At 34.7% G+C, this 56,620-nt stretch carries 65 protein-coding genes and 3 tRNA genes (2 of these 68 only partly in view); 37 read left to right on the top strand and 31 right to left on the bottom strand.

The features are described from left to right. The 7 genes in view from nuoH to PHV37_06330 are tightly spaced (at most 4 nt apart) and all read left to right on the top strand, a layout consistent with a single transcriptional unit that may run on beyond the window. Positions 1-759, top strand: the 3' portion of a protein-coding gene (gene nuoH, locus PHV37_06360; GenBank protein MDD3237704.1) for an NADH-quinone oxidoreductase subunit NuoH. The gene continues 342 nt to the left of window position 1, outside the view; only the last 759 of its 1,101 coding nucleotides appear in the window; its start codon lies off the left edge, out of view; the stop codon is at positions 757-759. Next, entirely contained in the window at positions 752-1,165 is a 414-nt protein-coding gene (locus PHV37_06355; GenBank protein MDD3237703.1) for an NADH-quinone oxidoreductase subunit I, read from the top strand. The genes nuoH and PHV37_06355 overlap by 8 nt, the downstream gene beginning before the upstream one ends. Then, positions 1,166-1,699, top strand: a complete 534-nt coding sequence (locus tag PHV37_06350) for an NADH-quinone oxidoreductase subunit J (protein ID MDD3237702.1) — start codon at positions 1,166-1,168, stop codon at positions 1,697-1,699. Beyond that, positions 1,700-2,029, top strand: a complete 330-nt coding sequence (gene nuoK / locus PHV37_06345; protein MDD3237701.1) for an NADH-quinone oxidoreductase subunit NuoK — start codon at positions 1,700-1,702, stop codon at positions 2,027-2,029. Further along, the gene (locus tag PHV37_06340) at positions 2,029-3,927 is read left to right on the top strand and encodes an NADH-quinone oxidoreductase subunit L (GenBank protein ID MDD3237700.1); all 1,899 of its coding nucleotides are present in this window, start codon (positions 2,029-2,031) and stop codon (positions 3,925-3,927) included. The genes nuoK and PHV37_06340 overlap by 1 nt, the downstream gene beginning before the upstream one ends. A gap of 4 nt (positions 3,928-3,931) precedes the next feature. Then, entirely contained in the window at positions 3,932-5,458 is a 1,527-nt protein-coding gene (locus PHV37_06335; GenBank protein MDD3237699.1) for an NADH-quinone oxidoreductase subunit M, read from the top strand. 2 nt (positions 5,459-5,460) lie between these two features. Beyond that, the gene (locus PHV37_06330; GenBank protein MDD3237698.1) at positions 5,461-6,897 is read left to right on the top strand and encodes an NADH-quinone oxidoreductase subunit N; all 1,437 of its coding nucleotides are present in this window, start codon (positions 5,461-5,463) and stop codon (positions 6,895-6,897) included. Positions 6,898-6,963: 66 nt separating this feature from the next. Here the strand turns inward: PHV37_06330 and PHV37_06325 are convergent, their stop codons facing one another. Next, positions 6,964-7,260: a hypothetical protein gene (locus PHV37_06325; protein ID MDD3237697.1), complete on the bottom strand. Its 297-nt coding sequence runs from the start codon at positions 7,258-7,260 to the stop codon at positions 6,964-6,966. 72 nt (positions 7,261-7,332) lie between these two features. Then, complete coding sequence (ispG, locus tag PHV37_06320; protein ID MDD3237696.1) at positions 7,333-8,388, bottom strand: flavodoxin-dependent (E)-4-hydroxy-3-methylbut-2-enyl-diphosphate synthase; 1,056 nt, start codon at positions 8,386-8,388, stop codon at positions 7,333-7,335. A 61-nt stretch (positions 8,389-8,449) separates the two neighbouring features. On the opposite strand from ispG, the gene PHV37_06315 reads away from it, so the two are divergent. From PHV37_06315 to PHV37_06305, 3 genes are all read left to right on the top strand, one after another. After that, a complete protein-coding gene (locus PHV37_06315; protein ID MDD3237695.1) occupies positions 8,450-9,208 on the top strand; it encodes a metallophosphoesterase family protein in 759 nt (252 codons plus the stop codon). Between the two features lie 129 nt (positions 9,209-9,337). Further along, entirely contained in the window at positions 9,338-9,931 is a 594-nt protein-coding gene (locus PHV37_06310; protein ID MDD3237694.1) for a hypothetical protein, read from the top strand. 40 nt (positions 9,932-9,971) lie between these two features. Next, positions 9,972-11,816 carry a hypothetical protein gene (locus tag PHV37_06305; protein ID MDD3237693.1) on the top strand — a complete coding sequence of 615 codons (1,845 nt, stop codon included), beginning with the start codon at positions 9,972-9,974 and terminating at the stop codon, positions 11,814-11,816. Positions 11,817-11,876: 60 nt separating this feature from the next. Here PHV37_06305 and trxA read toward each other — a convergent pair whose 3' ends face one another. Then, positions 11,877-12,200 (bottom strand): thioredoxin, encoded by a 324-nt coding sequence (trxA, locus tag PHV37_06300; GenBank protein ID MDD3237692.1) that lies wholly within the window; start codon positions 12,198-12,200, stop codon positions 11,877-11,879. A gap of 216 nt (positions 12,201-12,416) precedes the next feature. Between trxA and PHV37_06295 the strand changes: the two genes are divergently transcribed. The 7 genes from PHV37_06295 to PHV37_06265 all read left to right on the top strand — a co-directional run bounded on the left by PHV37_06295 (position 12,417) and on the right by PHV37_06265 (position 17,452). Continuing rightward, positions 12,417-12,488 (top strand) — tRNA-Thr (locus tag PHV37_06295). Between the two features lie 55 nt (positions 12,489-12,543). Next, a tRNA-Tyr gene (locus tag PHV37_06290) sits at positions 12,544-12,626 on the top strand. A gap of 22 nt (positions 12,627-12,648) precedes the next feature. Beyond that, positions 12,649-12,720 (top strand) — tRNA-Thr (locus tag PHV37_06285). A gap of 66 nt (positions 12,721-12,786) precedes the next feature. Then, positions 12,787-13,995, top strand: coding sequence for an elongation factor Tu (gene tuf, locus PHV37_06280; GenBank protein MDD3237691.1), 1,209 nt, complete (start codon positions 12,787-12,789; stop codon positions 13,993-13,995). A gap of 137 nt (positions 13,996-14,132) precedes the next feature. After that, the gene (locus tag PHV37_06275; GenBank protein ID MDD3237690.1) at positions 14,133-15,689 is read left to right on the top strand and encodes an ATP-binding protein; all 1,557 of its coding nucleotides are present in this window, start codon (positions 14,133-14,135) and stop codon (positions 15,687-15,689) included. After that, positions 15,689-16,378 (top strand): response regulator transcription factor, encoded by a 690-nt coding sequence (locus PHV37_06270; GenBank protein MDD3237689.1) that lies wholly within the window; start codon positions 15,689-15,691, stop codon positions 16,376-16,378. Before PHV37_06275 ends, PHV37_06270 begins: the two co-directional genes overlap by 1 nt. 3 nt (positions 16,379-16,381) lie before the next feature. After that, entirely contained in the window at positions 16,382-17,452 is a 1,071-nt protein-coding gene (locus PHV37_06265) for a hypothetical protein (protein MDD3237688.1), read from the top strand. A 3-nt stretch (positions 17,453-17,455) separates the two neighbouring features. Here the strand turns inward: PHV37_06265 and PHV37_06260 are convergent, their stop codons facing one another. Genes PHV37_06260 through mgtE form a run of 4 tightly spaced genes read right to left on the bottom strand, consistent with a single transcriptional unit; the run spans position 17,456 to position 21,454 of the window. Continuing rightward, on the bottom strand, positions 17,456-18,004 hold the full coding sequence (locus tag PHV37_06260) for a hydrolase (protein ID MDD3237687.1): 549 nt from the start codon (positions 18,002-18,004) through the stop codon (positions 17,456-17,458). Continuing rightward, positions 17,989-18,783 carry a sugar phosphate isomerase/epimerase gene (locus PHV37_06255; protein MDD3237686.1) on the bottom strand — a complete coding sequence of 265 codons (795 nt, stop codon included), beginning with the start codon at positions 18,781-18,783 and terminating at the stop codon, positions 17,989-17,991. The genes PHV37_06260 and PHV37_06255 overlap by 16 nt, the downstream gene beginning before the upstream one ends. 52 nt (positions 18,784-18,835) lie before the next feature. After that, positions 18,836-20,074, bottom strand: a complete 1,239-nt coding sequence (locus tag PHV37_06250) for a hypothetical protein (GenBank protein MDD3237685.1) — start codon at positions 20,072-20,074, stop codon at positions 18,836-18,838. A 9-nt stretch (positions 20,075-20,083) separates the two neighbouring features. Then, positions 20,084-21,454 (bottom strand): magnesium transporter, encoded by a 1,371-nt coding sequence (gene mgtE / locus PHV37_06245; protein ID MDD3237684.1) that lies wholly within the window; start codon positions 21,452-21,454, stop codon positions 20,084-20,086. A gap of 377 nt (positions 21,455-21,831) precedes the next feature. Between mgtE and PHV37_06240 the strand changes: the two genes are divergently transcribed. Beyond that, on the top strand, positions 21,832-22,140 hold the full coding sequence (locus PHV37_06240; GenBank protein ID MDD3237683.1) for a hypothetical protein: 309 nt from the start codon (positions 21,832-21,834) through the stop codon (positions 22,138-22,140). A gap of 82 nt (positions 22,141-22,222) precedes the next feature. Here PHV37_06240 and fabF read toward each other — a convergent pair whose 3' ends face one another. From fabF to serS, 16 genes are all read right to left on the bottom strand, one after another. Next, positions 22,223-23,479 (bottom strand): beta-ketoacyl-ACP synthase II, encoded by a 1,257-nt coding sequence (gene fabF / locus PHV37_06235; GenBank protein ID MDD3237682.1) that lies wholly within the window; start codon positions 23,477-23,479, stop codon positions 22,223-22,225. Positions 23,480-23,567: 88 nt separating this feature from the next. After that, on the bottom strand, positions 23,568-23,801 hold the full coding sequence (locus PHV37_06230) for an acyl carrier protein (protein ID MDD3237681.1): 234 nt from the start codon (positions 23,799-23,801) through the stop codon (positions 23,568-23,570). 82 nt (positions 23,802-23,883) lie between these two features. Beyond that, complete coding sequence (fabG, locus tag PHV37_06225; GenBank protein ID MDD3237680.1) at positions 23,884-24,615, bottom strand: 3-oxoacyl-[acyl-carrier-protein] reductase; 732 nt, start codon at positions 24,613-24,615, stop codon at positions 23,884-23,886. A 13-nt stretch (positions 24,616-24,628) separates the two neighbouring features. Next, positions 24,629-25,576, bottom strand: coding sequence for an ACP S-malonyltransferase (gene fabD, locus PHV37_06220; protein MDD3237679.1), 948 nt, complete (start codon positions 25,574-25,576; stop codon positions 24,629-24,631). Then, on the bottom strand, positions 25,576-26,574 hold the full coding sequence (locus PHV37_06215; GenBank protein ID MDD3237678.1) for a ketoacyl-ACP synthase III: 999 nt from the start codon (positions 26,572-26,574) through the stop codon (positions 25,576-25,578). The genes fabD and PHV37_06215 overlap by 1 nt, the downstream gene beginning before the upstream one ends. Positions 26,575-26,581: 7 nt before the next feature. Continuing rightward, a complete protein-coding gene (plsX, locus tag PHV37_06210) occupies positions 26,582-27,637 on the bottom strand; it encodes a phosphate acyltransferase PlsX (GenBank protein ID MDD3237677.1) in 1,056 nt (351 codons plus the stop codon). 32 nt (positions 27,638-27,669) lie between these two features. After that, positions 27,670-27,975, bottom strand: coding sequence for a 50S ribosomal protein L32 (rpmF, locus tag PHV37_06205; protein ID MDD3237676.1), 306 nt, complete (start codon positions 27,973-27,975; stop codon positions 27,670-27,672). Between the two features lie 2 nt (positions 27,976-27,977). Beyond that, entirely contained in the window at positions 27,978-28,481 is a 504-nt protein-coding gene (locus tag PHV37_06200; protein ID MDD3237675.1) for a DUF177 domain-containing protein, read from the bottom strand. A 98-nt stretch (positions 28,482-28,579) separates the two neighbouring features. Next, positions 28,580-28,909, bottom strand: a complete 330-nt coding sequence (locus PHV37_06195; GenBank protein MDD3237674.1) for a hypothetical protein — start codon at positions 28,907-28,909, stop codon at positions 28,580-28,582. A 10-nt stretch (positions 28,910-28,919) separates the two neighbouring features. Next, positions 28,920-29,192, bottom strand: a complete 273-nt coding sequence (locus PHV37_06190) for a hypothetical protein (protein MDD3237673.1) — start codon at positions 29,190-29,192, stop codon at positions 28,920-28,922. A gap of 237 nt (positions 29,193-29,429) precedes the next feature. Further along, positions 29,430-30,017: an imidazole glycerol phosphate synthase subunit HisH gene (gene hisH, locus PHV37_06185; GenBank protein ID MDD3237672.1), complete on the bottom strand. Its 588-nt coding sequence runs from the start codon at positions 30,015-30,017 to the stop codon at positions 29,430-29,432. Next, the gene (locus tag PHV37_06180; GenBank protein MDD3237671.1) at positions 30,017-31,258 is read right to left on the bottom strand and encodes an aminotransferase class I/II-fold pyridoxal phosphate-dependent enzyme; all 1,242 of its coding nucleotides are present in this window, start codon (positions 31,256-31,258) and stop codon (positions 30,017-30,019) included. The genes hisH and PHV37_06180 overlap by 1 nt, the downstream gene beginning before the upstream one ends. A gap of 15 nt (positions 31,259-31,273) precedes the next feature. After that, positions 31,274-32,065 carry a GTP cyclohydrolase FolE2 gene (folE2, locus tag PHV37_06175; protein MDD3237670.1) on the bottom strand — a complete coding sequence of 264 codons (792 nt, stop codon included), beginning with the start codon at positions 32,063-32,065 and terminating at the stop codon, positions 31,274-31,276. Further along, entirely contained in the window at positions 32,058-32,396 is a 339-nt protein-coding gene (locus PHV37_06170; protein ID MDD3237669.1) for a hypothetical protein, read from the bottom strand. The genes folE2 and PHV37_06170 overlap by 8 nt, the downstream gene beginning before the upstream one ends. A 23-nt stretch (positions 32,397-32,419) precedes the next feature. Continuing rightward, positions 32,420-33,049, bottom strand: coding sequence for a dTMP kinase (gene tmk / locus PHV37_06165; GenBank protein MDD3237668.1), 630 nt, complete (start codon positions 33,047-33,049; stop codon positions 32,420-32,422). Continuing rightward, on the bottom strand, positions 33,049-34,317 hold the full coding sequence (gene serS / locus PHV37_06160; GenBank protein ID MDD3237667.1) for a serine--tRNA ligase: 1,269 nt from the start codon (positions 34,315-34,317) through the stop codon (positions 33,049-33,051). Before serS ends, tmk begins: the two co-directional genes overlap by 1 nt. 144 nt (positions 34,318-34,461) lie before the next feature. On the opposite strand from serS, the gene PHV37_06155 reads away from it, so the two are divergent. From PHV37_06155 to PHV37_06135, 5 genes are read left to right on the top strand one after another with little or no spacing between them, the layout of a single operon-like run. Then, a complete protein-coding gene (locus PHV37_06155) occupies positions 34,462-35,121 on the top strand; it encodes a phosphoribosylaminoimidazolesuccinocarboxamide synthase (protein ID MDD3237666.1) in 660 nt (219 codons plus the stop codon). 47 nt (positions 35,122-35,168) lie between these two features. Beyond that, positions 35,169-35,543, top strand: coding sequence for a fluoride efflux transporter CrcB (gene crcB / locus PHV37_06150; protein MDD3237665.1), 375 nt, complete (start codon positions 35,169-35,171; stop codon positions 35,541-35,543). Further along, positions 35,527-36,468, top strand: a complete 942-nt coding sequence (locus tag PHV37_06145; GenBank protein ID MDD3237664.1) for a methionyl-tRNA formyltransferase — start codon at positions 35,527-35,529, stop codon at positions 36,466-36,468. Before crcB ends, PHV37_06145 begins: the two co-directional genes overlap by 17 nt. After that, positions 36,465-37,295: a TIM barrel protein gene (locus PHV37_06140; protein MDD3237663.1), complete on the top strand. Its 831-nt coding sequence runs from the start codon at positions 36,465-36,467 to the stop codon at positions 37,293-37,295. Before PHV37_06145 ends, PHV37_06140 begins: the two co-directional genes overlap by 4 nt. Before the next feature lie 9 nt (positions 37,296-37,304). Further along, positions 37,305-37,979, top strand: a complete 675-nt coding sequence (locus PHV37_06135) for a glycosyltransferase family 2 protein (GenBank protein MDD3237662.1) — start codon at positions 37,305-37,307, stop codon at positions 37,977-37,979. A 139-nt stretch (positions 37,980-38,118) separates the two neighbouring features. Here the strand turns inward: PHV37_06135 and folD are convergent, their stop codons facing one another. The 6 genes from folD to PHV37_06105 form a co-directional block, all read right to left on the bottom strand. After that, positions 38,119-38,955: a bifunctional methylenetetrahydrofolate dehydrogenase/methenyltetrahydrofolate cyclohydrolase FolD gene (gene folD, locus PHV37_06130; GenBank protein ID MDD3237661.1), complete on the bottom strand. Its 837-nt coding sequence runs from the start codon at positions 38,953-38,955 to the stop codon at positions 38,119-38,121. 12 nt (positions 38,956-38,967) lie between these two features. After that, complete coding sequence (locus PHV37_06125; protein MDD3237660.1) at positions 38,968-39,714, bottom strand: ParA family protein; 747 nt, start codon at positions 39,712-39,714, stop codon at positions 38,968-38,970. Then, positions 39,714-40,793, bottom strand: a complete 1,080-nt coding sequence (locus tag PHV37_06120) for a hypothetical protein (protein ID MDD3237659.1) — start codon at positions 40,791-40,793, stop codon at positions 39,714-39,716. Before PHV37_06120 ends, PHV37_06125 begins: the two co-directional genes overlap by 1 nt. 95 nt (positions 40,794-40,888) lie before the next feature. Next, on the bottom strand, positions 40,889-41,587 hold the full coding sequence (locus tag PHV37_06115) for a DNA alkylation repair protein (GenBank protein ID MDD3237658.1): 699 nt from the start codon (positions 41,585-41,587) through the stop codon (positions 40,889-40,891). Then, positions 41,587-42,276 carry a 7-carboxy-7-deazaguanine synthase QueE gene (locus tag PHV37_06110; GenBank protein ID MDD3237657.1) on the bottom strand — a complete coding sequence of 230 codons (690 nt, stop codon included), beginning with the start codon at positions 42,274-42,276 and terminating at the stop codon, positions 41,587-41,589. The genes PHV37_06115 and PHV37_06110 overlap by 1 nt, the downstream gene beginning before the upstream one ends. After that, positions 42,266-43,357 (bottom strand): DnaJ C-terminal domain-containing protein, encoded by a 1,092-nt coding sequence (locus PHV37_06105; GenBank protein MDD3237656.1) that lies wholly within the window; start codon positions 43,355-43,357, stop codon positions 42,266-42,268. Before PHV37_06105 ends, PHV37_06110 begins: the two co-directional genes overlap by 11 nt. 163 nt (positions 43,358-43,520) lie before the next feature. On the opposite strand from PHV37_06105, the gene PHV37_06100 reads away from it, so the two are divergent. From PHV37_06100 to PHV37_06035, 14 genes are all read left to right on the top strand, one after another. Then, positions 43,521-44,756, top strand: coding sequence for a serine hydroxymethyltransferase (locus PHV37_06100; protein MDD3237655.1), 1,236 nt, complete (start codon positions 43,521-43,523; stop codon positions 44,754-44,756). Between the two features lie 10 nt (positions 44,757-44,766). Then, positions 44,767-45,804 (top strand): MraY family glycosyltransferase, encoded by a 1,038-nt coding sequence (locus tag PHV37_06095; GenBank protein MDD3237654.1) that lies wholly within the window; start codon positions 44,767-44,769, stop codon positions 45,802-45,804. 13 nt (positions 45,805-45,817) lie between these two features. Continuing rightward, positions 45,818-46,414, top strand: coding sequence for a peptide deformylase (gene def / locus PHV37_06090; GenBank protein MDD3237653.1), 597 nt, complete (start codon positions 45,818-45,820; stop codon positions 46,412-46,414). After that, complete coding sequence (gene fmt / locus PHV37_06085) at positions 46,407-47,384, top strand: methionyl-tRNA formyltransferase (GenBank protein ID MDD3237652.1); 978 nt, start codon at positions 46,407-46,409, stop codon at positions 47,382-47,384. The genes def and fmt overlap by 8 nt, the downstream gene beginning before the upstream one ends. Further along, entirely contained in the window at positions 47,374-47,736 is a 363-nt protein-coding gene (gene aroH / locus PHV37_06080) for a chorismate mutase (GenBank protein MDD3237651.1), read from the top strand. The genes fmt and aroH overlap by 11 nt, the downstream gene beginning before the upstream one ends. Positions 47,737-47,763: 27 nt before the next feature. After that, positions 47,764-48,954 (top strand): ATP-grasp domain-containing protein, encoded by a 1,191-nt coding sequence (locus PHV37_06075; GenBank protein MDD3237650.1) that lies wholly within the window; start codon positions 47,764-47,766, stop codon positions 48,952-48,954. After that, entirely contained in the window at positions 48,947-49,207 is a 261-nt protein-coding gene (locus PHV37_06070; GenBank protein MDD3237649.1) for a YlxR family protein, read from the top strand. Before PHV37_06075 ends, PHV37_06070 begins: the two co-directional genes overlap by 8 nt. Before the next feature lie 51 nt (positions 49,208-49,258). Beyond that, positions 49,259-51,898: a translation initiation factor IF-2 gene (gene infB / locus PHV37_06065; GenBank protein MDD3237648.1), complete on the top strand. Its 2,640-nt coding sequence runs from the start codon at positions 49,259-49,261 to the stop codon at positions 51,896-51,898. A 20-nt stretch (positions 51,899-51,918) separates the two neighbouring features. Beyond that, on the top strand, positions 51,919-52,272 hold the full coding sequence (rbfA, locus tag PHV37_06060) for a 30S ribosome-binding factor RbfA (GenBank protein MDD3237647.1): 354 nt from the start codon (positions 51,919-51,921) through the stop codon (positions 52,270-52,272). A 6-nt stretch (positions 52,273-52,278) separates the two neighbouring features. After that, complete coding sequence (gene truB, locus PHV37_06055) at positions 52,279-53,136, top strand: tRNA pseudouridine(55) synthase TruB (GenBank protein MDD3237646.1); 858 nt, start codon at positions 52,279-52,281, stop codon at positions 53,134-53,136. Continuing rightward, a complete protein-coding gene (locus PHV37_06050) occupies positions 53,133-54,005 on the top strand; it encodes a hypothetical protein (GenBank protein MDD3237645.1) in 873 nt (290 codons plus the stop codon). The genes truB and PHV37_06050 overlap by 4 nt, the downstream gene beginning before the upstream one ends. Positions 54,006-54,029: 24 nt before the next feature. Further along, positions 54,030-54,650 carry a GerMN domain-containing protein gene (locus PHV37_06045; GenBank protein MDD3237644.1) on the top strand — a complete coding sequence of 207 codons (621 nt, stop codon included), beginning with the start codon at positions 54,030-54,032 and terminating at the stop codon, positions 54,648-54,650. Next, entirely contained in the window at positions 54,643-54,918 is a 276-nt protein-coding gene (locus PHV37_06040; GenBank protein ID MDD3237643.1) for a hypothetical protein, read from the top strand. The genes PHV37_06045 and PHV37_06040 overlap by 8 nt, the downstream gene beginning before the upstream one ends. Positions 54,919-55,014: 96 nt before the next feature. Then, a complete protein-coding gene (locus PHV37_06035; protein ID MDD3237642.1) occupies positions 55,015-55,344 on the top strand; it encodes a hypothetical protein in 330 nt (109 codons plus the stop codon). 111 nt (positions 55,345-55,455) lie between these two features. Here PHV37_06035 and PHV37_06030 read toward each other — a convergent pair whose 3' ends face one another. Continuing rightward, entirely contained in the window at positions 55,456-55,728 is a 273-nt protein-coding gene (locus PHV37_06030) for an HU family DNA-binding protein (GenBank protein MDD3237641.1), read from the bottom strand. Positions 55,729-55,888: 160 nt separating this feature from the next. After that, positions 55,889-56,620: the 3' portion of a SpoIID/LytB domain-containing protein gene (locus PHV37_06025; GenBank protein ID MDD3237640.1), read on the bottom strand. It continues 99 nt past the right edge of the window; only the last 732 of its 831 coding nucleotides appear in the window; its start codon lies off the right edge, out of view; the stop codon is at positions 55,889-55,891.

Genomic DNA, 56,620 nt, shown 5'->3' with positions numbered 1-56,620 from the left:
CCTTGGGATAGCAGATTCTGTATTTTTAATTCTATTGTCGGGGTGCTGCTTTTTATGGCTATTTTAACTTTCCCTACTTTCGGTATCTTGCTCGCAGGGTATTCCAGCAATAACAAATACTCCTTAATTGGTGCTTTTAGAGCTTGCGTTCAGACAATAAGCTATGAAATCCCTCTTGTTATGTCTGTTTTGAGCATTGTTGTTTTGGCTCAAACTTTGAATATTAACAATATTATCCTCGCTCAATCTTCAAACGGCATTTTCGGTTGGAATTTTATCCCCGCTTTTGTTGGTATGGTCGTCTTCTTCGTCTGTGCTATTGCTCAAATGAACAGGACTCCATTCGATTTGCCTGAGGCTGAAAGTGAATTGGTATGCGGTTACAACGTCGAATACTCAGGCATGAAATTTGCTATGTTCTTTTTGGCAGAATATGCTGAAACGTTTATTATAAGTTTGTTTATGGCAATTCTGTTTTTTGGAGGCTACTTATCTCCGTTCGGCGGATACATTGTTGAACAGCTTGATATAAACTTCGTCACGACTCAATTTCTGATTTATATTGAGCAATTCAGTTGGCTGATTATTAAAACAGCCATAATTTTATTTGTTATTATTTGGATTAGAGCGACTCTTCCAAGGCTTAGAGCTGACCAACTTACTGCCTTTGCTTGGAAAGTTCTTTTGCCGCTCTCTATTATTAATTTCTTTGTGGTATCTGTTATCAAATATATGACTATGGGAGCATCTTATGTTTAAAAAAGTGTTTAATTTCTTTCTTTCAATGTTTCAGGGGCATTTTACTGTTATGAAAAATGCTTTCAGAAAAAGAGTAACACTCGAATATCCTGAAAAGAAAAAAGCTCTAAACCCAAGATTTAGAGGCAAGCTCTTATTTGTAAGAAATAATGACGGCTCCCCTAAATGCTCAGGGTGCGGAATGTGTCAAAAGGTTTGTCCTTGTAAAGATTTGATTAAAATTGAACGTACAAAGGATGAAAGTGGTAAATTTAAAGTAACTAAATACGAAGTGGACATGGCAAGATGTATTTTTTGCGGTAATTGTGTCGAAAATTGCCCCACAAAGTCACTGAAAATGTCTAAATCTTATACATTAGCATCTTTAAATAAAGACGATTTAATACTCACATTAAAGGGGATATAAGTGGAATTATTATCACATATTTTATTTTATATTGTAGCGTCGTTGCTAGTGGTATCTGCTCTCGGAGTCGTATTTGCACCAAGGATTATCTATTCTTTGGTTTCTGCTTTTGTTGCTTTTATGTTGGTTGCATTTGTATTTTTCATGCTTAACGCACCTTTTAATGCGGCTGTGCAGATTAGTGTCTATGGGGTTGCGGTTGCGATTCTGTTTGCATTTGCGATTATGATGACTTCTTATAACAAAGAAAAAAATCTCTATGTAGCATTAGCTCCCAGAACTGTTTTGGCTGCTATCGGGCTTTTTATGATTGTTGGTGCTCTTATTACTTTCGTTGTTGAAGATTATAGTTTGGACTATGGCTTTTCATTTATGAACGTTGAGGTTAAAGCTTTATTTGATACTACTCTTGAAATTGCAAAGGGGCTTTTTACCAATTATATATTTTGTTTTGAACTCTTGTCCGTCTTTTTGCTCATTGCGATAGTCGGTGTGGGGGCAATTATTACTTTTAAAAAATCGGAGGATTCATAGTTGGATTTTGCGTGGATTACAAATATCGGTTTAATTCATTATCTGGTATTGGCTTTGGTGCTTTTTTGCATCGGGCTTTTTGGTATTATTATTTCGAAAAATATTATCAAAATTTTGATATGTATAGAGTTGATGCTCAATGCGGTTTGTATAAATTTCGTTGCCTTTGCAAATTATTTGGACGGAAGTTCTGTAAACGGAATGATTTTTGCTTTGTTTATCATTGCGATATGTGCCACCCAAGTTGCAATTGGTTTAGCCCTTGTTTTGTCTGTATTTAATTACAAACATACCGTCAATAGTGAAAAAATCGGAGAGCTTAAGGGATAATGAATTTTGTTTTTGATAATTTATTGTTAATAATGTTTTTGCCCGTCTGGGTTGCATTGATTTTGTTGCTTAATACAACAACCGGCTTCACTGAGTCAAAAAAAATGACTGCGGGGTTGACTATTGCGTCAACTTCTGTCGGTTTGTGTTTTGCTCTTTTGGGAATGTATTTTGCTCTAACGGGAGATACTCCATCACTTGAGGATAACGTTTTATGGTTTTCATCAGGCTCTTTAAATCTTTATTTCGGTTTTCTGTTTGATAAAATCTCAGCACTGTTTTTACTTGTTTTGATGAGTGTTAGTTTTGCTGTTCAAATTTTTTCTTACGGATATATGAAAGATGATGAAAATTTTTCACGATATTTTATTTATTTAAATTTATTTAACTTCTCAATGTCAGGGCTTATTTTGAGCTCTAATTTAGTACAAACGTACATATTTTGGGAGCTAGTCGGTTTTTGTAGTTATCTGTTGATTGGTTTTTGGTTAAGTAAAAAATCAGCTTCAAAAGCTGCTCAAAAAGCTTTTATTGTTAACAGAATAGGCGATACCGCTCTTTTGGTCGGGGTAGTGTCTTTAATCTATTTTAGTCTTAATTATCTAAATATCACAGGGACTGAGTTTTTAGCTTTTTCTAATATGCAAAATTTCGCCGAACAATTATTGCCATTGACGGGTGATGTCGCATTCTATTGCATTTGTGCATTGATTTTGTGCGGTGCAATAGCTAAATCTGCTCAATTCCCTTTGCATGTTTGGCTTGCAGACGCAATGGAGGCTCCAACTCCTGTTAGCGGACTTATCCACGCAGCTACGATGGTTGCAGCCGGTATATTCTTAATTCTCAGAATGTATCCTTTGTTCATTCTTTCTGCTCCGTTGATGAATACAATTTTGTACGTTGGTTTGTTTACAGCGTTTATCACTGCATTTTTCGCACTTTGTCAAAATGATATTAAAAAAATGCTCGCACACTCCACATCTTCTCAGTTGGGGTTAATGTTTGTTGCTTTGGGGATTTTGGCTCCATCGGCTGCTTTGTTCCATTTTTCTATGCATGCATTCTATAAAGCTTTGCTGTTTTTAGCTGCAGGTATTGTTATTAAGTATCTGAAAGATACCCAAGATATGAGAAAAATGGGGGGATTGAGGAAAGAAATGCCTTTATGTGCAATTTCTTATTTAATTGGCTCTGTTTGCTTATCCGGGTTAATGTTCAGCGGTTTCTTTTCTAAAGAAGCAATGGCTTACGCTGTATCCACAGAGGCTTCTATGGGAGTGTATGCAACTTTTGTTGTTATTAGTTTGATGACTGCTTTTTATATCTTTAAATCATATTTTTTGATTTTTGAAGGGGAAGTAAGAAATACAATTCAACCTATCAAAACGCCTGTTTCTATGAAAACGGGTTTGGTCCTTTTAGCTGTTCCGTCATTGTTATTAGGCTTTTTCGTCCATAAAGGATTTTTGGATTTTATAAATCCTTTGGGAATGAAAAATTGTTCTTCTATACCATTTAGTATTACGTTGGCTTCTAGTTTGGTAGCTCTTTTGGGGTTAGGCATTGCGTTTTTGGTTGTGAAAAAAGAACTATATAATGACTTTTTGCCAAGATGGCTTTATAAATTGTCTTCTAAAACTTTTTATATAAATGAAATATATTCGTTTTTTATTAAAAAGGTTTTCAATAATTTTTGTAAGTTAATAAATTTTCTTGATAAATACATTATTGATGGTGCGGTAAGACTAGTCGCATTGCTGACTCGCGGGTTTGGGTGGCTTGTTTCGAAATTGCAAAACGGAAATGTTCAGTCTTATCTTGCTTATTCTGTTTTCTTTATCGGGGTATTATTTATGACGGTTTTAGTTTTTTATTTTATATTGCTTAGAGGATAAGTTTATGGAAAATTATTTATCATTAATATGGCTTGTATTTGCACCTCTCATAGCGTTTGGTTTAATCTTGACTCCATTCTTCGGTAACAACGAGGTTTTTATTCGCCGTTTTTCCAAAGGATTTGCGAGTCTGCATTTTTTATATACCTTATTATTTTTGGCTTTTTACGACACCTCAAGTTGCTCTTTTGTATATGAATCTGAGCTCAAGATGTTTGACTCAAGCTGGCTTAAATCGTTAGGAATATCTGCAAGCTTCGGCGTTGACGGGCTATCATTATTGCTTGTTGTGTTGACGTCATTTATATTCTTGTTGGCTTTTATTGCCAGCAAATCCGCGATTAGAACAAAACACAAATTCTATTATTCAATGATGTTTTTATTGCAAACAGCTGTTTTAGGCGTATTTTGTGCCAAAGACATGTTTCTATTCTTTTTGTTTTGGGAGCTTGAATTGGTACCGATGTATTTCTTGATTTCCGAATGGGGAACGGGAAATGCTCAAAAATCTGCTTTAAAATTTATTTTATACACATTCTGCGGTAGCGTTTTTATGTTGCTCGGAATGTTGGCTCTATATTTCTATAGTTTTGCGACAAATGGTGTTTTAACTGCAAATATAGATATGTTGAGTATCTCAGAGTCAGTTTATCCTATAGCATTTCAAATGCTTGTTTTCGTTGCGTTTTTTATTGGTTTTGCTGTAAAAATACCTATAATTCCATTTCATACGTGGCTTCCAGATGCTCATACAGATGCCCCTACTCCCGTAAGTATGATTTTGGCTGCAATTTTACTAAAAATGGGTTGCTACGGGCTTTTAAGATTTAATATGGGGATTTTCCCCGATGTATTCAAGATATTTGCTCCAATACTGCTTGTATTAGCTGTTATAAGTATTTTATGGGCTGCTTTTACTGCGATTGCTCAAGTAGATTTGAAAAGAATCATTGCTTATTCAAGTATTTCTCATATGGGAATTGTAATATTGGGACTCGGCACTTTAACAAGAATTGGTTTGGACGGTGCTATATTCTTGATGTTTGCTCATTCTTTGATTAGTGCAGGTCTGTTTATGATTGTGGGAGTCGTCTATAACAGATGTAAAACTCGTGATATAGATTCTTTGGGCGGTTTAGGTTCTGTAATGCCTTGGTTTATGCGGCTTGCTTTGCCGATTGGATTTGCTGCGGCAGGTCTTCCTTTGCTTGCAGGATTCCCTGGAGAGCTTTTAAGTTTTATCGGGGCCTTTACTTCAGATTTCATGGAGTCATCTTTGTCTATGGTATGTGGCGTTTTAGCTATGTTTGCGTTGATTTTAAGCAGTGTATATGTGCTGAAAATTTTGCATAATATTTTCTTTAATAAATTACCGGTTCAGTACGAAAATGTTAGAGATATAAGAGGGCATCAGCTTGTTGTGCTTTTCGTTTTGGCTTTTGCCGTGATTATTTTCGGGCTTTTCCCGAATACTGTTTTAGATATATTCAGTTCTTATAGTTCTGTTTTAATTGACATGTTGAAGGTGTAACAATGGATTTACTTTTAGATATAAAAACCTGTTTTTTGCAAGAATTGGCACTTTTGGTATTCATAGTGTTAAATATATTTTTATCGTTATTTTTCAGTAAACGGTTTTATAAACTTTCAAAATGGATTGCCTTGATAGCTATTGTAATTTCAATAGGAGCTTCAATTTTTATACCGTTGTCGCCTGTTTATTATGCATTTTCCAACACTTTTGTTTCTAATATCTATACGGTATTTTTCAAAAATCTGATATTGATAACTGTCTTTTTTGTAATTTTGCTGTCTCGGAATATGATAAAGCAAAAAAGAAATCGGGCATTTGAATATTTTACACTTCTTTTGAGTGCTACGCTGGGTGCGTTGTGTTTGGTTTCCGCGAATGACTTTTTGACAACTTTTGTTTCATTGGAAACGCTTGGGATTTCTTGTTATATGCTTGCTGCGTTTGCTAAAAATTACAAAGCAAAAGAGGCTGGGTTGAAATATTTGATAATGGGCTCAGTTGCAACTGCCGTGTTCTTGTTGGGCGTTTCTTATTTGTATGGTTCTTGCTTCACGTTGAATTTTTCAATGATAAATGATTTTTATTTGCAACATAATCCTTCTTTGATGTTTATGGTTGCTTGCGTATTTATAGTTATGGGATTGATGTTTAAGATAGGTGCAGTTCCTTTTGCTACTTGGGTCCCTGATATATATGAAGGAGTGACTTATCCTGTCGGAGCATTTTTGTCTTTAGTTCCTAAAATAGCCGGATTTGCTATTTTAGGCAGAGTGTTCGTTTTTATCTTTTCATTTTCGCCGATATTAAAAGTTATAGTTGCAGTTACTGCGGTGCTATCAATTTTGTATGGTGTTCTGGGTGCAATCAGGCAAACAAATATCAAAAGGTTGTATGGCTACAGCTCTGTTGCACATTGTGGGTACATACTTTTAGGAATGAGCGTTCTATCTGTTTATTCGCTTTCCACAGTTTTGTTTTATCTTTTCTGCTATTTGTTTATGAATATCGGAATTTGGACTGCTTCAACTATGTTTTATACAAGTTCAGGAAGTGATAAAATTGAAGATTACAAAGGACTTTTGTATAAAAGACCATATTATGCAATTGCTTTTACCACATGCTTGTTGGCGTTAGCAGGTTTGCCTCCAACGTCAGGTTTTTTAGCGAAATTATATTTGTTTTCAGCAGTTACAAGAGCGGGCGTCGCTTTTTGGCCTGCATTGATAATCGCCTTGCTGTCTACAGTTGTATCTTTATTCTTTTATTTCAAAGTCGTGCGAGAACTGTTTGAAAAAACTAATACTACTCCAGATATAGATACAAGTTTAATTTCACCAAAACTTATTTTATACGCTTGTTCATTGGCAACTGTTTTACTTTGTATATTTGCTGAGAAAATTATAGAGCTTGCACAGTTGAGTGCTTATTACATCTAGCATATTGCAACAAAAAGCCCTCGTCTTATTCGGGGGCTTTTATTAAAAAATTTTATTATAAGCGGTTTATAAATCTTCCCAGCTATTATAATTTTTCAAGTCATGACCAGGGTAGTCAAAATTCGTGTTAGAAACAGGGTCAACGTAATTGTATAACTTCATGTACCAAGTTCTTGTATCGGCTTTTTCTGGAAGTGGAGAATATACATCTTTAGCTTTAATTTGTAATTCTCTAGCCATTTCTTTTGACAATCCGGTGTTGACTGTATATTGTTCAGATAGCATATATTGATTGTCAACGTATGCATTTGCAGTTGTTGTAGCTATCAACAATCCGAGCAAAATGTATAATGTTTTTTTCATAAAAATACCTCACTATAATATTAACAGTTTACATTATTTTCAAATTCAATGCAAACATCTATCTAATGGATTTCAAAGCGTTTCGGATTTAACTATTTTTTCGAATTCGTCCAATAATTCTGATTCCGGTAGTCGTTTGATGATTTCTCCTTTTTTGAAAATATAACCTTCACCTATAGCACCGGCTATGCCAAAGTCAGCGTGTTTAGCTTCCCCGGGTCCGTTTACAGGGCAACCCATGACGGCGATTGTTATCGGTTTATCAAAGTTCTCAAATCTTTTTTCTACGGATTTAGCTAGTCCTATAAGGTCGATTTGAGTTCTTCCGCAAGTTGGGCAAGACACAAAATTTACGCCTTTTTTTCTCAGTCCTAAAGCTTTTAATATTGCAAATCCTGCTTTTACTTCTTCAATTGGATTTTCAGTTAAAGAAACTCTTATTGTATCGCCGATTCCTTCTGCCAAGAGTGTTCCTAGTCCTACCGATGATTTGATTAGTCCGCCTTTTAGGGTTCCTGCTTCAGTAACACCAAGATGAAGAGGGTATTGAGTCTTTTCTGCAATCAATCTGTAAGCTTTTATTGTTGTAAGTACATCGCTTGATTTTAGTGATACTTTTAAATTTTTATAGTCATTATCTTCTAATATTTTTATGTGACGCATAGCACTCATGACCATTTTTTCATGTAGTGGAAGATTCATCTCTGCTATATCTTTTTCAAGTGAGCCCCCGTTTATACCTATTCTAATTGGGATATTTCTCTCTTTAGCCATATTGACTACCATTTTTACTTTGTCTGTTTTACCGATATTTCCGGGGTTTAATCTCAATGAATCTATTCCGTTTTCGATACATTGGAGTGCTAACCTATAGTCAAAATGTATATCTGTAATTAATGGAATTGAAATTTGCGACTTTATATCTTTAATAGCAGCAGCTGCGTCTTTGTTTAAAACAGCTACTCTGATGAGCTCGCAGCCTGCTTGTTCGAGTTCTTTTATTTGTTTTACTGTTGCATCGATATCTCTAGTATCGGTGTTGCACATTGATTGGACACTTATCGGTGCATTATTTCCTATTTTTACATTTCCTATTTTTATCTGTAAAGATTTTCTTCTTTCAATCATTCTTAAGCCTTCTTCCTGTTAAAATAATGGTAGCATAAAACTTGATTTTAGAGGTGAAAAAATGAAAATAGCTGTAATTTCTGATATTCATGGAAATATGGAGGCGTTAACGTCTGTTCTTGACAAGATAAAGGCTCTAAAATGTGACAAAATATTTTGCTTAGGTGATTTAGCAATGGCAGGTCCGGAGCCAAACAAAGCCGTTTCTTTTATAAAAGAATTGTCTTGCAAAATGGGAGAGAACTTTCAAATAATACAGGGCAATACAGACAAGATGCTCTGTCAATATTCGCCTGAAATCTATGAGAAATTATCTGCAGCAAATCAAATTATGGCAAACGCTTATGTCGCTGATTCTCAAGAATTGTCTGCTGAAAACAAAGAATATTTGAACTCGCTTAATGTGAACAATGAAATCACATTAAACGGTATAAAAATCTTATTGGTTCACGGTTCTCCTCGCCGAAATGATGAGAATATTTTTCCTGATTTAAAAATAGCTCAAGTGGAAGAAATCGTTAAAGATGCAAATGCTGATTTGATTTTTTGCGGGCACACCCACATGCCTTGCGGGTATCAAACTAATACCAATGTAACTGTTGTAAATGTAGGTAGCGTCGGACGTCCATTCAGTGAAGTGCCTCAGTCATGCTTTGCTGTTCTTGATATTGATGAGATAAATTCTACTTACACGATTTTGCATGATTTTGTTGATTATGATTTCAAATTAGCAGGTGAAAAATTGATTAATCGAGGTTTCGAAGGTGTTGAAAAACTCGCTCAAATGCTTGCTCATGCGACTTCAAGATATCCAGAGTAAAAATATTTTATTTCTCTTAAATCAAATAATTTGTAAACAAAATTTAACTTAATAGCAAAATAATATTTTAGAACTTTTCTAATTAAAGAAAGGTTATGGGCAAAATACTGTCTGCCCGAAGGAATGTGTATGAAAATTAGCAATAATTTGTATAATAATGCAGCGATTAAAAATCGAATGCAAAACCAAGATGTAAGTTTTAAAGGTGGTGCAAATGCCTTAGTAAAAGCCTCAAAAGAGATTGTGGATTATGACAAGCTCTTGAAAGTCGCCTCCAATGAAATCGGTGACGTCGGCGACAAGTTGTTATCCAAGCTGGAAAAATCAGGACGAATTGTCTTAAAACAAGCCGATAACGGTGCCAAATCCATTTCCTTTAAGGAACCTACTATTATTAAATCTTTTATTGACAGTGCAACTTTCCCCATTCGAGAATTACCTTTTTTAATCACTGACGGAGCTTTAAAATTAGCTAAAAAAGTCTCCGGACTTTCAACTTCAGCTTCAAAATTATACGACTCATCTTTCTTAGCTTCTCGCAGAGCAGCTTCTCAAGTTTCAGAAGATATGAATATGTTACAAGGGCTTCTTGAAACCACCAAAAAACTTACCGATAGTGCTTCTAAAAACAGCGGTAAGACTTTGGATGAGCTTGCTTCCATGAAAGAGCTTCCAAAAAAACATAAGCGACGGACTTTTTCAAAAATCAAACAAGTTCTTTAGTCCTAAAACCGGCAATTACAATACTGTACACGAACGTCCTTTGAACAGAATTGTTACAGGCATGGCGTCTGCTTTTTTCTTGGCTGATGATGCCTACAATCTTTCGGTTTTGTGCGGTGACAAACCTCAAGAGTCCGAAAAAGAAAAGAAAGCAAGATTTAAGCAAGAAACATCAAGGGTCTTTACGACAGCATATTTGCAATTAATTACGCTTGGAGCATTGTCTAAATTTGTTAATAATAATCAATATGCTTCACCTTTAATTGCCGCTGCTACTGTGCTTGTTTCTGAAACAACATCTCGTTTACTAAATCATAAGCCAGTCACATTCTTATCAAAAGAAAAGGCTCAAGAATTAAATTCAAAAAATGCTAAAGACGATAAAAATAAAGTTACTCAACAAACAGCTCAAACCGCTTCAGGACAACCTGCTCAGCCTATCCAACCGGCTCAGCCTGTGACTCCTCAAGCTGCAGCTCCAATAGCTACGATAGCTTCTAATCAAGTTCAAGCTGCTCAAAATGGTAAACCTCAAGCTTCTTTTAAGGCTGATTCAAAACCTCTAGATAAAAATGAAAGTTCTGATAAATCTAAAAAACAAGACTCCAAAACCTTAATTTCTTTCAAAACTTTGATGAAAGGTTTGGGCGTTTTGGCAGGTGCTGGCATGGCGTTAGCTGCATTAAGACACAGCCCGAAGTTAAAAGGTTTAAAATTCGGCGATGCTGTTGACGGTGTGCAAGGTTTTTGGAAAAAGTCTATTTACACTCCGCTTGTAAAAAAAGATTTTGAACTTCCTAAAGCGGATTTTGACTTGGCAATGTCTAAGTTAGATGAAATGAAATCCCCAATTAGTAAAAAATATCGTTCCGTAATTAAAGAACTCGGTGAGATTGATGAAACTTCCAATATAATAAAATTGAAGGCAAAAGACGGTTATACAAAAGTAGATAAAAAATTTAAGCCCATAGTCGATTTAGCAATAGGTCCATTTAAGTTTGTTTGGAGTGCAATTACGCTTCCATATAGAGCTGTTACTGCCCCTATTAAAGCGATTGCGTCTTCTTATCGAAATTCTGCAAAACAAGGAAAAACTCTTTCAGAATTTCAAAATAAGTTCATAAATCTTTCAAATAATTGGTTCGGAGAACCTGTCAAAAAGAAAGGTGCTTCCATTCAAGATACTTTCTCTATGGGAATTGAAAAGCTTGTTAAAAAAGCAAAAGAGCTTGACAACGGAAAAATTGCACCAAAAGATTTTGAAGAATTTGTAAATTCATCTGTTGCAAAATCATTTAATACCACTACTCAATCAAATATTGATAATGCTGACTTCGCTAAACTTACAAAAATGGCGTCATCACTTGTTACATCTACATTCTTGGTTGCTGATAACTACAACATGGTAATGATGAAATCAAATGGTGAAAATAAAAATGATGCAAAACAAAAGGCCAATGAAAGAATAGTCCAACGTATAAGCTCTCTATTCTATCAAACTTTATTCATAGATTTGTTCAACAATACATTCTCAAAATTATACCATGCCGCTCTTATGGGAATGGCTGCTGTATCTACTTCCAGCCAGTTGACGATGGAATTGTTTACAAGAAAATCTATCGGCATGCCGGTAGGGACGATGTCTTATGACCAACTTGCTGAATTAGATGAAAAAAATAATTCCAAGACAGGATTTGCAGGCAAGTATTTTAAATTTATGTCTAAATTAACAGGCAAAAAACCTTTGAAAAAGAAAACTGACTCAATCCCCCAAGATATCAAGCAATCCTCAGCTGTTCAATCCGGCAATGCAACCTCTGCTTCTGTAGTTAAAAATGAAGGTGGCAAAACAACTAATTTATTAGAGTTATATGGCGTTAAATAAAATAATTAAATTAAAAAGGAAGCTCCTTTTCGAGCTTCCTTTTTTTGAATATTAGAAAAATTAAATGTGCTTTTCAATATTAGAAACCAAAGAAGATTTAGGCATTAGTCCAACCAATCTTTCTACGGCTTCTCCGTTTTTAAAAACAAGAATACTCGGCAAACCGCTAATTGAAAATTCTTTAGCTGTTTTCATATTTTCATCTGTATTTACTTTAACAACCTTGATTTTTCCTTCGTATTCAGTAGCTATTTCATCAAGGACGGGTCCTAATTTTCTGCAAGGTCCGCACCAAGGTGCCCAAAAATCTACGACGGTAAGCTCAGGAGCTTTTAAAACCATTTCATCAAAGTTGTTGTCAGTTACATCAATTGCGTTTGACATAAATATCTCCTTTTTCCAATATTATATAACATGCAAACTTTTAGTAAATTGCTTACTCTGTTTAGTCTATATTACTCATTTATTCTAATATTGTCAAAATTAGTGAAAAAAATCCCGAAAAGAAAATGTCTGTTGTAAAAAACCATACAAAAAAATACTTGACATAAAAGCTTGTCCTTTATATATTAGACATACAGCGATGAATTTAGACGACGTGCCGGTGTAGCTCAACGGTAGAGCAACGGTTTTGTAAACCGTAGGTTGTAGGTTCGATTCCTATCACCGGCTATTAAATTAATTATTGTACTTTTAAAATTTAATACAGAAAACTTACTTACCATGCGGGTAGGTGGCCGAGTGGCTAAAGGCGACAGACTGTAAATCTGTTCACGCGAGTGTACGGTGGTTCGAATCCACCCCTGCCCAAACTTTCTAAGTAGGTTGAAGAGCCCTTGTGGCGCAGAGGTAGCGCACTCCCTTGGTAAGGGAGAGGTCATGGGTTCAAGTCCCATCAAGGGCTAATCTGATATTATATTTTAAAAACAATGTTTAAACAACGTATATTACAGAAAAGGAGATTAATCTCATGGCACGTGAAAAGTATGAACGTACGAAACCGCATTTGAACGTGGGTACCGTAGGCCACGTTGACCACGGTAAAACTACATTAACAGCTGCTATTACTGGTACATTGGCTGCAGCTGGCCAAGCTCAAGCAAAAAAATTCGATGAAATCGATGCTGCTCCGGAAGAAAAAGCTAGAGGTATAACCATTTCAACTGCGCACGTTGAATATGAAACACAAGCAAGACACTATGCGCACGTTGACTGCCCAGGCCACGCCGACTATGTTAAAAATATGATTACCGGTGCTGCTCAAATGGACGGTGCAATCCTTGTTGTTGCCGCTACAGATGGTGCAATGCCTCAAACTCGTGAACATATCCTTCTTGCTCGTCAAGTTGGTGTTCCTAACTTGGTTGTATTCTTGAACAAATGCGATATGGTTGATGATCCGGAACTTCTTGAATTGGTTGAAATGGAAGTTAGAGAATTGCTTACTTCTTATGAATTTGATGGCGATAACATTCCTTTCATTCACGGTTCTGCTTTAAAAGCTCTTGAAGCTGTTCAAGCTAACCCTTCAGTCAAACGTGGTGACAACGAATGGACAGACAAGATTTGGGAATTGATGGATGCTATCGATTCTTACTTCCCAACTCCTGAACGTGATTTGGATAAACCATTCTTGATGCCTATTGAAGATATCTTCTCAATCACTGGTCGTGGTACTGTTGCTACTGGCCGTGTTGAACGTGGTATCGTTAAAGTTGGTGACGAAGTTGAATTAGTCGGTCTTGGCGACACTAAGAAAACTACTGTTACTGGTGTTGAAATGTTCAGAAAACAACTTGATCAAGGTCAAGCTGGTGACAACATCGGAGCTTTGCTTCGTGGTGTTGATAAAACTGATATTGAACGTGGTCAAGTTTTGGCTAAACCTGGTTCAATCCACCCACACACTAAATTTACAGCTAACGTTTATGTTTTGACAAAAGAAGAAGGCGGACGTCACACTCCATTCTTCCCTGGTTACAGACCTCAATTCTATATCAGAACAACTGACGTTACTGGCTCTATCAAATTTGAAGGCGAAATGGTAATGCCTGGTGATAACGTTGTTATGAACGTTGAACTTATTGCTCCTGTCGCTATCGAACAAGGTATGAGATTCGCTATCAGAGAAGGCGGACGTACTGTTGGAGCTGGTGTTGTAGACAAAATTACTGAATAGTAATCTTTATAACATATAAAAAAGCTGGTTTTTCGGAGCCAGCTTTTTAGTTGCCCATTTTTCTTTTAGACCTTAATTTTTGTAAATAATTTGTCTTATTTTTTTTTATAAACTATTATTCTATAAGAGTAATTATTATGTCTAAAACAAATAAAATTTTAATATTAGATGATGAACCTTTGGTAACGTCTTCTCTTTCAGCTCTTTTGAGCCTTGAGGGGTTTTATGATGTTGTGTATTTTAATAACCCCCAATTAGCTTTGAACCATTTGAAACTGGAAAGGGCTGATGTTATTATTTCTGATTTCATTATGCCTGAAATGAATGGTATTGATTTCTTAACCGAGGCAAAAAAAATGTATCCTGATACCAGCATGATTCTTTTAACCGGTTATGCTGATAAGGAAAATGCAATAAAAGCAATAAATGATGTTGGGCTTTATAAATACATTGAAAAACCTTGGGATAATGATGATTTAATCATGAATATAAAGAATGCTATTGAACGTACAAATTTGGTAGCTGCTTTAAAAGACAAGGTTGTTGAGCTTGAAATTGCCAATAAAAAACTAGAAACGTATTCAACTTCTTTAGAGCAAATGGTGGCTCAAAAGACATCTGAACTCATTTCTGCTAACAACAAATTGAATGCTATAATCACAAATTGTGCTGATGGAATTGCCATTTTTGGTGCTGATGGTGCGATAATTGATGTCAATCTTTCCTGTGAAAATCTTTTTGGATTGTCATCTGCTTTATTGCAGGGTAAGCACGTCGATGAACTCTTTTCTTCGAAGGAATATGTTGATTATTCCAGAATAATTGAAGACAAGAATGAAGTCTTTTTAAGAGATTTAGAAATTTTAAATTCTATCAATGGAGCAAAAGTTCCTGTTGAAGTTAGTATTGCCCATGTTCCTGTTGGAGATTCTTCTGAGTTTAATTGTTATGTTGCTGTTGTTCGTGATATTTCATCTCAAAAAGAGATGGAACGCCTCAGAGAGGACTTTATCGCAACTTTGACGCATGATTTGAGGACACCTCTTTTGGCAGCAATTCAGACTTTGCAATTTTTCTTGGATGGTTCATTAGGTGTGCTTGCTGATAAACAAAAAATGTTGCTCGATACAATGAGAAAGAGTAACCAAGATATGTTGGGCTTAGTCAATGCGTTGTTAGAGGTTTACAAATATGAGGCTGGCAAGTTGCAACTCGTAAAGACTCATTTTGTTTTGAATGATTTAGTAAAACAATGTGTGAAAGAAGTTTCTGTTTATGCTAAATCAAGAGGGTCTGAAATCAAGGTTGTTCTTGATTCAACTTCTGATATTGAAGTATTGGCTGATAGAAATGAAATTAGACGAGTTATTATGAATTTATTAGGCAATGCAATTAATTATACTCTTGAAAACGGGTTAATAGTTGTAACTACTAAGCTTGATAAAAATGATGTTATAATATCAGTAAAAGACAATGGGATTGGAATTTCTAAGTTTGATATACCTAAGCTTTTTAATCGCTTTTCTCAAGGTACTGCAAAAAAACGCTCTGTAAGTACCGGGTTAGGGTTATATTTATCAAAGCAAATTGTAGAAGCCCATGGCGGGAAAATATGGGTTGAAAGTGATAAAGACAAAGGTAGTGAATTTTCTTTCTTGCTCGTTGAGTCTGTTTTAGTTAAGGATAAAGTTTAATGGATAAAATAAAGGTTTTATTGGTTGAAGACCATACTATGACTAGATTGGGGCTTTCTTTAGTTTTAGCTAAATCTGAAAATATAGAATTGATTGGTGAAGCTGAAGACGGTAAACAAGGCGTTGAGCTTGCAAAAAAACTTGTACCTGACGTTATATTAATGGATATAGGTTTACCCTATATTGATGGCATTGAAGCAACCGGATTGATTAAAAAAGATAACTTGGGGTCTAAAATATTAATTTTTACCTCGAGAGATTCAGAAGAAGATGTTTTTTCTGCTTTAAAAGCTGGGGCTGATGGATACATAATGAAAGGTGCATCTGAAACTCAAATGATTTCTGCAATTACTGCAGTAAACGAGGGAACTGCGTGGCTTGACCCTGCGATTGCTCGTTTAGTTTTGTCAAATGTTCAAAGGCAAAATGTAGAGGAAAAACCTGTATCTAAGGTGGTTCAAGATTTGCCTATTAATTCAAAAAATCCTAAAAATACATTTGGGCTTACTGATAGGGAGTTAGAGGTTTTGGCTTTAATTGTTGAAGGGCTCTCAAACCCGCAAATTGCTGACAGATTAGTAATCACAAGGGCGACAGCAAAGGCTCATGTTCACAGTATTTTGCAAAAATTATATGTTGCAGATAGGACTCAAGCTGCTGTTTATGCGATGAAAGAGGGTTTAGTATAAATTATGCGATTTAGGTTCAGCTTAGGGCTATCTTTACTTCTGCTCTTTTTATTTTCTATTCATTTGCCTGCTTTTTCGTATATATTTTTTAAAAAATCACAGCCTAATGCATATTATTATGATAATCCTGTTCCTCAAAATGATGTAAAAAAAAATCTAAAAAAGTCTGCAAAATCTGCCAAGAAGAAGTTAAAAAAAATAAAACTTTATAACAAAAAAGGGACTTTTGAAAATATTCAAAATAAAGCTCCTCTTACAAAAGAGCAGTATGAGGTGTTGGCTAAGGATATAAAAAGAGCTGACATTAAAATTCCTCAACCTAAATTTGAAAAAGATGATAAGCTCATTCAAATACAAGACCCAAGGCTAAGAATTGTTAGGTATAACAAGCCTGCAGGGGCAAAGGAAATTAATATAAATGAAGTGATTAAAAACAGAAAAGCTTCAACAATTGCTGTTTTATCCCCAGACGAAACCAAGCTTGTGTATTCATCGGCTTATTTTTATCCTTCAAACGCACAGATTACATCTGAGTTATATATGCTTATTGCAGACCCTGACAGGTCAATGGTGGACAAAATGTTATACGCCAGTGAGATTTATAGGGGCAAACGTATTCTAATTGCAAGCGGGCTCGATGAGTTAGAGTATATTTCTTCAAAAACTTTGACGTTAATTGATTGGGCTCCTGATTCAAAAAGAATTGCTGTTAAAGAAAAAATAGGTTCTACTGCTGAGGGGATATGGCAGACAAACCTATGGGTTTATGATTTTGAAGCAGGTCAGGCAAAAAAGTTGAATGCCGTAAGAGAAGCTATTAAATACTGGTGGAAAACCAATGAAAATCTTGATTTGGTTGATTTCATGTGGGATATCTATCCTATCGGGTGGGATGCAAATAATCCTGAACGCATAGTTGTTTATGCCTATGCATACACAACAAGTGAACCGAAATTCCTAGGTACGTGGAGTATCGATTGGCGAGGTGAACGCTCTCAATTAATGTCTTTGCATGCTACAGATTTCACCATTGCAAATGGTGGTTATTGTCTAAAAGCTGTTGGCAGAGATTAGTTGCTATTTGATAAGTGCTTGTAATTCTTTAAACTTAGGGTGTTTGGCACTCCCTAATAGTTCAAAAAGAACCATTTCGACACAAGTAATTATTGCACCTGCTTGTTCCAGTCTTTTTATTGCAAGTTTAAATTCTTCTTTATTTCGAGAGGCACAGGCGTCTTTTACAACAAAAACCTCGTAGCCTTTATTTATTAAGTCTAAAGCAGTTTGAAGCACGCAAATATGAGCTTCAATCCCGCAAATAATAATTTGGCTTTTATTCGTTGCTTCAATGGTCTTCATCACGGGAGCAGTTTCGCAAGCACTAAAGGTGGTCTTTTCTAATATTGTAGAGTTAGGAGGTAATTTCGTTTTTACAATATCGACGGTTCCTCCAAGCCCTTGAGGGTATTGCTCGGTAATGATTGTAGGTATCTCCAGTGTATTAGCTGTTGCTGCCAATATTGCGGTTTTTGAATCTACAACTTTTTTATTCAGCATCGCAACTAATTTTTCTTGCACATCAATTATTAACAACTCTGATTTTTCTGTATTTAATTTTTGAGACATATATTTTCTCCATAAATTTCTTTTAAATAATTTATATCTTCTATTAGATTTTCTTTTTTAAATGTTTCAAAAATGATTGTCGGGTTTATATTCGCTTTTTTTATACTGGCAAATACTGTTGAAAAGTCAATTGTGCCGTTGTTTATACTATTGTGGTCATCGTTTTTGTTGAAATTATTATGAATGTGCATATGGATAAGTTCTTTTCCATATGTTTCAATCCAAACGTTTATAGGTACCTTCGAGAACAAATTGGCGTGCCCTGTGTCCAATGTGCATTTTAAATAAGGAGAGTTAACCCCTACAACCGTTTGCAAAATGGGTTCAGGTTCTCTTTCATGGACATTTTCAATAACAGCTGTAATCCCTGCTTTTTCAAAATCATTGATTGCCTCTTGCCAAAATTCAATTGAGCCGTTTATAAATTTTTCTTGCGAAACGTAATGCTTCATACATTTATTGCCAGAGTGAAAAACTATTTCTTTTGCATTTATTGATTTTGCAACCTCAAGAGATTGATAGAATCTTTTGCGTGAAATTTCTCTGATTGCAGTGTCTTTTGAGGCAATATTTAAGTCGAAAAACATTCCGTGTAAAGTCAAAAAATTCTTGAAGCCATCAAGGTCATTTTGAAGCTTTTTGATAATCGAATTCATCTCCGTATCAATATTTTGGTAGTTAGGAATTCTGCTTATCTCCATTCCTAAATTGAGCTCCATTGCTAAATTTGCAGACTCTTTGATATTTTTTGTTATAGTTGATGAAAGTGAAATATTCATTCTCAACTCCTTCTTCTAATAACATTTTAGCCCAAAAAGTCTTATATACAAATTAGGCGTTAAAGGATTGGAAATCGTTTAGCATTTTTTCGATAATGCCTTCTATTTTTTCATTCGAAAGTTCATTGAGGTCTATTGTAATTCTTGTTTTTGTTTCTTTGAAAGGCGTTTTGTGCGTTATGTCGGCGTTAATTTTTGCAAATCCCGGATGCTTTAGTGTCAACTTGCTGATTACGTCTTTTCCTTTGATTATAAAATAGCTCTCTGTCTCAGAAACAGCTTGCTCAATATTTGCCTCGAAAAGTTTATCTTGTAGCGTTGCTTGTGCTTGGAAAAATACCGGCGTAACTATTGCATTGTATTTCTTTAAAAATATATTTTTCAACACTTTGTAATTGGTTTCTTTTAAATCCGTTTTGTCTATCATACCTGCAATTTTGCGAGTTTTTTCTCTGTCAAAATACAAATACGAATCCTCCTTTGAAAGTGCAGTTAGCAAAGCTTTTGATAAATAATTTTCTGCAGCAATATAGTCATTATCTGTGATATTTGTTGCTACAGCAGAGATTGTGTAAAAAGAGCTTATGTTTTCTTTGATTTTGTTAAAAACGCTTTGAGCACCTGTTGTGGTTGTGTTCTCTAAAATAAGTTTAAACTTTCCGTTTTCACCTAAACCTACAATATCATCTTCTCTTATGGATTTTTTTATTGCGGAAGCCAATAATGAAACAGGCAGAGCGTTTTTATGTTTGATATCAGCTGATAAAATCATAAAGTCTGCTTTTATATTTTCTTGTGCATATTTTTTAAACAGCCTTGAAAAAATTTTAGGTGTATGTTCAATGGAAAAGAAATTTGTGTCTTTATCAAGCACGTTTTCTTCGAATAAAATCTCATTTTTTCTTTCAAGTCTGTTTTTTAGTTTTGCTTTTTTTATATTTTGCATCACTCTTATTAAGATTTCACTTTGTTGACTGTTTAATGTGATAAAATCATCAACTCCCATTTCAAAAGCGTCAAGCAATATATCTTCGTCATAAGAATTTGTAAGAGCTACAACAGAACATTGTTTTATTCTTTCATTAAACAACAAGGTTTGAAGTTCTATTAGGTTTTCTTTGTCTTCTAAAAAGGTAAACAATAATTCGCCATTGATTTTTTCAGGTTCATTTATTGCTGTATTAAAATCAATGTGTAAAATTTTATCGGTTTTTCTTAAAAGCACAATTTTGTTTATAAAATCATCGGCGATTTTTTTAGAATCTGAAATTACAATTAAATTATTGTTCATAAAATGCCCTTAAATGATTTTTACCAAGAAAATTGTCACCAATGTAAAATATGTAGCAAGCCCCAAAACATCTATAGTGGTTGCAATTACTGGCCCTGATGCGATAGCAGGGTCAACGTTTATTTTCTTTAGGGCAAATGGAGTAATTGTGCCGAGGAATGTTGCCAAAGTCATATTTATAACCATTGCAGCTCCTACAACAAGACCAAGTTCTACATTATGTCGCCAGCCGAAAGTTACGGCAGAAACAAGTGCACCGAAAATAATCCCGATAGTAAGCCCGACTTTCATTTCTCTAAATATATGATAAAAAGCCCCGCTCAATGAAACTTGCCCTGTTGAAAGACCACGAACCATAAGTGTTATGCTTTGCGTTCCGATGTTGCCTCCGAGCCCAGCTAATAGTGGCATAAAAATAGCGATAATAGGAATTGCATGCAAGGTTGCTTCAAAATGGTCGGCAACTCTTACCGCTATAAATTCGCCTACAAGAGTTATCAAAAGCCAAGGTATGCGAGCCCTGATTGCGTTGATTGTGCTTCCGCTCAAGATTTCATCTTCATCGACCAAGTCAGTGTTGATACCTGATGATGTATAAATTTCATCAGTCGTTTCTTCTTCAATAATGTCTTGTGCGTCATCCCACGTAATCATACCTTTTAGACGATTATATAAATCCACGACAGGTAATGCACTGTATTGGTATTTCATGAAAATATCAGCTACCGCATCTTGCGGGTCATCAATATGCAATTTGACGATATCTTTAGTCATTATATCTTCGACTTTTGTTTTGTAAGGCTTAGTAAGTAATGCTCTTAAACTTACAACGCCGAGCAAATGCTTTTGGTTATCAATTACATACAAATAATATAGCTCAACATCATCTTTTTCAGCTCTGATTCTGATAAAAGAAAGCACATCTTCAACTCGCATATCTTTGTTCACAGTTATGGTGTTTGGCGTCATTATTCCGCCTGCCGTGTCTTCTTTATAAGCAAGCAATTCTCTTACTTCATTAGAAAATTTAGCCGGCAATTTGTTTAAGTATGTTTCAGAGTCGCTATCTTCCATGTCTGCCAAAACGTCTGCAATTTCGTCGTGGTGCATCTTCATTATTAATTTAGAAGCATATTCTTCACCAAGATCAGACAATAGTTCGACTTGATATTGTGGAGGCAAATACTCAATAATTTCTGCTGCTTTATCTTCTTCGACGATATTTTTAAATGCAATGAGTCTTTCTTCAGGCTTTAATTCTTTTAAAATTTCAGCCAAATCAGCACTATGATAGCTATCAAGTGTACCTTTAAGTTGAGAAAAATTTTCATCCTCAATTTTTTCTTTTATTCTATCTACTATATTTTCGACGTTTAGCATTAGTATCTCCAAAAAAATTATACTCTAAAACTCAATGTTTGTATATCTAAGAGAGGAGTCTTTTATGAATTATTATTTCAAATAATATATACTAAAATTTCGATTGTAAACAAATGTAACGAATTTAAACAAACGTGAAATTCTATATTAAGTATATACTTTATATATATGTAAGTCGCAAGACAAACATTAAAAAGTTAGCAAACACAAATAAACATAAACTTTCACATTAACTTACCTTCCCCCTAACCTTCCCTTCCTATTAAAAGTTTAGCTCCAATCGGAGCTTTTTTTTTGCTTATTTTTTATATACTTTTAATTTTTATCGGAAAAAATGTTATAATATAATTGCCCATTAATAATTGGAGAAGGAAAAAATGATTAACCCTGTATCTATCAACTCAGTAGCTTATACAGCTGATGTGAAAAAAAAGACTGTTAAAAATGCCGCAGCCGGTGCTCTAATTGGAGCAGGCGTCAGCACTGCCGGTTTAGCTAGAACAATCCAAAAAACAAAAATGCCACTAAAAGAAGTTATTGCAGAATTTCCGAGTAAATTGAAATTCTTAACATCAACAACTATTCCTAAATTTACTGCAATAGGTGCTGCTGTAGGTGCCGGAATTACTGTTTTGGCGGGTGTACTTGCTAAACACAAAGCTGATGGTATAAATAAAAATGCTTAGATTTTAAGCGTAATTTGTTTTAACTATTAAAAAGACCTTGTTTAATACAAGGTCTTTTAGTTTGTTTGTATTTGATTGTGCACTAATTTTTAAATTTTTTAAAAACAAGTGAAGCATTATGTCCACCAAACCCGAAAGAATTCGAAAGAGCTACGTCAACTTTTGCTTCTTGAGCTTTGTTTGCTACGTAGTTTAAGTTCGCTACTCTTTCATCTTGCTTGTCAAGATTGATAGTTGGAGGAACAACTCCATTATTAATTGTTTCAATACATATAATGGATTCAATAGCTCCTGATGCTCCAAGCATATGCCCAGTCATTGATTTTGTCGAACTTACTTTTAATTCCGGATTTTTATCTAAATCACCAAAAACATTAGCTATCGCTTGAGATTCAGCGATGTCGCCTAATCCGGTACTTGTCCCGTGGGCATTTACATATTTAACTTCAGCAGGGTCTATTTTTGCATCTTTAACAGCATTTTCCATTGCTTTTGTAGCTCCCGCTCCATCCGGTGCCGGGGCTACAATGTCATAAGCATCTGCTGTTTGCCCATAGCCGATAACCTCAGCGTATATTTTTGCCCCTCTTGCTTTAGCATGTTCAAGTTCTTCAAGAACTAATATGCCAGCACCTTCAGCCATGACAAAACCATCACGGTCTTGGTCATAAGGTCTTGATGCTTTTTGAGGTTCATCATTTCTTTTAGATAGGGTTCTTGCACTTGTAAAAGCACCGACTCCGATATTGCATATAGTTGCTTCAGCACCGCCGGCAATGATTACATCTGCTTCACCCCATTGGATTGAGCGGAATGCATCACCAACTGAGTGTGCAGAAGTGGCACATGCTGTTACTATTGCTTTATTAATTCCTTTAGCACCGTATTTTATAGAAATTCTACCTGCACCCATATCACAAATTAGCATTGGAATTGTGAAAGGCGAACATTTTGTAGGACCTCTATCAATCATTGCTTTATGATTTTTTTCAATTGTTCTAAAACCGCCTGCTGCAGATCCAACGATTACACCGAATCTATAAGGGTCAACATTGTCTGTCGATACACCTGAATCTTCGACCGCTTCTGTCGCTGCAACCATTGCAAAGTGAATAAATCTATCCATTTTTTTAGCATCTTTAGGGTCTATGCCATGCTCTGTCGGATCGAAATTTTTAACTTCACCTGCTATATGAACTGTGTGACCTTCTAAATCCATGTTTTCAATAGTTGATATACCGCTGTTACCAGCTTTTACATTATTCCATAGTGTATCAACACCAACGCCGAAAGGAGATACCGCTCCAATTCCGGTCACTACTACTCTTCTTTTACTCATATTGTTACCTTTATATCTACTCATAAAATACGAGGAGCACTCGAAATATAGCAACTCCTCGCAGATTAATTATCTAGCGTTGAAACAATTATGAATTAGCTTCAATGTAGTTAACAGCGTCTTGGACTGTTGCTATTTTTTCAGCTTCTTCATCAGGAATTTCGCAACCGAATTCTTCTTCAAAAGCCATTACTAATTCAACTGTATCCAAAGAATCCGCACCTAAATCAGCTGTAAAGCTAGCTTCAGGAGTTACTAATCCTTCTTCAACACTTAATTGTTCTACAACAACTTTTTTTACTCTCTCAAAAACTGTACTCATGTTTTTTTACCTCATTTTAATTATTACCGAATATACATTTCATATTATACTATTTCAAAAAAAATTTGCAAAGATTTTACAATTAGATAACTAATCCGCCATCAACGGCTAAGACTTGCCCTGTAATATAATCAGCATCGACCGCTAAGAATTTTACAGTTTTAGCAATATCTTCGACATTGCCGAGTCTTTTCATTGGAATGGCGTCTGCAAGTTTGTCCATGTTCTTTAAGTCTTTGGTCATGTCGGTTTGAATAAATCCTGGAGCTACTGCGTTAACCCTGATTCCTCTTGATGCTAGTTCTTTGGCTGTTGCTTTGGTAAAACCGATTATACCTGCTTTTGCTGCTGCATAATTGGCTTGACCTGCATTACCATAGATTCCGACAATACTTGCCATGTTTACTATTGCACCTGCTCTTTGTTTCATCATTATCTTTGAAACAGGTTGTGTTACATAAAATGCACTGTTTAAATTTGTGTTAATTACTGCGTTCCAATCTTCAGATTTTAACCTGATTAAAAGATTATCTCGAGTAATTCCTGCGTTATTGACTAATACGTCAATTCTACCGAATTGTTCCATTATATTTGCTATTGCTTCAACAACAGCTTCTTGGTTTGACACGTCAAATTTCATCGCAATTGCTTCTACTCCGAGAGTTTTGATGTCATTGACTGTTTTATTTGCAGCTTCTTCGTTACCTGCATAGTTTACAATTATTGTGTATCCTGCTTTTGCAAGTTCTAGAGCACATGCTCTGCCAATGCCTCGAGATGCTCCCGTTACTAATGCAACTTTTGTATCTGTCATTTCTTCTGACTCCTTATACAGCTGCCATATTCAAAGCTTCAATTGTAGCTTCTAATGATGGCATGTCGTAAATGTTATATGTTGTAATTGATGAATCAATTTTTTTGTTTAATCCAGCTAAAACTTTACCTGGACCTACTTCAATGATTGTATCCACTCCGTTTTTAACCATTTCTTGAATTGTTTGAGTCCAATATACAGATGAATAAATCTGTTTGGGCATTTTTTCAAGAAAATCATTTTTATTTGTTGTTTCCTTTGCATCAACATTCGTTAATACAGGGAAGTTTGAATTATTTATTTCACATGACTTAACAAATGTCGCAAATTCCATTGCTGCATCTTTCATCAATGGAGAGTGGAATGCTCCAGAAACAGCTAAAGGTATAACTCTTCTGGCACCTGCTTCTTTTAAAGCTGTTGAAGCTTCGTTTACAGCATCTATTTCACCTGTGATTACTATTTGTTCAGGAGAATTGAAATTCGCTACAGACACAACTCCTGACGTGTTTAATTCGTTTAAAACTGGTTCGACTTTCTCTTTGTTTAATCCTAATACTGCAGTCATTGTACCTTTTGTGGAAGTCGCCGCTTTGTCCATTAGTTCAGCTCTTTTTTGTATTAATTTAAAAGCATTTTCTAAGTCAATAGAACCTGAAGCATATATTGCAGCGTATTCACCCAAACTGTGGCCTGCTGTATATTCTATATTTAATGATGTTTTTTCTTTTAAAGCTTCTAGTGCAGCGATTTCAACAGCTAATATAGCCGGTTGCGTGTTGAAAGTTTGCTTTAAAGCGTCTTCTGGTCCTTCAAAACAAATATCTGAAATATTTCTACCTAAAACTTTGTTTGCTGTTTTGAAAACATTTTTTGCAGCAGGTGAATTATTAAATATATCTAATCCCATGCCGATAGCTTGGGCACCTTGTCCCGGAAAAATAACTGCCAATTTTTTCATTAAGCAACTCCTTCTCTTAGTCTAACGACCGATGTTGCACATGTCATGCCTGCACCGAACCCTGTTAAAATTGCTTTGCAAGGTAATTTAATTTTTCCTTCACTGACACCTTCAACCAATGCTATAGGAATAGAGGCAGCAGATGTGTTGCCGTATTTTTCAATATTTACAATTACTTTGTTGTTGTCGTAGCCAAGCCTGTCTGCCATTGCGTCAATAATTCTAACGTTTGCTTGGTGTGGAATTAAATAGTCGATATCTTCAGGTTTTAAGCCTGATTTTTCAACACAATCGACAATGTAGTTAGGCATTTTTGTCACAACAAATTTATAAACTTCCTTGCCGTTCATTTCGATATGTTGAGGTCGGGTTTCATTTGGTTCAACAAGTGGACAATTATGTCCTGTAATCGGCATTTTTATAAATTTGCCACATTCAGGTTCTGAAAACATATCAAGTTGAATAATATCATCAACGCCGTCTTCTGATTCTTTTAAAACCATAGCACCTGCACCGTCGCCAAATAAGACACAAGTTGAACGGTCTGTCCAATCAACAAACTTTGAGTTGGCATCTGTTGCTACAACTAAAATCTTTTTGTAAGTACCTGCTTTTATAAATGCTTTAGCTATGTTCATAGCGTACAAAAGTCCTGAACAAGCGGCTGTGACGTCAAAACCAGCAGCGTTCTTTGCTCCGATGGCAAGCTGAACTTGGCATGCTGTTGATGGGTAGGCCATAGTTGGCACTGAAGCAGCTGCTATAACTAATTCTATTTCAGAACCGTTCATTTTTGCTTTTTCAAGAGCTTTTTTAGCCGCCGTAATACCTAAATCTGTAGCATCTTCATTGCCGTTACAAATTCTTCTTTCTTTGATGCCTGTTCTTGTCGAAATCCATTCATCGCTTGTTTCTAAAATCTTTGTTAAATCTTCATTAGTAACTACGGTGTCTGGGACTGCATAGCCAACACCGGCAATCATTACAGGTATAGTCATATTTATATTATCCTTCATAAAATTCTTTGATTTTTTCGTTTACACCGGATTCAACAGCTTCTTTAGCTACTCTAACTGCGTTTTTAATCGCATAAGCTCTTGAACGGCCATGTGAAATTACAGTAATACCTTTAACTCCTAAAAGTAGAGCTCCTCCGAATTCTTCATAATTGATTTTTGTATAAATTCTTTTCATAAAAGGTTTTGCTAATATACCTATTATTACAGATAAAATATCATCGCAAAATTCTTTTTTAATCATGTGGAATAGCATTGAAGAAGCACCTTCAATTGTTTTTAATGCAACATTTCCGACGAAACCGTCGCAGACAATTACATCGCAATTTCCAAGGAAAACCTCTTTACCTTCAATGTTTCCTATGAAGTTCAATTTATCTTGATTTTCTTCAAATAATTTATAAGCACCTTTTGCTAAGTCGTTACCTTTTCCTGGTTCTTCACCGATATTTAAGACGCCTATTCTAGGGTTTTCAATTCCTATTACGCTTTTAGAAAAAGTAGCACCCATCATTCCAAATTGGTATAACATTTCGGGAGTACTGTTTGTATTTGCACCTGAGTCAATCAAGACGACAGGTCTTTTCATTGTTGGGAGAGTTGTTGCAATAGCAGGACGTTCAATACCCGGTAATCTGCCAAGTCCGAATAAACTTGCTGCCATCGCTGCACCTGTAGAACCTGCTGCAACTACTGCATCGGCCTCGCCATCTGCGACAGATTTTACTGCCAATACAATTGAAGATTTCTTTTTCTTACGGATAGCTTGACCGGGAGCTTCACCCATTTCAATTATTTCAGTTGCGTGGGTTATTTTGATGTCCAATTTTTTTGTGTCTATTTTTATTCTTTTAGGTTTAAACAATCCGCCTCCGAGGTAGACAATACCTTCTTGGTCAATTCTGTCTAATTCTCTTTCGATTTTGTCTTGTTTTCCTACAAGTTCAATAGGCACATCATATGCCCATGCTCCCCAAACAGCACCTTCAACAATTTCTTTAGGGGCATAATCCCCACCCATTGCATCGATAGCTATTCTTGTCATACTTATCCACTCTTCCCTATTTTATTATCTAATTACTCTTCTGTTTTTTCTTCAGAAGTTTCTTCAGCCGGAGTTTCAGCTGTTTCTACTTGTTCAGCTTTTTTAGCTGTTTTTTTAGGAGCTTTTTTTTCTTCTTTAACTTCTTCTACAACAGTATTTCCTTCAGCTTTTATACTAGCAGGTTTACCCTTGTAGTAGCCACATTCTGTACAAACTGTATGTGTTAATACTAATGCACCACAATTTTTGCAAGTTGTAGTTTCAGGAACTGTAGCTTTCCAGTTTGATCTTCTATGTCCTTGAGCTGAATGCCCTGTTCTTTTCTTTGGTACTGCCATAACTAATTATCCTTTTCTTTTTCTATTTTGATAGTTTTAAATATTTCTAATCTTGGATCAGCGACTTCAGTTTTTATATATTTATTAATATTTTCATCACCTATACAATTTATACCACAAACAAGTTTATTTGGAATATTTAATATTACAGATTGATAAATTAAATCGGTGATGTCAATTTCATTTGAGCCGTTTAAGTCCTCTATAAAAGAGCCTTCAGAAAGTTCAACTTCATCTTTATATTCTTCAAACAAGCTGTTGCGAGCAAATGTTTCATTGATTTCTATCGAAAAATCTTTTTCAAATTCTTTTAAACATGAATCACAAGTTAATTTTAACAGTGCTTTGATATTTCCTTTTACGTTGATATATTCATCGCCCATTAAGCTGATTGAAAGATTTGCTTCTACTGCTTTTTTCGGGTTGAATTCATCAATGATTTCACAAAATTTTATATTTTGTGATTGATTGTCTAAATTTTCAATTTCAGAAATTAATACCTTCATTATATTAATTTTATTTGTTAGAAATTATTTGTCAAACCATGAACGAAAAAAACGGCTTTCTTTTTAGAAAACCGTTTGTAAAAATTTTAATTATTTAATTAATTACCGTAAGAGAACGAACGTTGTATATTCTTGTCTCTCAATGCTTTGCAAGATTCCATTTCGGAGTCTATCATTTTTAATTGGGTATTATACATTTCCATTTGCATATCAAGTTTTTTGTCTAAGGCATTTAATCTTTCTTTTCTTTGATTTAATTGTTTAACAATTTCAGACTCAGGATCCATATCGTTTCCGACGTTGGTCATTTCTGAGATGGTTTTAGTCAAGCTCAACTTGCTTTCAGTTACGAGTTGGATTTTGTTTTCCAAGTCTAATCTGAAAGAGTTAAGATACATTAATCTGAATGTTGATGATGCTAATCCCATTGCTGAGTCCTTATCTCATTTCGTTAAGAGTTCTGCCTTTTAAGAAGACGTGTTCGTTGTTTTGAGCGATTATTTGCTCGAATTGTGCCAATTTGTATTTTTGATAGTTAAGTCTGTATCTTGCCATTTTTATTTTTTTATTTACTGTCAAAACTTCTTTTAGTTTTGCTGACAAGCCTTGGCTTAATAGCTTTAATGGGTTCTTTCTTGTTAAGAAAGATTTAGAGTATTGCAAAAAATTCAATAGCTTTTGTGCGTTTGTAGTTAGTGCTTCTTGGAACATTTGCAACTCCTTATAGTTCTAAAGGAACTACATAATAATAAAAACATTTAACATTCTGTTATTGCTCTATTTTCGAGTGAGCTTTAAATATGTTAACATTTATTAATTATGTTATTCTCTTACGTATCCCTTTGTTATTACCTTCTCTTTAATTATCGGAATGAAAAAAATCAATCTTGAGCTTTTTGGGCTTTTTCAAGATTGATTTTTACATTTGTTTACAATTCATCTTTTATTTTATGAATTTATCCACCTTGTGAAAAATTCTAAACCTGATGTCGAACTTTTTTCGGGGTGAAATTGTACTGCTGTTAGGTTGTTTTTCTGAACTGAAGCACAAAAATTTCCGTTATAATCGCACATTGAGCTTATAATATTTTTGTCTTTTGGCTTTACGTAGTATGAATTTACAAAATAGAAGTAATCATTTTTAAGAAAATTGTCAGCTTTTGTTGTTGAAATTTTGTTCCAACCGATTTGAGGAATTTTACCTTTTGTAAATCTTTTCACTTCACCTTCTAAAATTCCTAACCCTTTTACGTCAGGGGCTTCTTTGCTGCTTTCGAATAATATTTGCAGCCCGATACAAATGCCTAAAAACGGAATATCTTTAGCTACAGCTTCTCTGATTGAGTCGGCTAAACCTTTTCTTTCAAGATTATTCATGGCTTGCCCGAAATGACCTTGCCCCGGAAAAATAATTTTATCTGCTGATAATATTTTTTTGGGGTTGTCTGTTATTTCAAAATCAGTTTTTAAATAGGTAAGCATGTTCGCAACGCTTTTAAGGTTACCTGCTTCGTAGTCTACAATTACTGTTTTCATTAGTATTTAAAACCGTCTTCTTTCATTCTGGAAATAACTTCTTTTAAGTTGTCATCACTTGCTACAATTGATATTCTGAAATATCCTTCACCGTATTGCCCGAAAGCACTCCCTGGAACCATTACGATGCCTGATGTTTTCAATAAATCACTTGTGAAATCAGAGGCTTTTTTGTATTTTTGTGGAATTGGAAGCCATAAATAGAAAGTAGCAGGAGGCACATTTAGATTGTCCATATCCCAGCCGAGTTCTTTGAAACCGTCTACCAATATTTTTTGTTTTGATTGGAAACCTTTAACCGCATTTTCTGTGTACTCGTCGCCTTCTTTGCTGTTCAAAACTGCAGCACCTGCTTTTTGAAGAGCTTTAAAAAGTCCTGAGTCTATTGTTGATTTTAGTTTGCCGAACATTCCTACAGCTTCAGCGTTTCCGCAAACCCAACCTAATCTCCAACCTGTCATTGCGTATGGTTTTGAAAAACTATGAAATTCTACTGCTATATCTTTAGCACCTTCAACTTCAAGGATGCTCGGGGCTTTTGTTTCACCCGGGAAAACCATATCAACGTAAGCGGCATCGCTTATCAATAGAATTTTATGCTTTTTACAAAAATCAACTACATATTTGTAGTAATCAATATTAGCTATAGCCCCTAACGGGTTGTTAGGGTAGTTGATAATCATAGCTTTCACTTTATTGTGAGGGAATCCTTCGCTTGGCATTTTTTCCCATAGTTGGTTAAGGTTTGGCATGTAGTCATTTTCAGGCGTTAGCGGCATTGGGTATGGACGACCGCCTGAAACCATCAACATTTGTGAATATGAAGCGTATCCAGGGTCTGGAACCATTATGATTTCTTGGTCTTCTTTATCTGTTGTCGGGTTAATTAATTCTCTTATTATATTAGCGAGCCCTTCTTTTGAGCCGATTAAAGAGCAAATTTCTGTTTTAGTGTCAAGTTCTACTCCAAAACGTGATTTCATACGCTCTTTTACTGCTTCAATAAAGTAGCTTTCACCTTTTGGGGTAGAATACGTGTGAATTCCGTCCTCGTTTAGGCATTCAGTCAATTTATCGATTACAAACTTAGGCGGTGCTTGAACAGGAGCACCCATTGAAAGATATATAGGTTTACGATTTTTTTTCGTCAATTCCGGCGTCAAAGCTTGTGCTTCTTGCTTAATCTTAAACATAATGTAAGTTTCCAGCGATTGAACGTAATCGTTAAACAGTTCTTTCATTCATTTTCTCCTTTGTTATTCTTTTGTTTCGGACTGGTAGGCCCAAGCATTATGCGTGTGAATACTTTCTTGAGCTTCGATTTCAACTTCATAAAAATTTATAATTTTATTTTTTTTCAATATTCCAACAATGTCCCTTAGGGCATCTTCGACAAATTTTGGATTTTTATAGGCAGCTTCTGTTACAAACTTTTCATCACTTCTTTTAAGCAATGGATGAATTGGGCAAGAGCCACATTTTTCTATCGTATCAATCAAGTCTTCAAGCCAAATGTGGTCATTTTCAGCGTAACCTATTTTTACTTTAATAATAGCTCTTTGATTATGTGCAGAATTCTCTGATATTTCTTTCGAGCATGGGCAAAGAGTCGTAACGGGAACTTTTACGCCAAGGATAAATTTGTAATCTTCGCCATGTAAATTCCCTTCAAACGAGCAATCGTAGCCCATTGGGAATTTTGCTTTGCTTATAGGTGCCTTCTTTTCTATAAAATATTTGAAATTAAACTTCACGTGAGCACTTTTTGCCTGCAATTTTTTTTGAATATCAATCAAAATACCTTTTATATCAATGCCCAAAAGGTTTTTTATTCTATATTCATTTAATACTTCCATAAATCGTGACATGTGAGTGCCCCGATATTTTTTAGGAAGTGCAACACTCATTCTTGCAGTTGCACTAACGACTTGGTTTTCTGCGTTTTTACGCTGAATAATCAGAGGTACTTCAACTCCATTCACTCCAACTTTTTGAATGTCGATACCTCTTGCGTCATCTTGGTTTTGTATGTCTGCAAGTTTAGTCATCTTTATTTAGATTAATATCCTCTAGCGAGTTATTTTCAAGTGCCTTTAACAACTTTAAGGCTGCATTACGTTGTGTTTCAGGCGGTGCAACTCTCAAAAGTTCAACGGCTTTAAGCATGACAGGGTCATTATCGTACCAACGGCTTCCTTTTCCTGCGTATTGGGAAACCATGTCGTATACGCTTTCTATTACATCTTGAGCAACTTGTTCTTGCAATTTTATAATAAAATCAGCTGCATTGCTTTTTGTTTCATCTGGTTGCATTTGCAAGAGTTCCAATGCTTCTTTAAGTATAGGATCCTTGTCATACCAACGTCTGAAATCATCCATTTATATAAATCCTCGTGTCATTGTTATTTGTTTTGCATTTTATTGCATAAATCAATTATAATATCTTTTGTGTCATTGTAAACAGTTTCGATAGAATTGTTTGCATTTATCACTTTTATTCTTTCGGGTGATTTTTTTGCGAGTTCAAGATAACCTTGGCGTACTTTTTTGTGAAATTCTATTCCTGCAGCTTCTAGTCTGTCTTTTTCTTTGCCGACTCTTGTTTGGGCTATATCTGTATCAACATCAAATAATAGAGTCAAGTCCGGAACGAGTCCGTTTACTGCTATTTTATTAAGCTTATCAAGCTTTTCAATGTCTTGCCCTCTGCCATAACCTTGATATGCCAAGGTCGAGTCAGTGTGTCTGTCGCAAAGTACGATTTTACCTTGTTCAATTGCCGGTTTTATGAAAGTCTCCGAGTGTTGGGCTCTATCAGCTAGGAATAAAAACATTTCGCAGTTATCAGCAACGACGCCATCATAGTGGAGTAATATGTTTCTTATTTTTGAGCCGATTTCAAGGGCACCCGGTTCAAGAGTTTTGACAACGTCATAGCCCATGTTTTCTAAAAGTTCTGCGGTTTTGTTTAGTTGTGTTGTTTTTCCGCAGCCGTCAGCACCTTCAAATGTAATAAACAAGCCTTTTTTCATTATTGAATTTTATCCCAACCTGTATATTTTCTTAAAACTTCAGGAACTGTTATTGAGCCGTCAGCGTTTTGGAAATTTTCTATTATTGCTGCGACTGTTCTTCCAACAGCTAGTCCAGAGCCGTTAATGGTGTGGACAAAACGGACTTTTCCTGTAGATTTTTCTTTATATCTTATGTTTGCTCTTCTTGCTTGGTAGTCGCCGAAGTTAGAGCAACTGGAAATTTCTTTATAGGCATTATAAGACGGCATCCAGACTTCTAAATCCCAACATTTGTTTGCTGAAAATCCGATGTCACCCGTTGAAAGGGCAACTCGTCTGAACGGCAAGCCTAGCATTTTAAGCATTTCTTCAGCGTCTTCTGTTAGCTTTTCGTGTTCTTCTTTGCTTTGCTCTGGAGTTGTAAGTTTTACGAGTTCAACTTTGTTAAATTGGTGAACTCTGATTAAGCCTCTTGTGTCTTTTCCTGCTGAACCTGCTTCTCTTCTGAAACAAGGGGTATAGGCAGTCATATATTTCGGCAAGTCATCTTCTGTCAAAATTTCGCCTGAATAAATATTCGTAACAGGGACTTCTGCTGTCGGAATCAAGTACAAATCTTCATTTTCGCATTTATACATATCTTCTTTAAATTTAGGAAGTTGACCTGTACCAGTCATAGTTGCAGCATTAGCCATAAATGGAGGCAAAATTTCTTCATATCCTTGACGTTCGGTGTGTTCGTTCAAAAAGAAGTTTATAACAGCACGTTCTAAGCGTGCACCTTTGCCTCTATATAGAGTAAATCTTGATTGTGAAAGTTTAACGCCTCTTTCAAAGTCAACAATTCCTTTTTCTTCGCAGATATCCCAATGAGCTTTTGCTTCAAAATCAAATTTTGTCGGTTCGCCCCATTTTGAAACTTCCACGTTATCGGCATCAGATGCTCCTATTGGAGTTGTTTCATCCGGAATGTTAGGTATATGTAAAAGCAAATTTCTTTGTTTTGTATCTAAATCGACTTGTTTTTCTTCCAATGCTTTAACTTCGTCACCAAGTTTTCTTACATCTTCTTGGATAGCGTCAGTATTTTCCCCATTTTTTTTCATCATACCGATTTTTTGAGATTCGTTTTTTCTTTTAGCTCTTAGCTCATCGGCTTGAGTTTGTATTTGTCTTCTTTCTTTATCGATTTCAATGACTGCGTTTATCGACAAATCAGGATTTCTTCTTTTTAAAAGTTCATTTATTTTTTCAGGGTTTTCTCTGATAAGTTTAATATCTAGCATTTATACTACCTCTCATTCTGTTTTTAATTCTATTAAAAATATGAAAAAAAGTGAAGTCTAAAATAAAACTACACAAAATGAATGAGCCTTCCACTGGTTTAATATGTTAATTTTATAAAGCAAGGGATTTATGGAGGTATTTTTATGGCAATGCCGCAACAATTTGATACAGATATTTTGTATAACGGGAGAACAAAAGCGGTTTTCAAGACTGACCATCAAGAGCTTGTATCCATTTCTTTTAAAGAGTTAGGAGTTAGTGGAAATGCTGAAGCTTGTTTGAAGCTTAATGAACTTTTCTTTAATATCTTGAACGATAACAATATTCCTACACATTTCCTTGATAACAATGAGAAGAACAGCTTTTTGGCGACTACTTTAAGTATTATCCCTGTGACTATTGCTGTTAGAAACTTTGCTTCAGGCTCCATTTGTAGCAGGCAAAATATTCAAAAAGGCACGTGGTTTCCATATCCTTACGTTGAATATTTTTATGGTGATGAAATCCTTTCAGAAAAAGAATTGATGCTTAATAAGATATTAAATTTTGATGAAATTATGCTTCTGAATGAAGTTTCAAAGCTTGTATGTAAGCTGATATATGATTATTTGATTGCAAAAAATTTAAAACTTGTTGATGTCAAAGTTAAATTTGGAAAAAATAAGTGGGGAAATTACTTCGTAGCAGGTGATTTTTCGCCTAATAAAATGCGTGTTTGGAAAGTTTCTGAACAGAATGAATTAAATGCTATAGACTTACTTGCACTAATTGAAGAAAATAATAAAAGTCTTAAAATATTATAATTCTTTAAGTATTACCTTTTGGCGTTTATTGTAGTAATATATTTATTATGTTAAATGTTTTATCAGTATTCATAGGTGGAGGCATTGGTGCTTCTTTTAGATATTTAATTTGTCATTTTATAGGTAAGGAATGCTCGCTTTTATATCCATGGCACACATTGGGTATAAATATTGCAGGCAGTTTTTTACTCGGTTTCTTGATTTATTTTATAAATGCAAAAACCGGATTTAATCCTCAGTTAAAACTATTTCTTACAGTCGGTTTTTGTGGGGGGTTAACTACTTTTAGTACGTTCTCTCTTGAAGTTTTTGAACTCATTAAAGAAGGACGAATCCTTGAAAGTATTACATATATTTTACTAAGTGTATTAATTTGTGTTCTTGGAGCTTTTATGGGGGCTTGTTTTGCAAAATTCGTTTAAAAAAAGAATTCTTTTCGTCGGCATGCCAGATATGGCTTTGGTTTGTCTATCAAGACTTTATCAATCGGGTGTTAATATTGTTGGTGTTGTGCCTCCTGAGAAAGAAAATAATACACATTCTTATTTTGTCCAGTTTGCTACAAGCTTGGGGTACAATGTAATTCCGTATGATGAGTCTTTAAAAGATGAAAAATTCTTAAAAGAGTTAAAAAAACTTGATATAGACATAGCAGTTGTCTGCTCATACAATAGGCTTTTTCCGCCAGAATTTTTAGCAGTTGCAAAAGATGGTTTTATTAATACCCATCCTTCGTTGTTACCTGATTACAGGGGCGGAAATCCATACTCTCATGTCATTATTAATAATGAAAAAGAAACAGGTGTTACTCTTCATTTTATGGATGATTCTTTCGATACAGGAGATATTATTACTCAGTGTAAAATAGCTGTTTCAAAAGACGAAACCATGGGCACTCTGTTTAATAAGCTCAATTACCTTTCTGCCGAAGCAATTTTGAAAATCTTGGCTTTTTATGAAGAAACAGCGACCCTACCTCGCTTTCCGCAACCAAAAGGTGAATTTAAAAAGGCAAATTCTATAGATTTAAAATTTGGTAATTCTTATATTGATTGGACTAGACCTGCCTCTGAAATAGAACGATTTATAAGAGCTCTAAATCCTTTTATCTCGGCTGTTACTAAATATAAAAATGATTTTGTTAAAATATATTCTTCATCTGTTAAAAACAAACGTACAAAAGAAGCCCCCGGCACAATCTGCTGTGTTAAAGATACTATAGATGTTGCTACAGGTGATGGTATTCTTGAAATTCGAGCATTGCAAATAGGCTCTTATGTAATCGGTGACGCAAAAGATTTTATAAAAACCGTTGAACCTAAAATCGGAGAAAAATTCGAATTATGAACAATTTACACTTTTTGACAGCCGGAACTCCTTTGAGAGTCGAAGGGCAAGGTTATGAAAAAGCTTTTCAAACCCTTGAGGAACTAAATTTAGATGGCATGGAATTAGAATTTGTACATGGCGTCAGAATGAAACCTGAATCTCAAGATTTTGTAAAAAATATAATTAAAGAAAAAAATTTTTTATTAACGGCTCACGGTCCTTATTATATTAATTTGAATTCAAAAGAACCTGAAAAAGTCGAGGCGAGTATCGTAAGAGTCTTGGATACTGCCAGAATGGCACAAAAATTGGGATTATATAGCATAACTTTTCACGCTGCATTTTATATGGGGGGCGATAAAAATGTTGTGCAAAGGCAAGTTGAAAAAACAATGACGCAGATTTGTGAAACTTTAGACAAAGAAAAAATTGATGTATGGATTAGACCTGAAACAACGGGGAAACCTACTCAATGGGGAGATTTAGATGAAATAATAGCTATTTCAAAAAACTTTGACAATGTTCTTCCCTGTGTTGATTTTGCTCATTTACATGCCCGCTATAATGGAATTTCAAACACTTATGATGAATTCTCTCGTATATTAGAAAAAATTGGCAACGAACTTGGGCAAACTGCTATAGATAATTTTCATGCCCATTTAGCAGGAATTGCATATGGAGAAAAAGGTGAAAAAAAACATTTGATTTTAGAAGAAAGTGATATGAATTACAAAGATTTGCTGAAAGCTTTTAAAAAGTTTGATGTCAAAGGTGCACTTGTATGTGAGAGCCCGAATATTGAAGATGATACAATTTTACTGAAACATTTTTATAATTCGCTTTAAGGAGGTTTTATGAAGAGTTTTTATGTCGTTATTCCTGCATTTAACCCTGATGAAAATTTAATAAAATTGGTTGAAGAGCTTTGTATTTCATTCTATCCAAAAGAAATAATTATTGTTGATGATGGTAGTCAATCTCAAGCTGTATTTGGAAAATTGGTAGATAAAGGTGTTATAATTTTACACCATAGTGAAAACAAAGGTAAAGGTGCAGCTTTGAAAACGGCGTTTACATATATTTTGGCTCAAGTTGCTCCTTACGGAGTGCTTACGATGGATGCTGACGGACAACATTTGATTTCTGATGTCCTTTCAATTGCTCAATTATCTTCGAAAAATCCTGAGGCTGTTGTCTTTGGGTGCCGTGATTTTACCTCTGCTGGTACGCCTTTTAGAAGCTTTATCGGCAATAAAGTTGCTTCTTTGTTTTTTAAGTTAAAAACACATAAGGATTTGCTTGATACTCAAACAGGTTTGAGAGCTTTTCATTTTTCATTGTTGCCCGATTTGTTAAATTTAACAGGTAATGGCTTTGACTATGAAATGGAAATGTGTCTTTATTTTTGTAAAAAAAATATAAAAATTATCGAGCATTCTATTCAGTCTGTATTTATCGACAAAAATCGGAATTCAAGTTTTAATCCAATTTCCGATTCTTATAAAGTTGTAAAAGCTTTGTTTGAATAGTCTTATATAGAATATTGAATTGTATCTGTATCAGGCATGGTTGTATTCTTTGAGTCCGAGTCTGAATTTTATTAATGTCGTCTAAAATCTCTTTCTTTTCATTTCCGTATTTTGAAGATTGTAATCAACCAAGCAAGAGCTAATTGTGAAGTTTGTATAAATTAACTGTGTTTTGCATAAGCATTGCAATTGTCATCGGTCCGACTCCACCAGGGACAGGCGTTATAAAAGATGTTTTTGGTTTTACTTTTTCAAAATCTACATCACCTTTTAATTTGCCGTCAACTCTATTGATGCCCACATCAATTATCACTGCATTTTCTTTGACCATTTCAGCTGTTAAAAAAGCAGGCTTGCCTATCGCACAAACAATTATATCCATTGTTTTGGCTATATCTTCAATATTTTTTGTTTTGCTGTGTGCAATTGTGACGGTTGCATTTTTATTTAATAAAAGTTGTGCAATCGGTTTGCCAACAATGTTTGAACGTCCTATTACTAAAGCGTTTTTGCCTGCGATATCAACTTTATACTCATTTAAAAGTTCTATTATACCTTTTGGGGTGCAAGGAATTGCAAAAGGTTTTTGTCCCGTCATCAATTTGCCTGCATTAATCGGGTGAAAACCGTCCACGTCTTTCATTGGGTCAATGATTTCAAGTATTTTTGCCTCATTAATATGGTTCGGTAGTGGCAATTGAACCAAAATCCCGTCTATATCATTGTCGCCGTTTAAAATGTTTATTTGTTCAATCAAATTTTGCTCTGAAATATCTTCAGGCAATGGCAAAACCAATGAATGCATACCGATTTTAATAGCTGTTTTTTCTTTGTTTCTAACATATATTTGGCTTGCAGGGTTGTTGCCGACTAGCACAACTGCAAGTTTCGGCTTTCTAATCATTGATTTCGTTTCTATGGATAGCTTTTCTGTAATCTTTAAAGAAAGTGCTTTTCCGTCAAGTATTGTTGTCAATATCTTCTCCTTTTAAGCTCTGGGCAAATTTAGTCTGTAAAAGAATTCTTTTACTTCATTTGTAACCGTTTCAGAATCTTTTTCCATAGGATTTTCTTTTAGGGCTCTATCGTCATGGATAACCCCGAGAGTTTCCAGATTGTATTTTTGTAGAAGTTCAAACAATGGTTCTTTTTCAGTGCCTTTAACTTTGTTTAAAACGACTCCCATTTGGGCTCCTGCTGCATATTTTGCGGAAAATTCTTCAATTCTTTTAGCCAGATGCACGGCTTCTTCAGTCGGTTTTGCAATGATTAAAGTTACATCAAGTTCAACATCTACAAGTTGATGCAGGTATTTCAAGTCAAATTCACAATCAAAAATAACAATATCATAGCGGTTGATAAGTTTCACAAGTGCGTCATTTATTTGCTTAGTAATCGGGCAGCGGCAATCTTTAGAGCCAATCAGCCAAGAAACAATAATATCGGTGTTGTCATCAAGAGGCTCTAATATATCTTCTAACGCCCATTCGACATATTCTTGTTTTGTCATATTGCTTGGAATACCGGTTTTATATTCATGTTTTCCGCTTCTTATTCCGTATATTGTGTTTCTAATATCTTTGCCAAAGCTGTGACCTAATTCGCCTGTTAAATCGTTATCAAAAAGCAAGACGGATTTTTCAGGGTAATATTCTCTCATTATTTTGTATAAAGCTTTTGTGATAGTTGTTTTTCCGCTTCCGCTTTTACCTGTTACAGCAATGGTTATAGTCATTAAATTACCTCGTCATATCGTTTGATAAGTGTGTCTGAAATTCCTTTTGTCATTAGCATTGCTTTTTCTGCAAGTTCTGCATTAAGGCAACCTGCTCCGCAAGAAGGAGTGATAAGGCTTTGTTTGACGATTAATTCTTTTTCAATACCTTTAGATGAAAGTGCATCAAAGCCTTCTTCCAGTTTTTCTATAAGTGAGTCTTTAGTCGCTTGAGTTAAAGCTTCTACGTCAAGCGTTGGGACAATTCCCCAGGCTATTATTCCTCCGTCAACTAAAAAAGTTTTTATTTCATCAGAATATACAGTCAGGTTTTTTGTAAATGAGTATGCATCAAAATTTAATATTTTAATGCCTGATTTTAAAAGCATACCCCAATCAGCTTTACCGCAACAATGAATAGCCGTTAGAGCTCCTTTTGCTTTTAATATATCTGATATTTGTTTTATGCTGTCGATAATTTCTGTTTCTTTAACCGTTATGAAAGCAGAAGTCCCAACTTGACTCATAGTCGGTTCATCCATAAAAATTATTGGAGTTGTATTAGGGCTTACTTTTTTTATTTGTTCAATTTGCCATAATGACTTTAATGTCAGAGCTTTAACAATTATATCCCTATAGGTTTCATCGTAGAAAAGACATTTCTTGTCGTTATCTGAAATGCTTGTTCCCCAAGTAAAAGGGCCTGTTATGTGGCATTTTACATATTGGGGTTTTTTTTCTTTTATTAAATCAATGTAAGGTTTAAAAGTGGAGGAATATGGGGCTTTAAGTCCATATTTATCAAGCTTTTCTGTGTTATTTTCTGTTGTTATTTCATCATAGTCTAAATAAAATTCTTCTAAATCTGTGTAAAAAGCTTCAGATTCCCCATCAAATCCGAAAATTTGATTTTCTGTATCAATATACATTCCGGGGATATTTTCGGAGTATTGAATTATCATATCTTCCATCGGGTTTACGTTGGAAAGTTGAGCCCAAAAAGGTATCTCAAAAGTGTCCCATACAAGTTTTGTAGCTTCAGGTTGGTTGTCATAGGGCAAACTTCCTATTGCGGTTGCTTGTAAACTTAATTTTGACATTAAATCTCCTTAGAAAATCTCTCTTTTTGATTTTAAAACAAACATTTTATTCAGGCATTTTGTCAAAATAACTTTACATTTTGTCAGCTTGATGACTATTTTTTCATATACAAATTTTTTTGCTCTTTTGTTAATCTTTCAATGGAATATCGGAGCATAGTCCGGGGCATAATTTTACTGTTTTTGTTCAAAAAATCTGTTAAAACTTTTTCATCTCTTTTTCCTATTTCTCTAAGCATCCAGCCTGTAGCTTTGTGGATTAGATGATGTTTATGCTCAATGAAAAAGTTGCAAAGCTCAAGCGTAAGCGAAAAGTCATTTTGTTTTATGTTATAAAAAGCAGAGAGGATTGAAATTCTTTCATTCCATAGTGTTTTAGACTTGGCGAGCTTCCAAATTAAAGTTGTTCTGTTTAAAATATACTCGTGGTGTCCTATTATGTGATAGGCAGTTAAATCAATTAAATCCCAGTTGTTGATGTGTTTTGTGTTTTTTCTATACAGTTCATAAATATTTTCTCTTTTTTCAGAAATTTTATTGTATTGATAGACCATTATAAAAAGTGCTAAAAGTCTGACCTCATGGAAATCGTTTTGTAGTAAAATTTGAAGTGTATCTATTTCGAGATTTTTATATTTTTTAGCTAAAGTTCTTATTTGAGGCGTTTTTAGCCCGAAAAATTTATCGCCTTCACCGTAGCCACCCTTTTGAGTTTGAAAAAACTTTTGGTGATGTTCTGCAAAATCTTTATTTCCGAAACTTTTAACTTCTTCAATGATTTTTTTAGAGTTCATTATTCAATGTCCAAAAACTTGTGAGTTTGAGGTATTAGACGTACTTTCTTGTAGTGATTATTGAATTTATCATAAACTTCAATAATTTTATCAGAAGATACAACAAGGGTCTTTCCCGCCATCATAGGTTGGAGTATCAGTTCTATATCGGCGTTCTTTGCTAATTCTGCGGAGAGCTTTATTTCTTTATCGGTTATGTTGTTATCAAAAACTATTTTTACAAAAATTTCTTTTTTGTTATCTTTGCATATTTTTATAAAATCTTTATGTTTGTCAAAAAGATTGCCGTTTCCACCCGCTGAATTAAGTTTGATATCCATGCTTACATAGTCGATAAATTTAATTACGGATTTCAATTCTTCTGTTAGTGTGCCGTTAGTTTCCAGATATATTTTTTTATTTGTAAGTGGTAAAAATTCTTTTAAAAATTGATTTTCAATCAAAGGTTCTCCACCCGTTAAACTTATGCTGTGTATAGAATCAATCTCATCTTTTTTAATTTTTTTTGCTAATTCAAGAGGCGAGTATTTATTTGTTTCAAAATCAGCTAAAAATTCAGTGTCACAATAGTTGCAGTGCAGGTTGCATCTTGAAAATCTTATAAATAGTTGCTTGTATCCCAGATAAGGTCCTTCTCCTTGAATTGAAGTAAAAATCTCTTTAATTTTGGTTTTAGAGTCATTTTCCATTTTTAATATTCTTTCTCACATCTTCTTTTGATATTGCTTTTAGTTTTTCGTATAGCTGTATTTCTTCTAATGACAGTGCCTGAGGCATTTCAATTCTTATAGTTACGACCTGATCGCCTTTTGTTGAGGTTTTAGGGTCTAAAATCCCTTCTTGTGTTAGTCTGAACTTTTGCCCGGAAGATGTCAAGGGCGGGATTTTCATTGTGACTTTTCCGTCTAAGGTCGGAACTTCTATGTTTGTTCCCAGAGCTGCCTCATAGGGGCTTATTGGAATTTCACAAATAACGTTTCGTCCTTCATATTTGAAAAATTTATCATTTTCAATATCTACAATAAGAAATAAATCACCGTTTTTTCCGCCATAAAGACCCTTGTTTCCTTCGTTTGCAACTCTTATTTTTGCGTTTTGAGGAACATTTGCGGGTATTTTTACATTTAATTTTTTATGTAAAGAGATTTCCCCTTTACCTTTGCAATAATGACAAGTAGCACCATTGATAAACTTGTTGCCACAACAATTCGGACAAACCTCCGTGTGCAGGATATTTACTTTTCTGTTTGTTCCGTTTAAAGATTCAAGGTAGGATATTTCGATTTTCATAGTAATATCCGTCCCTTTTATAGGTTTTTGTTTACGGTTTGTCTTTTTACCTGTTCCTTTTTCGGTCGTAAATAGTCCTTCTAAAATGTCGTTAAAGACTTTAGTAAAAGGTTCTTTGTCATTTTTATGGTCAGTTGAATTTTCATCAAATTTGCTTTTTGTTTCGTATTTTACATTTGGAGGAGGTGAATATGTTCTTTTTTCACCATTGTTGTTATAGGCTTTTTTTGCTTGAGATTGGTTTTGACGATTATTGATGTAACCTTTGTATTGGTCATAGTATTTTTTTTCTTGAGGATTAATCAATATTTCATAAGCTTCTTTTATTTCTTTGAAACGTTCAATACCTGATGCATCTTTGTTGACATCAGGGTGGTATATCCGTGCAAGTTTACGGAAGGCTGTTTTTATTTCGGCTTCCGTTGCTGTTTTTGAAATCTCAAGGATTTTATACAAATCTTTTTGGTAATAACTTTTCAACCTTGTATGGCTCCTCTATTCCATTTTACGGAATATTTTCTAAATATCAACTAATCAATAGGTCTATCAGTCAAATAATTTAATTATCTTTATCTTAATAATTTTACTTTTTCTCTTGTGTTATATAAAATGTCACTGTGCATATTTTATGAGGAGGACAGGCATGGAACTTGATATTATAAAAAATACTGACCCGCAGATTGCTCAATATATTGAAGATGAGCTACAAAGACAAAGAAATACAATCGAATTGATAGCAAGTGAAAATTTTACATCAAAGGCTGTTATGGCCGCTTGTGGAACTGTCTTGACTAATAAATATGCAGAAGGGAAACCGCACAAAAGATTTTATAACGGTTGTGACAATATCGACAAAATTGAGGAAATTGCTCAGCAAAGAGCTCAAAAATTATTCAATATGGACCACGCAAATGTCCAACCTCACAGCGGTGCACAAGCTAATATGGCTGTATTTATGTACGCTGTAAAACCTGGTGATACTGTTATGGGCATGGATTTATCAAACGGGGGGCATTTATCTCATGGCTCACCTGTTAATTTTTCCGGTTTATATTTTAATATTGTTTCCTATGGTGTTAATGACAAGGGTGAAATCGATTATGATGAAGTTGAAAAACTTGCAATGCAACACAAGCCAAAATTAATAATTTGTGGTGCAAGTAATTACTCAAAAGTCATTGATTTTAAAAAATTCAGAGAAATTGCAGATAAAGCAGGAGCTTTGTTGATGGCCGATATAGCCCATATAGCAGGACTTGTAGCAGGTGGTGAACACCCCTCTCCGGCTGGTTATGCTCAATTTGTAACTACAACAACTCACAAAACATTGAGAGGCCCCAGAGGCGGTATCATTATGTGCGATGCAGAATACGCTCAAGGTATAGACAAGGCTGTTTTCCCGGGGATTCAAGGCGGACCTTTGGAGCACATTATCGCAGGCAAAGCCATTGCTCTCAAAGAAGCTTCTGAACCTCAATTTAAAGAATATGCTAAACAAGTTAAGAAAAATGCAAAAGCACTTGCTGATTCTCTGATTGATGAAGGCATGGATATTGTCGGTGGTGGAACTGAAAACCACGTTATGACGTTAGATTTGAGAAAATTCAACAAAACCGGTAAAGACATTGCCAATGCCCTTGAAGTTGTTGGGATTACCGCAAATAAAAACACCGTCCCAAATGATCCTCAAAGTCCCTTCGTTACAAGTGGAGTAAGACTAGGCTCTGCTGCTGTTACAACCAGAGGCTTCAAGGAAGATGATATGATTGAAGTCGGCAAAATTATTGCATCCACTGTTAGTGCGTGCGATAATGAGGCTGCACTTGCAAATTTGAGAGCTCGTTCTCAAAAATTATGTGACAAATACCCGTTGTATTAAGGATTAAGATATGACAATTCTACAGCTATCAGAGGCACAAATAATAGGAGCTATCATCTCGTTCATTCTAGGTGTTTTTATTGTTCCTGTTGTGATTTATATATCAGAAAAAAAGGGACTGGTTGACCAGCCGAATGCAAGGAAAATCCATTCTATCCCGATTCCTCGACTTGGAGGCGTTGCTATTTGGTTGAGTACAATGTTTACTTTTTTGTTCTTGATTGTTTTGAGTTATTATCCTTATGGCTCTTTGCTTTCAGGTATTTTATTAGGAAGCTCTCTGATGTTTCTTTTGGGCTTAATTGATGATATTTATATGCTCGATGCTAAATTTAAATTGTTTATTCAAATAAGTATTGCGACTATTGTTTTTTGTTTAGGTATAAGGATAGAAACCATCTATAACCCCTTTGGAGCGTCTATTGTTCTGAATCCTATAGTATCTTATATTTTGACTTTGGGATGGATTGTCGGGATAAGTAATGCTATCAACTTCATAGATGGTGTCGACGGGCTTGCCGGGTCTGTAATTACGATTAGTTCTGTAACTTTAGGACTTTTAGCAGCTGCAATGGTTCCGTCAAATACAGTTACTGCCTTGATTGCATTTATATTAGCCGGTTCTATGCTTGCATTCTTGAGTTACAATTTCCACCCCGCAAAGATATTTATGGGTGATTCAGGCGCTCTTTTCGGAGGCTTTTTACTTGCTACTTTATCTATTACCGGTATTACAAAAACCGCATCTCCTGCTATGTATATGCCTTTAATTGTTTTGTCTGTTCCGATTATTGATATTACTTTTTCTTCATTACGAAGAATTGCGAAAGGAACATCACCTTTTGTTGCTGATGCCGAGCATATTCATCATAAGCTTTTAAAAGCAGGCTTTTCACAAAATAAAACAGTTTTGATATTGGCTACATTTGCATTGTTCTCAGGTGCTTTGGCTACAATGATTGTCAGCACTTCACTTGTGAAATATTTCTTGTACGCAGTTGGTATTTCTTTCGTGATGTTATTGCTAAATTTTTTGGCAAAAAAATAGAGAGGTTCAGAAATTGACAATAAGAAAAATAGTAAAATATGGAGAACCTTCTCTAAGAGAAAAATCCAAAGAAGTTCATAAAATGTCAAAAAAAGTCCAAACATTGATAGATGATATGTTTGACACAATGTATGCTAAAAATGGAGTTGGGTTAGCGGCTTCACAGCTTGGCGAGAATTTACGTATATTTGTAATCGACACATCTACTGGCAGACAAAAACTCAGACCAATGGTTTTTGTGAATCCAAAAATTATTAAAAAATCAGGTGCTTTGGATAGTTTAGAAGGTTGTTTGAGCTTTCCTGAGGCATACACTAACGTCCGTCGATATAGCTACATTATGATAAAAGCTCTTGATAAAAAAGGACGTCCTTTTGTATTAGAGGTTGAGGCTGAAAAAGATTTACTTTTAACAAAAGCAATTCAACATGAATTCGACCATTTAGATGGCGTTTTGTTTATCGACAGAGCCAGAAATCGCTTTGCTGCGGATAAAGAACTTATTGACCATGGTTTACCTCCAATAGATGTTGATTTTTTGATTGAAGATGAAGAACTTGAAAAAGCCGTTGTTGCTACAGGTAAGGTTGAAAAATTCGAAGATGATTAAGATTGTATTTATGGGCACGCCTCAAATTGCTGTAAATAGCATCATGAAGCTTTTGAATTTTGCTGATATAAGAATTTTAGGAGTTGTAACGCAACCGGATAGACCATCAGGAAGAGGGAAAAAAATTGTTGCTCCTCCTATAAAAATTTGTGCTGAACAAAATGGTATTCCTGTCTTTCAGACTGCTTCGATAAGAAAAGATGAGGCGTTAATTGAAAAGTTAAAAACTCTCGATGTCGATTATTTTGTGACGTTTGCTTTTGGGCAACTTCTATCTCAAGAAGTTTTAAATATTCCTAAAATAGCGACAATAAATATGCATGCTTCAATGTTGCCAAAATACAGAGGGGCAAATCCTATCCAAAGATGTATTTATAATGGCGATAAGGAAACCGGAATAACCACTATGGTTACTGAGTTGGGGCTCGATAGCGGTGATATTTGTATGTCTGAAAAAATTGAAATAACAGATAATATGACAAATTTGGAGCTTTCAGATATTATCAGCGAAAAAGCACCTTTCCTTATATATCAAACTTTAAATGGGATTTCGAGTGGCGAGTTAGTGCCTGAGAAACAAGATGAAAAATTAGTTTCATTGGCTAAAAAATTCGTAAAAGAAGATGGCTTGATTAACTGGAAAAATTCAGCCTTATCAATTCACAATCAAATTCGTTCAATGGTTGATTGGCCATGCTCTTATACGCATTTTGAGGGTAAATGTTTGAAAATTTTATCTTCTGAAGTCGTTGATTTCGAAAATGAATTAAATTCAATCTCCGGAGAGGTTGTTGCTATCTCCAAATCAGGCATAACAATCAAAACGGGCGAAGGTAGTCTTTTGGTTAAAAAAGTTAAGCCTGAAAGTAAGGGTGAGATGGATGCAAGAGCTTGGGCAAATGGTGTAAAATTATCTGTAGGCAAAAGTTTTGAAATCGAAAAAAACGGAGAGATTAAAAATGATGACTAGGGGGATAAGGGGAGCTATTACAGTTGATGAAAATACTCCAGAAGATATATCAAAGGCTACTATAACGCTCTTAACTGAATTATTGATTAAAAATCAGGTTAAAAATGAGGATATTTCACATGTCGTTTTTACTCTGACTAAAGATTTAGATGCTGCATTTCCTGCTAAATTTGCTCGAGAATCCTTAAATTGGGATTTTATACCAATGGTTTGTTTTAACGAATTGAAAGTTGAAGGTTCTTTGAAAAAATGTTTGAGAGTTTTGGTGGTTGCAAATACTGATAAAAATCAGAAAGACATTTTTCATGTTTATTTGAAGGGTGCTAAAGTTCTTCGTCCGGATTTGTCTTAATCCCATTATTTGTTGTATAATGGATACATGAAAAGAATTCTTATTGTAGGCTCTGATGCGAATTGTTATTCGCTTGCTAAAAACTTTAATAAAAAAAATAAAGACGATATTATATTTGTTGCACCAGGAAATCCGAATATAAAAGATTTTGCGACAAATGTTGAAATATCATCGACAGATGGAGATGGTTTAGTTGAATTTGCTAAGGCAAATGAGGTACATTTAACCGTTGTTGTTGATCCAGACTCCATTGCCGCAGGTGTTGCAGATGCTTTTTCTCAAAATGAGTTGAATGTTTTTGCTCCTAATTCTGATTCAGCACGAGTTGCATTAAATAAATCCTCTGCAAAAAAAATATTGTATAAAATGAGGGTTCAAACTCCAAAGTTTGGGATTTTTGATAGAGAAAATGCTGCCGTTGATTATGTAAGACGAGCAAATTATCCTATGATTATAAAAAATGATATACATGTTGATGGTGGGAGTGCTACTGTTTGCCATACATTTTCGCAAGCAAAATTATGTATTGAAAAGTTTTTTGAAGAATTTAATAAAAAATTAGTTATTGAAGACTTTGTTGAGGCAAAAACGGCTACTTTGTATTTTGTAACAGATGGCTATAGTGCTTTGCCTATAGGCAGTTGCTGCTCAAAAGAATATTTTAAAGACGGTTATAAAACCCCTTTTTATAATCTCAAATCGATATCTGCTCCTGATTATTTTATCTCTAAAGAGATTGAGTCTAAAATCAAGTCAAGAGTTTTACACCCCATGCTTGATGAAATCGCAAAAATTGCAAAACCATACGTTGGTATTATTGGGGTTGATGTTTTGCTCCAAAAAAATATATTCCAAGTTCTTAAATTTGTACCGTTTTTCAAAAAAGGTGATTTTCAGGCGATTTTGCCTCAAATTAATGAAAATTTATACGAGGTCTTTTTGGCAGCTGTGGTCGGCTCTTTATCAGATGATTATAATTATATAAATTTTAATGATAATGTAGCGTTTTCAATGATTTTGATTGATAAAAATATTCAAGAGGACGATGAAGTTGATATTGCTTATTCCAATTCAAACAGGGCGGTTGTTACTTCTGAAGCCACTACTGTAACGTGTGCGAAAAACAGACTAAAAGAATATATAGAGTCAGTTTATAGTCCTGATGAAATTTCTATAGATGCTTTCATTGTCAATGAAAGGGACCTGCTCCGTGTCTAGAAAAGATAAATTTTTAAGAAAATGCATTTCTTGCGGGGATTTTCACCCGAAAAATGAATTGATAAAAATAACAAAAAACACAAATGGTGAAATTGTGCTGAATCCTGGTAATGATTTCGTGGGGCGTTCTGTTTATATATGCAAAAATCTTGCTTGCATCGAAAATTCATTTAAAAAAAATCGAATTCAAAAAAATATAAGGGCTAATGTTACATTAGAACTTAACGAAATTATAAGAACTGTACTTGTATAAATTATTATGTTACAACTATTATATGAGGAAACATAGAGAAGAAAGATACGAATGACTGACAAAAGAGTATATGAAGTAGCTAAAGAACTGGGCATTTCCAATAAACAAGTTATAGAATGCCTTGAACAAAAACTGGGAATAAAAGGAAAATCTCACTCCAGTACACTTTCTGCTACTCAAATAACTAATCTTAAAGAGATGTTGCACCCATCTAAATCTGCAGCTGACAAAAAACCAAAAGCTTTTATTGTTAAAAAAGCTAAACCGGCTGCAAAACCTGAAGTGCAAAAAGTTGAAATCGAAGAAAAAAAAGAAGAAAAAACTCAGAATATTGAGCCTGATAAAAAAACTATAATCAGTCATGATGGTCCTCAAGTTAAACCTGATACTTCCTCTGTTACTTATACTAAAACACAAAAAACTCCAGATATTCGTTCTCTGCTTGAATACAATAATCGTAACAGTTTAAAAAGACGTGAAGCTGAGCAACAAGCTCAAAAAGAACGTAAACTCGAAAAAGAAAAAATGGAAGCTGCAGCTAAAGCAAGAGCTGAAAGACAAAATAGACCATCTCAAGGCGGACGTCCTTATCCGAATAATAATCGTAGATTTGATAAATCTCGTAACCCGAATAATAACGTGCCTCAAGCAGGTCAAGCTCCGAGAGGTCCAAAACCAACCGGTGACAACGCTCAGAAGAAAACCGAGCCTTATAAACCGGTAAAAAGACATATTATTCCTCAAGATATTTATGATTCAAAACCGGGTGCTAAACGCAAAATCGTTAAGGGCAAAGAAAAACAATATAAATCTAAAGAAGAACAACAAGAACTTATAAGTCTTGAAAAAGCTACCCAAAAACATAAGAAAAAACATAAACATGAAGAGGAAGCTAAAGAGGCTTTAACCAAAGTCGTTATTAATCAAGTTTTAACCGTCGGTGAATTGGCTGATAAAATTGATAAATCACCTGCCGAAATCGTTAAGTTTTTAATGATGGAAGGCGTTTTGGCTACTGTAAACCAAGTTATTGACGCTAAAACTCAAAAAAAAGTTTGCGAAAATTTTGAACTTGAAGTCCTTGAAGAAGATTTGGACGCTTATATAGAAAAAGAACTTCAAAAAGAAGAAAAAGAAAAAGCTTTGAAAGAAATTGATGAAAAGCTATTAAAGTCAAGAGCTCCTGTAATTAGTATCATGGGACACGTTGACCACGGTAAAACTACATTGTTGGATTCAATCAGAGCTTCCAAGCATAAAATTGTTTCAACAGAAGTCGGTGGTATCACTCAATCAATTGGTGCTTATACGGTTTTTTTAAACAACAAAAAAATTGTATTTATTGACACTCCTGGTCACGAAGCGTTTACAGAAATGAGAGCTCGTGGTGCAAAATCAACTGATATAGCAATTTTGGTCGTTGCTGCTGATGATGGAATTATGCCTCAAACTATTGAAGCTATAAACCACGCAAGAGCCGCTGAAATCCCAATTATTGTTGCTGTAAACAAAATTGATAAGCCGGGTGCTAACCCTGACAAAATCCTTCAACAACTGACTGAACACGGTTTGGTTCCTGAAGAATGGGGTGGCGATACTGTTTGCGTTAAAGTCAGTGCACTTCAAGGTACAGGTATTGATGAGCTCCTAGAATATATTTTACTTGTCGCTGAAATGCAAGGCTTAAAAGCTATTCCTTCAGCTAAGGCTTCAGGTGTTGTTATTGAGGCAAATTTAGACAAGGGAAAAGGTCCGGTTGCTACATTATTAGTTCAAAACGGTACATTGAAAACAGGTGACTGTTTAGTCGTAGGTACTGTCTTTGGTAAAGTTAGAGCCTTGTTGTCAGATTCAGGCGAGAGAGTAAAAAAAGCGGCTCCTTCTACTCCTGTTGAGGTCTTAGGGTTAACCGAAGTTCCTCAGGCAGGTGACAATTTCCAAGCTGTTGAAAATGAAAAGGAAATGCGTGCTATAGCAAATGAACGCAAGGAGAAAGAACGTAATACAAGATTAGAAGCTATGATGCCTGCTCATGTTAGAAATGAGGTCGTTGGCGAAGAAGATTCAGAAATCAAAAAATTGAATTTAATCATTAAGGCAAATACAAACGGTGCTGCAGAGGCGGTTTCTCAGGCTGTTTCTCAACTTGAATCAAAAGAAATTGTTACTAAGCTTATACATGTAGGTGTCGGTGATATTTCTGAAGCTGATGTAATGCTTGCTAGTGCAAGTGAGGCTTTAATTTTAGGCTTCGGCGTTAAGGAAGATTTGAATGCACAATTAGCTGCCGAAAAAGAAAAAGTCGTTATCAAAAAATACGAGATAATATATCAAATTTTGGAAGATCTTGAACAAACAATGTTGAGTCTTCTTCAACCTGAAATCAAAGAGGTTGAACTTGGAAGAGCCGAAGTCAGACAAATCTTTACTGTCGGTAAAACATCTAAGATTGCCGGCTGCTATGTTCTTGAAGGCAAGATTATCAGAAATAAGACGGCTGTTCTTCTCCGAGATGGTGTTGAAGTTTTTAGAGGTCAAATTGACCAGTTAAAACGTTTTAAAGATGATGCTAAAGAAGTAGCACAGGGCTTTGAGTGCGGTGTTTCTTTTGCGAAATTTAACGATATTCGTGAAGGTGACATTATTGAGGTTTCAACAACAGAAGAAGTTGAACGCCAAGTGCTTGTATAACTTTAAAAAGGAGATTCCTGATGTCATTAAGAAATGAACGTGTTAGAAAAACTTTGATGAAAGAAATTTCTGATATAATACAAAAAGAAGTTAGAGATCCTAGAATTATGGGGGTTGTTTCTATTACTGATATTGAACTCGCTCATGATAATTCTTATGCAAAAGTTTATTTTTCTGTTTTTGCGACTGACGAAGAAAAAAAACTGAAAACAATACAAGCTTTAGAAGAACATACTTCAAAAATAAGGTATGAGGTTGGCAAGAGAATTCGCTTGAGATTGACTCCTGAGCTCAAATTTATCCCTGATGATTCTATCGAACGAGGAACTAAAGTTACTGAGATTATAAACAAAATTTCTCGAGGGGAATTATAGTTTCAAATGTTTGGATTTCTCAATGTTGAAAAGCCAAAAGGGGTAACCTCTCATGATGTTGTTGCTCTATTAAGGCGTGTTACTCACATTAAACAAATTGGGCATGCGGGCACTCTTGACCCAATGGCTACAGGGGTTTTGCCTCTTGCTTTGGGTAAAGCCACAAGACTGTTTGAGTATTTTTCTGATGAAAAAGCATATTGTGTCGTAATGCAGTTGGGGAAAATTTCTGATACATATGATGCTGAAGGTCGTATAGAAACTTTTTCGGAAAAGAAAATAACCGAAGATGAGTTAATTTCGGTATTACCTATTTTTATGGGGGAGATTGTCCAAGTTCCTCCCGCTCATAGTGCCGTTCATTACAAAGGGCAACGATTGTATGAATTGGCTCGAAAAGGTATAATTCCCGATGATATACCAAAAAGAGTCGTCAATGTTTCTAAAATAAATCTTATTGAATTTGATAATGGAAATCAAACTGCTAAGTTAGAAATCGAATGTGCAAAAGGCACTTATATTCGTTCTATTGTAAATGATATCGGGATGGCTTTGGATTGCGGGGCTTATATGATTGAATTGCAAAGAACGCAGTCTTCAAATTTTTATATAAAAAATTCAATTAACCTTGAGCAATTTACTGATATTGAAGTTGTAAAAAAACATTTGATTAATCCTCTTGAAGTTTTATCATATAATCGAAAATCATTGACTGAAGAAGAATTTAATCGCATAAAAAACGGCAATTCTATCAGAACAACTGATATTGAGTCGAATGTTTTGCTGTTGACTTATGATGATAAGCTCGTCGCAATGGCGAATGTAGAGGATAATTTAATAAAGGTTAATAAGGTGTTATTATGAAAAAGTTAATTATATTTTTGGCATTAATTATGGGGGCTCAAGGTGCATTTGCCGTTGATTATTCTTCAATGTGTATGAGCGAGCCTTACCCTGTTAGTGGTGCATTTCCTCATTTTATGTCAAATGCTTCTGGTATGAACTTTTTGTTAACGCAGGTTGCTGAGTCACAAGTTCAAAAATCCTTAAAAAAACAAACAAATTCAAAATTTAAAGTTCAAATAGAGCCGTTTGGTGCAAAAAATTTTATCGATGGTAAATTCAAATCAATGACATTAAATTCAAAATCAATTTCTACCGATGGTGTTTATATTTCTGATTTTAATGCAAAGACATTGTGTGATTATAACCAAGTAGTTATAAAAAACAAGAAAGAAATGTATTTTCCTACAAATTTAATATTGAATTATTCTGCCGTTATGACAAGTGATGATTTTAAAAAAACTGTTTTATCATCAAGTTATATTAATATGTTGAATAAATTGAATATATCAATCGGTAACACAGTTTTGTTCAAGGTGTATGACCCGACTGCTAAAATTTCAAACAACAAAATAAACATGTCTTTTAAAGTTATTACCCCGATGCTTTTTACAAGTAGTGCATCTACTTTTACGTTGAATTCTTCGTTGGGTGTAAAAGACGGTCAAATTGTTTTTTCTGATTTTGATTTAGGTTCTTCAAATTCTAAGTTGAATATGGAAAAAATATTGCCATTGGTAAATAAACTTAATCCTTTGTCTTATGATATGAATGTTACCAATGACGCAAAAGGCACCGTCAAAGTAAGCAATGTTAAAATTGATAATGACCGAATTGTCATGGACGGGGTCTTTATTATTCCTAAAAATTATGTTATTAATAGTAAGTAATATAGTTTTTACGGGTAGCTTAATATGAGTGGTTTTTCAAAATTTGTAGTAGTCATTTTGATTTTATTATCAATTTTGTATGTTAAAGTCAAATTTTTTGGTGATTTTAATTTTGGTATATTTACTAAAAAGCCGGAGGTTGTCAGGGAAGTTAAAAACTCAATGACTCCGATTGAAGATAATGTCAAAAAGAAAGTGGAAACTCAAAAGAAAACCGCAAAAGTTGAAGCTCCTGTAAGCGTATATTTCTTAACTTTAGACGAAAATGGTGCTCCTGTATTTAAAACTGTTACAAGAAATACAAGTGCGAAGAATAAGTTGACTTTTGCAATTAAAGAATTGTTAAAAGGTCCGGCATTTAGTGAAAAAAATCATGGAATATATTCTGAAATCCCTAGAGGAACAAAATTATTGAGTGTAGATTTGCAAGGTGCTAATATCATTATAAATTTAAGTTCTGATTTCCAATATGGAGGAGGAACTGATAGTGTATATTCAAGAATGCATCAGCTGATAAAAACTGCAAAGTCCAATACTTCAGGTCAAAATATTTATTTATATTTGAATGGTAAACAAGTAGATGTACTTGGTGGCGAGGGCATTATGGTTTCACAACCTTTAAATGAGAATTCTCTAGATGACTAAAAAAGACATTGAATATTATATGAATTTGGATTGGACTCTCATTGAGGGTACGGATTTAGATTTTGAGGGTAAAAAATATCATTATATAGAAATAAAAGAAATTCCGAGTTTTGCTTTTTGTGCAAAAACAAGAGAGGCTGCTTTAGCTAATTATAAAAAACAGTTACGCTGGACGCTTCAAGTTATGCTAATGGACGAAGATGCTGAAATAAGAGAGCCTGGTGATGACGATGAAGATGATATTGATTGGGAATCTATTTGCCCATAGTTACATTTTGTAAATAAATTTGTATATTTTACTGAATAATGGCAAAATTTATCTATGATGAATTTTAAATAATTGTCCTAACGAAAGGTATTAAAAATGAAAACAGCTCCAGTCGCTACTAATGTCAATAATCAAAAGCTTCCAACCAGAAAAGAATACGCTAAAAAAGGTTTTTGTTTAGCAGGAGCTACTAGTTTGGCTTTTTCACTTGCTAGTACAATTAAAAATCGTAACCTTATAAAGGATTCTTTCAAATCAGTTGTTGACGACGCTGTTAATGCCGGGCAATCAAGCAAGAAGGCTAAAGCTGTATTTGCTTTAGGAACTGCTATTGGACTTGTCGGTACGGCTTTCATTGACGGTACAATAGGTGCTACTATCGGTGGTATAATTGGTGCTGTAAAAAATAAGAATGCAAATAAGTAAATAATTTATTAGTTTTATAAAAAACGAGTGCAATTAGCACTCGTTTTTTTATTAATAATGTAAAAACCTATCAGGATTGCTCCGGATAGGTTTTATGCATTTTGAAATCTACTATTTAACGATTTCTTTAAATTTCTTACCAGCTGAGAATGCAGGAACTGTTTTTGCAGCAATTTTAATTGTTGCACCAGTTTGAGGATTGCGGCCAGTTCTAGCAGCTCTTTTTCTAGCTTCAAATGTTCCAAAACCAACCAAGGTAACTTTTTTACCTTTTGCAACTGTTTTTTGAACGGTGTCGATTGTTGCACTAAGTACGTCAGCTGCAGCTTTTTGTGAAACTTTTGCTTTTTTAGCAATTTCTTTTACTAATTCTTCTTTGTTCATAAGAACCTCCCTTTTGTTTACTTTAGCTATTATACTTATTTTTCAAATTTTAGCAAGCATTTTTGCAAAAAAACTTTTACGAACCGTTGTCATAAGTGGATATAGAGCTATTTCGCTAAATTGTATAATTAGGGAAAGCATACTGCGAGAGGGGATAAGGTTAAAAGTTCCATCCCGGAGTAAGACGCCCGAATTTAATATTATTGTAAAAATAAGTTAAAATTTGATAAGCATTATAACCTTGTTGTGCAAGATTATTGGCACCATATTGGCTCATACCTATACCATGCCCCATTTTTTTTATTCCATCATCATAAGAGGGGACGGAACGAAGATAGGGCAAATTGTGAGCCCATTGTCCACCAGAATTAGAAGTTTGCCCACCGGCACTGGCGTGGTAATAAGCAGGTATAACTTGTTTATTGTAAGTAACCACAATTCCTTTTGTAGAAAGAACTGCTTCATTTGTTTTTGTTGTTTCTGATGTAGCACCGCCATAGGCTTGGTCTTCGGTGTTATCTTTGAGGTCAAATCCAAGAGATGCTCTTTTGCCTCTGTTTGCAATGGCATAGCTTCTTGCCGCTATTGCTTGAGCTTTTAGTGCTTCAGCATTCCATTTTGATGGCATTTCAGAGGGAACCACCCCCATAAGATATTCTTCTAATGGGAGATAGTTTATCAATGTTAAGTTGTTATTTCTGTTATTTATTATAAATTCGCCTCTATACCAACGTTTTTTAGTTGAAAGAAACCCTGTGTTGTCTGTCTTTAAAACTACAGAATCGGTGCCGAGGTCATAGTATTGACCGTTTACGTTCATTAAAATTGTATTTCCGTGAGCTTTTAGAAAATAGACTTTCATCGGAGATAACGTATAAGCCAGATGGTTTGT

Source organism: Candidatus Gastranaerophilales bacterium, assembly GCA_028693235.1.
Classification (GTDB): Bacteria; Cyanobacteriota; Vampirovibrionia; order Gastranaerophilales; family Gastranaerophilaceae; genus JAQUVW01.
This window is presented reverse-complemented; position numbering and strand designations above follow the sequence as displayed.

Coding starts and splice junctions, on each gene's coding strand:
- PHV37_06135 (MDD3237662.1), top strand. CDS start 37,305: ATGAAGAGTTTTTATGTCGTTATTCCTGCATTTAACCCTGATGAAAAT.
- PHV37_06265 (MDD3237688.1), top strand. CDS start 16,382: ATGCGATTTAGGTTCAGCTTAGGGCTATCTTTACTTCTGCTCTTTTTA.
- PHV37_06120 (MDD3237659.1), bottom strand. CDS start 40,793: ATGTCAAAATTAAGTTTACAAGCAACCGCAATAGGAAGTTTGCCCTAT.
- hisH (MDD3237672.1), bottom strand. CDS start 30,017: ATGAAAACAGTAATTGTAGACTACGAAGCAGGTAACCTTAAAAGCGTT.
- fabF (MDD3237682.1), bottom strand. CDS start 23,479: ATGAGTAAAAGAAGAGTAGTAGTGACCGGAATTGGAGCGGTATCTCCT.
- PHV37_06335 (MDD3237699.1), top strand. CDS start 3,932: ATGGAAAATTATTTATCATTAATATGGCTTGTATTTGCACCTCTCATA.
- PHV37_06095 (MDD3237654.1), top strand. CDS start 44,767: ATGACAATTCTACAGCTATCAGAGGCACAAATAATAGGAGCTATCATC.
- PHV37_06315 (MDD3237695.1), top strand. CDS start 8,450: ATGAAAATAGCTGTAATTTCTGATATTCATGGAAATATGGAGGCGTTA.
- tuf (MDD3237691.1), top strand. CDS start 12,787: ATGGCACGTGAAAAGTATGAACGTACGAAACCGCATTTGAACGTGGGT.
- crcB (MDD3237665.1), top strand. CDS start 35,169: ATGTTAAATGTTTTATCAGTATTCATAGGTGGAGGCATTGGTGCTTCT.
- PHV37_06200 (MDD3237675.1), bottom strand. CDS start 28,481: ATGAAGGTATTAATTTCTGAAATTGAAAATTTAGACAATCAATCACAA.
- fabD (MDD3237679.1), bottom strand. CDS start 25,576: ATGAAAAAATTGGCAGTTATTTTTCCGGGACAAGGTGCCCAAGCTATC.
- tmk (MDD3237668.1), bottom strand. CDS start 33,049: ATGAAAAAAGGCTTGTTTATTACATTTGAAGGTGCTGACGGCTGCGGA.
- PHV37_06180 (MDD3237671.1), bottom strand. CDS start 31,258: ATGAAAGAACTGTTTAACGATTACGTTCAATCGCTGGAAACTTACATT.
- serS (MDD3237667.1), bottom strand. CDS start 34,317: ATGCTAGATATTAAACTTATCAGAGAAAACCCTGAAAAAATAAATGAA.
- PHV37_06110 (MDD3237657.1), bottom strand. CDS start 42,276: ATGGAAAATGACTCTAAAACCAAAATTAAAGAGATTTTTACTTCAATT.
- rpmF (MDD3237676.1), bottom strand. CDS start 27,975: ATGGCAGTACCAAAGAAAAGAACAGGGCATTCAGCTCAAGGACATAGA.
- PHV37_06230 (MDD3237681.1), bottom strand. CDS start 23,801: ATGAGTACAGTTTTTGAGAGAGTAAAAAAAGTTGTTGTAGAACAATTA.
- PHV37_06325 (MDD3237697.1), bottom strand. CDS start 7,260: ATGAAAAAAACATTATACATTTTGCTCGGATTGTTGATAGCTACAACA.
- PHV37_06075 (MDD3237650.1), top strand. CDS start 47,764: ATGAAAAGAATTCTTATTGTAGGCTCTGATGCGAATTGTTATTCGCTT.
- PHV37_06330 (MDD3237698.1), top strand. CDS start 5,461: ATGGATTTACTTTTAGATATAAAAACCTGTTTTTTGCAAGAATTGGCA.
- PHV37_06125 (MDD3237660.1), bottom strand. CDS start 39,714: ATGACTATAACCATTGCTGTAACAGGTAAAAGCGGAAGCGGAAAAACA.
- PHV37_06155 (MDD3237666.1), top strand. CDS start 34,462: ATGGCAATGCCGCAACAATTTGATACAGATATTTTGTATAACGGGAGA.
- ispG (MDD3237696.1), bottom strand. CDS start 8,388: ATGATTGAAAGAAGAAAATCTTTACAGATAAAAATAGGAAATGTAAAA.
- PHV37_06340 (MDD3237700.1), top strand. CDS start 2,029: ATGAATTTTGTTTTTGATAATTTATTGTTAATAATGTTTTTGCCCGTC.
- rbfA (MDD3237647.1), top strand. CDS start 51,919: ATGTCATTAAGAAATGAACGTGTTAGAAAAACTTTGATGAAAGAAATT.
- PHV37_06260 (MDD3237687.1), bottom strand. CDS start 18,004: ATGTCTCAAAAATTAAATACAGAAAAATCAGAGTTGTTAATAATTGAT.
- PHV37_06040 (MDD3237643.1), top strand. CDS start 54,643: ATGACTAAAAAAGACATTGAATATTATATGAATTTGGATTGGACTCTC.
- plsX (MDD3237677.1), bottom strand. CDS start 27,637: ATGACAAGAATAGCTATCGATGCAATGGGTGGGGATTATGCCCCTAAA.
- trxA (MDD3237692.1), bottom strand. CDS start 12,200: ATGTCAAACGCAATTGATGTAACTGACAACAACTTTGATGAAATGGTT.
- PHV37_06050 (MDD3237645.1), top strand. CDS start 53,133: ATGAAAAAGTTAATTATATTTTTGGCATTAATTATGGGGGCTCAAGGT.
- PHV37_06100 (MDD3237655.1), top strand. CDS start 43,521: ATGGAACTTGATATTATAAAAAATACTGACCCGCAGATTGCTCAATAT.
- fabG (MDD3237680.1), bottom strand. CDS start 24,615: ATGACAGATACAAAAGTTGCATTAGTAACGGGAGCATCTCGAGGCATT.
- PHV37_06045 (MDD3237644.1), top strand. CDS start 54,030: ATGAGTGGTTTTTCAAAATTTGTAGTAGTCATTTTGATTTTATTATCA.
- PHV37_06190 (MDD3237673.1), bottom strand. CDS start 29,192: ATGTTCCAAGAAGCACTAACTACAAACGCACAAAAGCTATTGAATTTT.
- PHV37_06255 (MDD3237686.1), bottom strand. CDS start 18,783: ATGAATATTTCACTTTCATCAACTATAACAAAAAATATCAAAGAGTCT.
- PHV37_06355 (MDD3237703.1), top strand. CDS start 752: ATGTTTAAAAAAGTGTTTAATTTCTTTCTTTCAATGTTTCAGGGGCAT.
- PHV37_06035 (MDD3237642.1), top strand. CDS start 55,015: ATGAAAACAGCTCCAGTCGCTACTAATGTCAATAATCAAAAGCTTCCA.
- mgtE (MDD3237684.1), bottom strand. CDS start 21,454: ATGCTAAACGTCGAAAATATAGTAGATAGAATAAAAGAAAAAATTGAG.
- PHV37_06115 (MDD3237658.1), bottom strand. CDS start 41,587: ATGAACTCTAAAAAAATCATTGAAGAAGTTAAAAGTTTCGGAAATAAA.
- truB (MDD3237646.1), top strand. CDS start 52,279: ATGTTTGGATTTCTCAATGTTGAAAAGCCAAAAGGGGTAACCTCTCAT.
- fmt (MDD3237652.1), top strand. CDS start 46,407: ATGATTAAGATTGTATTTATGGGCACGCCTCAAATTGCTGTAAATAGC.
- PHV37_06030 (MDD3237641.1), bottom strand. CDS start 55,728: ATGAACAAAGAAGAATTAGTAAAAGAAATTGCTAAAAAAGCAAAAGTT.
- PHV37_06140 (MDD3237663.1), top strand. CDS start 36,465: ATGAACAATTTACACTTTTTGACAGCCGGAACTCCTTTGAGAGTCGAA.
- infB (MDD3237648.1), top strand. CDS start 49,259: ATGACTGACAAAAGAGTATATGAAGTAGCTAAAGAACTGGGCATTTCC.
- PHV37_06240 (MDD3237683.1), top strand. CDS start 21,832: ATGATTAACCCTGTATCTATCAACTCAGTAGCTTATACAGCTGATGTG.
- aroH (MDD3237651.1), top strand. CDS start 47,374: ATGATGACTAGGGGGATAAGGGGAGCTATTACAGTTGATGAAAATACT.
- PHV37_06310 (MDD3237694.1), top strand. CDS start 9,338: ATGAAAATTAGCAATAATTTGTATAATAATGCAGCGATTAAAAATCGA.
- PHV37_06250 (MDD3237685.1), bottom strand. CDS start 20,074: ATGAACAATAATTTAATTGTAATTTCAGATTCTAAAAAAATCGCCGAT.
- PHV37_06170 (MDD3237669.1), bottom strand. CDS start 32,396: ATGGATGATTTCAGACGTTGGTATGACAAGGATCCTATACTTAAAGAA.
- PHV37_06215 (MDD3237678.1), bottom strand. CDS start 26,574: ATGACTATACCTGTAATGATTGCCGGTGTTGGCTATGCAGTCCCAGAC.
- PHV37_06275 (MDD3237690.1), top strand. CDS start 14,133: ATGTCTAAAACAAATAAAATTTTAATATTAGATGATGAACCTTTGGTA.
- folE2 (MDD3237670.1), bottom strand. CDS start 32,065: ATGACTAAACTTGCAGACATACAAAACCAAGATGACGCAAGAGGTATC.
- PHV37_06270 (MDD3237689.1), top strand. CDS start 15,689: ATGGATAAAATAAAGGTTTTATTGGTTGAAGACCATACTATGACTAGA.
- PHV37_06195 (MDD3237674.1), bottom strand. CDS start 28,909: ATGGGATTAGCATCATCAACATTCAGATTAATGTATCTTAACTCTTTC.